Raw genomic sequence first — 47,880 nt, 5'->3', positions numbered from 1 at the left:
CACTATCAGCAGAAAGAATTTTAAAATCCCCATTCTTTATCCCGTAGTTTTCGGACAAATAATCTCCTATTGGTTTTTCAAATAGTTTTGTGTCTGTAGAGCAACCACTTAATAGGAATAGTGGTATGCTCAGTAATAAGATAAAAACAGTTACTTTTGGTTTCCTCATTCAAGTTCTCCCTTTTCTATTATATACTTCATACAATCATAGTTGGGGTTTTTGCCCATCCCTTATTTAAATCCCCCTATGTTCATTTTTCATTCTTACCCTTCCTTAAACCACATTTTACCATTTTTAAAGATGAAAAAGGGACTCTCTTGTGAGAAGTCGTTCCTTATTTAAAACACAACAATCGTTGTATTAACATCAATTTGATGTAGGTATGGGTTTGACTGTCCGTAAGCCCGAATTATAAAAAATAAGCGTACCTTTACGGTACGCATCACAAAAAGCCGTATAATCTGATCTTTTTAATCAAAAATACGGCTACTTTCATTTATTTACTACATTCCAGCTGAATCTTTTTGGACCAAGGCATGTATTGGTCTAAAATTTCAGGATTTTGATGTATTCCGAGATTCGGTAAATCCATCAAAAGTTTCTTTGTGTACTCGTAGAAATCAATCCCGTTACTTTTGGCTGTTTCTGCGATACTCAAACAAATAGCATTCGCTTTTGCGCCAGCTTCGCTGACCGAAAAAAGCCAATTTTTTCTGCCTATAACGTTTGGACGGATGGCATTTTCAGCTGGATTATTATCGATTTCAATGCGTCGTCTTTACAATTTTTACATTCATAAGCGTGTTCAATATGCTGAATTTTTCTCATTTTCGCAGGAATAAATTTTGCTTCTTCACGTACGATTGTACTGCCGATTTCAATCATTTGTCCTTGGCAACAGTCACATTGTGTATTTTCTGGATAATGGTGAAATGCTTCTACTTCGATATCATCCCGTAATGAATCATTTCGTTTTTTCTTTTGAATATTTCGTACAACAGTATAGGAAATCATCTGTTGGCTTTGTTCTTCTGTATGGGGTACCGCCACATCGCCATCAACCTAAAACAATTTAGTACCCCCAAAATGAAAAAATGCGCTATTCTTTCTGTAGATTCATAGGGAAGGATGGCGTTTTTTTATGGATATTTTAGACGAACTACGGGTAAGTCCGAGATAAGTCCAAAAACGGTCATAGGGGTGTAATTAATTGGAAAATACATAAATTTGATTACCAAAAACTTCTGGTTTTTATAATGACAAGATCATTAACTATCTCTTCTGTCGTTATCTAAGACTATGCTTTACCAAACAGAAGTTTTACCAAAGACCTTTGCAAAAAGTTTCTTGAATCGTTGATAATAAAAGGTTTTACATTTATTGTAATCTATCTGGCCACTTTTGGACTTATCTCGAATATACCTCTTTACTGTTCTTCAATAATCGCGCCCGTTTGCTGAAGATTATTATTAAGGGAAAGCACCTCGTTAGTACGCAAAATTAATAGAGTATAATTTTAAAAAACATTTTTATGAAAACCATGGTAAATTTATAATGTAGAAGAGATGGGACGATAGATTGCCCCTTTAATACCACCATTTATTTTACTTTTTTAAGAGGTGAATCATGCTTAAAACATTATTAGAACACTACGGATTGGATACCACTAAAAGAATTAAGATTGCCCGTCATAAGGATGAAAAGAGGGGATATGATCTCCCACTTCTCTATAAAAAGGACCAGTTCGACATTTACCAAAGTTACCAGGAAAACTCGGATTTCCATAATTGCGACTACCTTGTATCATTTCTCGGAATTGAAAAGAACCAAGCTGTATTCATTGGAGTATACGAGGTCATGGATATACTGCCTGCGTTCAGCGTCCCGCTTCCTCCACACTTCATCTACCACTCAAATTATAAACCAACCAGGCGGTATTATTACAAACTGAAGAAGCTTGACCAGTTCAAAGACCTTGCGGATCGGCTTGTAATCGAATGGAGCGGTGGGGCAATCAATTGGATTCAGAACTTCCATGGTACACCTAAGGAAGTCATCCAGCTTCTTCCCAAAGGCTATGTCGGCCATTTTCCAGGGTACATGGATTTCTTCCTTACGCACGACGAATTGAGGAAAATGGTTACCCACAGAGATGCCCACAGTGATTGGCATAAGATGCTTTCAGCTATCGGCGGAGTCTATGTCATCCTTGATACAGGGACAGGCGACCAGTACATTGGTTCTGCTTATGGGAAATGGGGGATCCTCGGACGGTTTGAAAGCTACGTAAAATCGCCGGACGGCGGGAATGTGAAACTTCTAGCACATATCCAGAACGATCCGAATTCCGTCAACCGTTTCCAGTATTCGATCCTTGAGACTCTTCCCTCCTCCATCACTCAGAATGAAGCCATAGCACGCGAGACGCTTTACAAGCGAAAACTTGGAACACGTGCCCATGGCCTTAATTCGAATTAATCCGTAAGGAAAATGAAAGCGGTAAAGGAATTTAACCCTCTGCCGCTTTTCTTTAATAGGCGGAAATTAGAACGAGAATACACCGTTTCTAGTCTTCTCGGGGTACGGAAACGATTCGTACATTAATCCGCCACATCTGTAAAAAACAGAATTTCTGTATTTTTCTTACTGTTTCGAAGCGAAAAATACTGTAAGACTACTTTTTGTGTGATATTTGTTTAGAATCTAAGATGCTTTGTCTCAATGGAGTACACTCTATTGGAACACCCCCAAAAGACTGACAGAATGCTGTTTAGGAGTATCCCATAAGAGTTGTTTCAAAAGGTGAAAAATGAATAACATCGGTTACATGCGGGGTAGTTCTGCTAATTGAAATCTCTGCAAGAAGTCTTAGTCTTAAATGGAAAGCTTGAAATAGAATCGGAAATCACTTGAGTGAAAGGTCTTTGTGCTCTTTTTTCGTTTTTTTCCATCCGTATGGCGTCTTTTGGACTTATCTCGGACTTACCCCATTAAAGGGCGCGATTGTTGCAGATCGCAGCAATAAAATGATTAAACTTTTTTATAAAAGGATGATTCAATTGAATATAGAAAAAGCGTGTTTAAATCAATCTTTTTTCAAAACATGCTTTTTCTATTTGCTCTTTTATCAAGGATTAATAAGTTCATTTATTCTGGCATTGTAACTGTTATAGCTTTACGCTTATCATCAGTCCATTTGCTACTTATATTATTTCTTTTGCATGCTTCATATGCATCTACACCTAATAGTATTCTTGTTTTTTCGAGGTTTTCAGGTCTTACATTTTTTCCGGTTGTCTCATGACTTAACCATCCCCAAAAATATATTTTGTCTGCTTCTTCTACGTCCCGTCTATACAGTGCTACTTCATAAGGTTTTGGATAACTATTCCTATGTGCGTTTGAGGGGATTTTCTGGTTAAACTCCTGAAAAAAATAACTCGATTTAAAAGAACTATTAGGATCATATTCCAAACCTAACACCTTACACAACTCGCCATATTTTTCTCCAAGATATGTATTAATTTTAAATCCTTTATGTAGGTCAATTTCAAAATAAAAATTCTTCATTTTTACTCCAAACATTAATTTGAACGGGGATTCGTCTATAAAAAAGAAGACATCAAAATGTACTTTATTAAAAATAAAATCAAATTTGTAGCGATTTAAACCTTGGTCTTTCATATCTCGATATAAAGGGATTAAACCATCCAATCTCATTATCTTTTATCCTCCTTATCCATCACTTTAAGACCTAGCTGTTGTATTCTATACTGGGGAGATGGTTCTAGGACTTCCAAGATATAATACATAATCGTTGTCTCTACCTCTCCTGGAGTAACCCATTCATATCGATCTATGTCTACAACGTGAACCATACATACCCCAAAATCGGGGTGAATAATTTCAAACTCCTCATTTATCTTAGGAAACTTTTTACCAAATTTTAAGTTTAAAAACGATTCGTGCAGACCTTTAGTATCCATAGAACCACCTCCTTTTTTCCGTTTTATCCAATTAATAATTACCCCAAACTATTATATTGTCACTTTTTTCTCGTTGACTTGTTGTATTAATTCCTTCATCACGATCTCAGCTCCTTCTGGGCTTAACACAATTTTACCGCCAGCCAAAGAAAGATTTTTATCAGATACTTCCCCCGTCACTACGCAAGTCATGCTCGATTGATATTTCTTCAAAATGATACTGCCGTCATTTTCTACAAAAATTTCTAAAGCATCCTTCTCTGCAATACCTAATGCACGGCGTAATTCTATAGGAATAACGATACGTCCTAAATCATCAACTTTACGAATAATACCAGTAGGTTTCATATTTTATCCTCCTTAAAAAACATTTCTAATTAATACAAAGTTGGTTATAACAAGTAATACAAACAAGACAAGTTCTGTAAAACTTCCTGTTCGAGTGTAAAACGGAAATCTAATTTTAGTTTTTAATGGATATAGCAAAGGAATCCCGCTCACCGTCAGAGCATCCAGCATCAAATGACTAATAACCCCTATACATATACCCATCACTACAAAAGGATAGTTCGGAAAAACAGTCCACAACAAGGACGTAACAATAAATAAGAATAGTAAACTATGAGTTATTGTTCGATGCCCGAAGATAGAATGCAGCGCCCATGAAATTGGTTTTATTATTCTTCCTAGCGTTGATTTTGGATGATCGATATCAGGAAGAAGCGCACCGAAGGCTGCTGCTGATGTAAACCATATGGTATTTGCTTCGATATGCGTATACTTTGAAGTTGCAAGAGCAAGAGCCGCTCCTGCAAGTAGATGAGTGTGCCCCCTCATACCATTCCCTCCTTTAGTTTGATGTTCCTTGTGAAGATAAAATAGTTACATCATCAATTTTCCATTCGCTTCCGACTTTCACTACATTTGTTTTAATGACCATTTTTGATGTAGAGGGTACATCATTGAAAGTAGTCATTACTTTAAATGTGCTAATTGTTGTAATCTCATTTTTTGAATATTTTTTTTCAAAAATCTCTAATTCATTAATACGAGATCGAATGTCTGCTCCTTTAGTCGGCGGCTCCATACCGCTTGGGAACGTGCTTCTATAACCTTGTTCCGTTGTATATGTTTTGATGTTTTTATAGCGATCAAGGGTATTATCATAATTAAAAAAAGCTTGGATAAATTGTTCAGTAGTCTTTTGCGCTTTGTTTACTTCTGTATTTTTTAAACTAGCAATTTCCTCTTGAAAATGCTTATTTTTCTGTTGTTCCTTTGCAATCGCCTTATTTAGCTGCACAAAATATAGAACTGCGGCTACAACTACAATTGCAGCTGCAATGATTAATTTTTTATATTTCATTAACGAACAATCCTCCTATATCCTAAGAATTTATAGGCTTTGCTCCATCTGGAAACACTGGAATATTCAATTCCTTTGTCATTAGCGTTGAGAAAGGAGTCATTTCCGACATACAAGCCAACATGCGAAGGAGCTGCTTTATACGTTTCCCAAAACACTAAGTCCCCAGGCTGTTGCTGTCCATCTGGCACAGCAACCGTTTTATTAAACTGGTCTTCTGCTGTTCCTGAGATATTAATACCCACTTGTGCAAAGCTCCACTCCATCAAGCCGGAACAGTCAAAGCTTGTTGCAGGGGTTCTTCCTCCCCATTGATACGGCATACCTAGAAACTGTTTCATAATGTTTTCTACCTGAGTTACATCAAAAATTTGTGAACCCTGAGCAAGATTCCCAAAATCCGATTTCGCTGGTGTGAACAATTGTAAAATTTTTTCAACGTAGCGGAAATCGCCATAGCACGCTCCTGCTTGTGTTCTGTAGTTATTAGGGTCACGACCAATACAACTGTAAATACCTGTACTATGTTCCCTTGAATATTGAAGCGCTAAATCCTTTGTATATTTACCTCCATTCTGCAGAACAAATCCTACAAATGCCATGCCATAATTGTACGTGTGTATGGCTAATGGTACGTCTCCACCTGCTGCTCGCAAACGCTCCGCAAATACCCGCACCCCTATTTGAATAGATAGATACGGGTCACTAATCGTGTTAGGAGGTAGCCCTTGCGATTCGGACGCTTGCATGATATCTGCTACACTTGGATTCTCACCACTCTCATTTTGTGTTATAGCCAGTAATAATTCTGTATATCCTTCGATTCCGTTCTTACGAGCTTCCTCTCGTATTAAAGGTTCGTAGCTTCTGATAATACTAGATACATTTGCATGACCACCTGTAAAATCTGCATTTAACGGAATAGCTCCGTTTCCAATTAGACTATCGGTATTTGGTTTTGTATCGGCTCCTGAATTAAGCAAAAAGAAGAAGAGTAATCCCATTAAAGCGATTAGAAGTAGTATAACTCCCAAAATTGCCAATACATATGGATTTTTGAGCACGACGGCTGCAATCTTTTTTGCAGCCGCCCGTTTTACGTATTGTTTTGCCATGCCTTTTGCTGTATCTATAGCACTCATTTTTTATCATTCTCTTTCGTATTATTTTTAACCTCCCTTGATTGTGACTCTTGACGACCTTGAACCTGTCTCTTCTCTCGTGCTGGGCTTTCCCTATATTGCGATTGAGGAATTGGTACATAAGACTGCTGCTTCGTTTCCTCTTTTTTCTGCGGAATTGGGATAAAAATCTGCGGTTTCGTTTCTTCTTGCTTTGAAGAATGTTCGTTTTCATTTTGATTTCTTGCGGAACTTTGTTTTGCAGGAGCTGTGCTTGCTACTGCACTACCACCTGTTGTTCCTAATGCTCGTTTGTCACTTGATTTAGCATTATGACTTGATGTAGTTGTTTTACTTGCAACACTTTGTGGCTGTGTAGCTTTAGTTTCTTGGTTTTGTCCTCTCGCATTACTCTGTTTGACCCTCTTAACAGCATAACCAATGCCTTTTTTACTTAAATCTTTTGTTTGTTCTACTTTTCTAGAAGTAACGTGTGTGATACGATCGGTAGCAGCTTCCGCATGTATTCGTGCTGAACTTACAATCGTAAACATCTCTTTTCTATATTTGAAAATAGAGAATAAAATCAAGCAATCCATAAATACCAGGAATGCGTGACCACTAAATCCATCAGCAACTTGTGTCGTTTCATACAGTAGTGTTGTTACACCGATACTAATGGTAACAAGGAATACTATCCCTGCTTTTGCTACGATTAAACCAATCAGCTTTTTTACTGTGTGACCTGCTGTGTCTTGAAAATTAGGAATTAAACTAAATAAGAATAAAGCTGGTGATACAAGTAGCATTACGATAAATATAATCTGCAATACAATTTTCGCAGCCGCTAACATCATAAATGGAATTCCTAAGAAAAGAGTCGCAATAAAATATAACATTGTATAACCAACTCGATATGGAAGTGTGAAAACACTCATATTAGAATTTTGTTTATTTCTCACTTCATCCTGTGCGATTGTATTCCTTTCTTGCTCACTAGCTACATCCCATATGTTTAATTCCAATAGTTTTGTAATACGGTCTGTATTCCCTTTCCCTTCTGTGATCTTCGCTTCATCACTTGTTCCGTACATCATATTCAGATAGGGCCTTTTAATCATCAAATTAAATAGCTGATTTTCTAATAAAGCTTTTGATTCGTTAGACGTGTAGGGTTTATCACCTGTCTTATCTGCTTCAGAACTAAAGTTAACAGTCCAACCGGAAATCGTATTTTCTATTTCAGCGGATATCACATTTATACTTTTTAAATGCTTAGAGGCATCCCCATAGAACCAATAGCACCCGACTAAAATCAAAATAGAACTGATAAGCGCTCGAACAGCTCCACTTGCATTATTTTGTGCATAGTACATGATGACTAATGAACCCATCATAATAGTCACAATAATTGTTAAAAAGGAACTGAATACTCCATTTTCTGTGTTTACACCGCTTATTTTTTCTAAAGTAAGTCCGACAGGTTCAGAAACTTTAGAAATAAAATCATAGCTCATCATTTCACCAACAGCGTAGATAAAAAATTGAGCCATCGATTTATTCGCAAACCAGATCATATCCGCAAAACTTTTGCTCATTTGCTGTCCCGACTGGCTATACCCTAATGTTATAAAGCTGCTAAAATCTTGTGGGAAGTACGTTTCTAACGCATAATGACCAACTGGAAACCGTTCTTGCTCTTTTATAATTCGTCCTTCGTAGACTATGTTTTCTTTTACCCGTCCAGCTTTATCCTCTTCTTTTTTGTTATCCTGATTGTTGACTTGGTTTGTAACTTGCGGGGTTTCTGCGTATGTTTTGCTTACTGGTACTACTAAAACAAGGCCCAGAAAAAGAACCATGAGCATAGTGAGCACACGTTTAATCATTTTCACTCTCCTAACGATTCAGGATTAATCACTTTAGGCTGAATTTGCTGCTTCACGGTTGAAAAATCAAAAATTGCCTTGATATCTACTTTATAATTTCCCTTTTCATCTTTTCGAACGGCATATACTTCTGTTTCTGTAGAACCTGAACTACTGTGCGGATTACTATATTCAATCCAAACAAAAATAATTTTGTCGATTTTGTCGTTATACTCCTTAATACCACTCACATTCTTAGGCGTAAAAATAATTGACTGTTTTTCTTGATTCTTATGAATCTCATAACTTCCTTGTTGATATAGATACTTCTGTTCCTCTTCATAATCAGTTTGGAGGGAAGCTTTTAAAAATTCATATGCTACATATGAAGGTGTATTTTCCTGAACTGTAGATGTAGGTGCTTGCGTCTTCTTTGTTACTTGCTTTTGACATGCTACTACTCCGAAGAGTAATAGCATGCAAAACAAGGAGACAAATAACTTTCTCATTATATAGATACCTCCACGGCTTTAGTTTTCGAAACTGTATTGAAGGCTTTCACCCATTCATCAAAGAGTACGTCAATCCCAATCTTTGCTGTTCTGCCGTAGATATCACGGAAAAGACATTCGCCTTCCTCTAAACCTGCTAGTAGTGAACGATTCTCGGCGTTAACAGGTAAATCAAAGAATTTCAAAATGTCCTCCTGTTCGCGTTCATCTTCAGCACGGAACGCAAACCGTACCCCAACTTGTTCTTTTACATCCTGTTCGTTGTAATCCTTGGCACTTTGCGTAACGATGCCACAACCACAGTTCAAAGAACGTCCTGTACGGAGCATTTCCTTGATTAAAGCTGTTCCCTGTGTTGTATTTTCTAGTGCCCAAGCTTCTTCAAAGATCGCTAGCTTTAAAGTACCTTCTATTTCATTCCGCAAAAATTTCGTTGTAAATTTTGCTAAAGGTATCATGGTGCAAACGGATAAATGCTGGCTCCGATTATAAGTTTTTTTATCCATTTCGGCCTTTGGAAGATCCAAGTTCTGAATTTGGATAATGTTGACCTGCTTATCTAAAGAAATACTTTCACTAAATCCATCAGAGAAAAGGAGTTTTCCTAGTGATGACTTTGAATAACCATCTAGTTGTACACCTACATCTCGTACTGATTCATGTTTACTTTTCTTTAGAACTTCCACTACCTTATACAAACCAGGATTCGAATCACGTATGACTTGTTGTACAGCTTCTGTGATAGCATTACTGATTTGACGTTCGGTATCCTGTACCTTCGCAAGACTCTCTAACAAATTTACGGCTGTATCTTCTGCTTCTACGCCTTCTAAAAAGCGAAGCGGGTCTAATTTCCCTTTATCCTTTTCCTCATGTGACAAGGAAATAAAATTGATATGATTAACCATCTCATGAAACTCTGGGTAATCCTCCTTAGAGAAATGCGCAAGAGCTTCTTTAAGTTTCGTTTCCGTTTCATTCTTGGGGTCAATTTTTAGAATCATAGTCCCCAGAAACGTAGCATAAAACCAGAGATTTTTTACAAGAAAGGATTTCCCCATACCAGTCGGTCCCAACACCATAAAATGTAAGCTACGAGTTTTCGCCCCGGCAATTCGTTGATTACCCAACTGTGGGTGAAAGAATACTGGCTTTAAGCTCGTTTTAACACTGCTTCCATCACTAATGTTCTTTCCTAAGTAAAATCCGATGTTGTTTCCGACTTTCTGTGATAGTCCAAATAAGCTTTCTGCCAACGCTTCTGAAAGTAGAGGTTGCTCCCAATCTCTAACTAGTATTCTGCTTCCAATCAGACTCTGATGAAACAAGTGCAACTGATCTGCAATCGGTTGGATAATTTTAATATGCATGTTTTTACAAGTTTGTTTTAAATCCCGAATTTTTTCGTCAAGACCTTCTTTTGTTTGATCCGAAACGACCAGAACAATATTTGTTCGTACTAAGCTTCTGCCTTCATTCTTGATTTTGTTTTCAAGATCGGCAAGCAGTACCCGTCCTTGATTCACTAACGTATCCTCATCTTCATTGATTTCAGCAATTTGTGCATCTTGATCTTTAAACTTCCGTTTCGCACGCACAACCTCTGACCTGTCTTCATCAGCAGACCTATATTCCGTTCTAACATGTATTTCAACCGGAAACGGCAACTGCTGCAAAACAAACATCCAACGGGAATATGTCATGTTAATAGGTAATGTTGTCACTGGGAGAAAAGAACACCAACTCTCCTCCTCTAACTGTGTTAACTTTACATATCCAGCCCGCTTAACGTTAATAATGCTTTCAAAAGCTTCGCTTGTAACTTCTTGTTTTTGTCCTCTAACAAAAGCTTGCTGCTCTAAATACTCCAATTCTTCTGTTGTTGCTTTTCTGCAACTCATCTTACTTTTAACAGCCGCAAATACTTCTTCTGCTTCTTTTTCATAATGTGATTTTATATCGTCATCAATTTTCCCATCTTGTAGAGTAACAATTTTTCCAAGTGAGGAAGTAAACCGACTAAACGCCTTTTTTGTATTCTTGATGAATTCAGTTGCCCCTTTCGGTTTCGGCAACTGTACACCGATAAAAAATAGATATTCTACTGCTCCTTGCAACTCGTATTCTAAAATTTCTGTAGCTCGATCGATGTACTTAACGCCAATATCTACGAACGCTCCATCGAACTGTTTTTTTAACATTTCATTTCGTTTTTTTACATCTAAACTCTTTGGAACGACAATGTAATGCGTTGGTAACTTAATTTGATCTCCAAAATTCGATAATTTCTCAATAAATTTATTTTCTGCATAGACATCATTCAATTTTAAGACCTGTGGGTTCACCGGAAAGTATACCCATGCATCGCCGTCTTTTGTATAAAGGATATGATCCACTTTTTGCAAAACAGGATATTCCAACTTCGGAATTAGTTTTCCTAGCACTCTTTACTCACCCCATCATATTTAAAGATTTTTTCCCCTCTCGCTTCAAGCGCTCGAAACTTTACGTATTCTTTTTTCAAAAACATGTACTTAAAGTAATTTCCTATATAGTTCTGTATTTTTTTATCTTCAAAGCGGATTTTTAAGAGAAGACCTGCGACATACCAAGGGGCTAAAAACCATATCGTAACCCACAAAGCAAATGGTAATGTTCGAATCAATTCAAGGGGTTTGGTATTACGGAAGAAAAAACTTGCAAGAATGAATACGATATATCCTCCGATTTGCCGGAGTTCTAAACCTTTCGGAAACACATAATCATGCATCTTATAGATTTTAGGGGGGTACTTAAACAGTACCCCATATGTTAACCCTTCTTTTCTCATTAATTTAATCCCCCGGATTTCAGGCTGCTCCAAATCCCTTTCGCAAAGTTACCAAACTCTTCTGGCTGTGCAATTAAAACGTAAGCGACGATCCCGAAGACAATGGCTCCAATAAACTGTCCAACTGCCCCACGGTTCCAGTCACGCACGGCACGAACAGCCAACATAATTGTGAATACTGAAAGAACTGCCCCTAAAATTTGAGTTGCTAAATTGTGTAGATTTGGAATCATACTAAATTTCCCCCTTTAATTAAGTGTGTGAGTTAATTTGTTAACATAAAACTTTCCGTCTTTTTTAGAAACATCTAGTGTAAAGGAATAGTGCATATCTACATTAGTCCCTTTATCTTTAAATACCGCTATCGTTTTAACAACGTAATGCCCTTTTTCTTGTGCATTATAAATTTTAGTTTTCTCAAGTCCTGTAAAATCAGCGAAACCGCTTAGTGATTCTGGATTATTCATTAAATATTTCATTTCTTCCAAAGAGGATTTACTGTATGAAGTAAAAAACTGATTTAAAAACTCGTTAATTTGCTTTTTCACTTCTACATTTTCTGTTTCTGCCTTACTATCTAAAGAGTTTTCAACTTTTTCGAGTTTTGCTGGTGCGGGTGCGGATAATAAATACGGCTGTTCAATTACACTAAAATTAGTATCATCGGTGCCGATCATGAGGTTAAGTAGTTGTGTGATATTTTGAGGTTCTACATTTGGTCTTTCAATTTTGTAGGAGACAAGAAGTGTTACCAATGCTTGTGATTTATTAAGAACTTTAACTTTATACGGTTTAATACTTGTTACTGTACGTTTTGCATTTATGTTCCCTGTACCTTCTAATTCTTGTACGGCTAAATTGCTAGCTAACATTTTTACTAATCTCTTCTCACGATCTGTTCGAGCATTTTGATCAGAGTCTATATTTAGATACAAACTAGCAAACTGTTGAGCGAAGCTGACAGTTGCCTCTTGCTGAATTAAGCTATTGGATGTATCCTCCTTTGATTGTTTTTGAATATTATTATTCAAAGCATTCAATTTATCATTAACATACGCTGTCCGTTGATATGCTTGAAACATGAACCAGAATGTGCTGATAAAAAGAAGCCAAAATGCAATGAATAAGATTTTTTGATAGCTCCTTTTACTTCTCGGAAGCTTCCGCTCTTTCAATACCGCTCTTCTTCCCATTAGTTTTGCTACTAATGTTTCCAAGGAATCCGGACCTCCTTTTTTGAGCTTGTGAAGGACTTGCAAATGGACTCTTAATATATACCTTGTGTACCTCGCCCCTCATCGCTCTTCTTGCAATAAAAGCCTCACCTGTCGCAAGTTCCTTAATTGCATTTGGATGAGCCTTGAAGCGCTCTACTTGTCTGCTCGTTCCCATTTCACTTTCAGAACGCTCTTTTGTCTGAATAGTTAACTCGTTATCATCGTAAGTACCTATGGTTTTAGCTAAGGTTTCTGCTTCTTCACCATCATTCACCCTCATGGCTACATGAACATTACAGTTATTAACGATTTGACGTCTTAAAGCTGGACTAACCTTATCTATATCCCCCAGACCTTGCGTACCGATAATCGCCTCAAGTCCTGCTCCCCTTGCCTTATTGATAATGTCAACAACTTCATCATTCACATAACAGGAAAATTCATCGAATATTGCGAAAACTGGTTGCCTGCCTGTTTTGTAGAGATGGGAACATAAGTTATTGATATCCATAATGACCAATCGAGCAAGCTTTTTCACGTAGTCTCTATAAGCTAATCCGTCAATGCTGAAGAGTACCATTGCTTTCTCTTCCACAATTTTACGTAAATCAATGCCCTTCCCGGTTTCTTCAAATAAATGGCCTAAATCCGATTCGATAAGCTCCCCAACTTGAGATTGAAGCCCTTGGAACACATCTTCAGGGAATGTAGCAAGCCTCTCCTGATAATCTTGTGCAACAGAATCCATCACTTTCGTTTTCACTTCTTTATACTGTATCCCTTCTGACTTCGCTTCCTCTTTTGTCTCCTGCGTTTCCTGTGCCATTCCGAAAGCTGCTAATACACGAGAGTCTTCATCCTCCTTGGGTTTCTCTTGTGAAATTCCTTCTACTGGCACTTCCTCGATGACTACCTTATGTTGCTGCTCCAGCAAGTTATTGAGTTTAACAAGGTCAGTGTACTTGTAAATGTGCTGTAAGTCCCTTGGAATGTTGTACTTATCGAAAATCTGGATAAGAAGTTGCAAAAAGCGAGAACAGTTATTTTTATAGTAAACCTCGGACCATTCAAACAACGCCATAATCTTATCTCGAACCATCGTTGCTGTTCCTTGCTTGATTGGGTTGTATGTTATGTCAGAGACATCGGAGAAAACATATAACTTTTTCCCTTCTTGCTTCGCAAGCTGTTCAAATTCTCGAATAAAATCTGTGTCTCCCTTTCCATCTATTGCAATAACAGGTATATCGCGCTTTAATGCGGATTGTTTCGTTAAGGAAAGAATAAAAACTGTTTTTCCCGAACCCGTAGTTCCAACACAAAGCGTATGTTGATTTAATTCTTTCGCTGTCACAGCAAAGGGCTCATTGAATTCTGTAATACCGAGAAATACATCTTGCCCTTTATAAGATTGCTCCGCTTTCTTAATGTAAGCTACCTTATTTTTTTGAACCTTTTCATAAAATCTGCTGTTACGCTTTTCTGTCATCTCATCCTTTTTGGAGATGACTTTTTTGTTAAACATCGTTTCCCATATGCGGAACCCGGCTGCAATTAAAACACCGAAACATGCTCCTACAACCGCGGCCCAAACATCTACGTTCGGCAACCCTTGAAAGTATTGCTTAATCACAGGTGCATATTTTAAAGTGCCTAGTGTACTGGAAACCTTCCCTGCTTGGAATAAGATTAGAATACTCACTAGAGCTATGGGACTGGCATAGTAAAGCCATTTGTCCCTTCTAGATGCTTTAGCGATAATGATAAAGAAAAAAGCAAATACACATGAAATACTAAAAATGATAAACAGCAAAGCTCCTAATGCGTACAGAATAAAAATGCCTGCTGTATCTGTTTCATTGTGTGTTTTTGTCGCTGATTGCGGCTGCAATCTATTCACCTACTTTCGGAAAGTCTCGGATAATAAGTCGTGACTTATGTTCCATCACCCCCCGTTGTGATTCCAGTAGGTTCTTTATCGTTTGTTTATCTGTGTAATAAAAAACGGCTTGGATTCGATTTGCTGCAAGTTCTGCATCATACGTCTTAAATTTCTCCTGAATGCGCTTCTTATCTTTACGTGTCAGCTCAACTTCTATAGCTGCTGTATTACCGTTCTGAAGCCAATAAGCATCAGGTAAATCATCTTTTTGTCCTTTAACAAGGTTACTGCCTTCTATCCTTTCAGCATTCTTATATTTGCGTCGCTTGATTTCACGGGATGTAACCCACTTAAAATCTTGACCCTGCCGTTTGGCTTCAAGCATTAACGTTACCTCTAGGTCATTAATCATCAATTCATGTCTAATCTCAGCTAGATTATTTACTCGTTGAAGGGGCGTCATATCAATTCCTGCAACTTCAATCCCATCTTCTGTAGCATAAAATAATCCCAAAGTTCGCATGACCAATTCGTTTTTTACATACTCGTACTCTTTAAGTTTCCGTAAGATACGATAAGAAATTTGCCTACTTACACCAAAAGCCGTTTCGATTTGTTTTGCTGTCACAAAACTATGCCTGGCAATCCAAGTTAGAATCTCCTGATCTCGTTCAGTCAGTTTCATAAAATCATACATTCAATTATCCCCCTGAAAAAATTATCATTGATGAATACCACCCTTCACTTTATCATTGCTTCCCCTTCACATAAAAGCTCTATACAGCTTCCTCTTTATCTTATATTCAATATTTTAAGATAGCATCCGAATGAAACAAATATATGTCCCATCTCAAACCACCAGCGTTCTGATCGATCTTGTTATCTCCACTTGTTAATCCTCTATCCAAATTTTTTAGTATGAATCTTCATCCTAACTTGTTCTCATTACTGATTTTAATTCTTTCACTGTTCTTACTTTTTTTATCATTTGATCTTGTTCTTATTTTTAACTTTGACCTTGTCTTTTATTTTTTTACTATATAACCACCTCCCACACTAACTACTCTTTGTTTACCACTATCCCCCTCCCCGCTCCATGTAATATCTAATCCTATGTCCTCCAAACCCCATGCTGACGTAGTAAGTGTGGGGTTTGGAGGCGAGCCATCGAATAGGATTGATATGGAATGGGGCGGGGAGGGGCGGTTTTTACTGTAAACTAAGGATATAAACTTATTGAACCTTATTTAGTTTACACTCTTAGTTTATTGTTTTTTCCTAATTTTAGCAATAAATTAATAGAGAATTATTCCGACAATTTCCTACATTTTCTGTATACTAGATATTAATCTTAGTTTTTTAATAAAATAAACTGTACCTCTACCCTATAACCTAAACTTTTCCATTTTTCCTTTAGGCTCATCAAGGACTATGGTCCAGTTCCTTACCTTCAAACTACTTCCCCCTAACAACTGAATTAAAAAATACACCTAAAATTTAATTAATCTCTGTTTTAAGCAACTGTAAAAAATAAAGAAATCAACCTACTTCTTCAAAATACGTTTTCACTTCGTACCAAAGAAAACACAATAAATCTTCTATTCTCCTATAAGAACATAAACCATTTGTTGTAAGAAGCTCGTACAGATACGCATGCGGTAAAACACCAAACTCAGTCTCCAAATAAACATACACATAAGCCACCAAATCAGCAGGTAAAAGGCTAGCAGATGCGACCCTATGAAAATAACCCTGAAGAACCGGGGAAACAGAGCCTAAAAGACCAGTAGAATAAGAATACCTAGGAATCAAACATAACGGCACAGGAGCAAAAGGCTCCCCACCCACCACCTGATCTATAAGTGTATACGAGTCTGGCTCATTTTGAATGGCCTCTATTTTGCGCTCAGACTTCTCTTCTACAAGCGTGATATTCGTTTTTGCTCCTCGTCCTTTTCCTGTGACGATTACAGCAATGTGTGCTGAAGTCATAAGTCGTTTCATTACTTCTTTAAACGTGCTGAAGCTCATGCCTAACATTTGAGCTAACTGTCTTTGAGAACAGCAAGTAGACCCGCCTTGTTGCTTTAAAAAGCGGATTACATCCTCTTCCCATTCGTAATAATGCGTGCGCTGCCGATCTTCGCGCGCTTTCGCTCCTTCTAATGGTCGATATGAGAAAGCCATTCCTGAAAGCATGCGAATATAAGCCGCTGCTGGTCCCTTTTTTGTTCCTTGGAACGCGCTTCGTACTTTACGTTTCACCTCGAATAATGTCATTGGCTCTTCTAATCTCTCATTCCATTCTCGAAGGCGCATTTCAGCCGCTTCTTTGCTGTATCCTGAGGCTTTAAAAGCCAAAGCAAGCGTATAGCAAGTATTATCTCGTTTCCCTTTCTCTACGCCTTCCAGGAGTTTTAAAACCGCCGGGTGGGACAATAACTCTCCTTGACCAATAGCAACCTTTCTAGAAGACGCACGCTGTCCCTCCTGCTGGATAATCATCCAGTCTACAAGTTCTTGAAATGACACTCGATTATGAGATTCATATACTGTATTTTCAGCTGTAGGCACACGGAACCAGCGCTCAGCTCCGATCGCACAAATATCTCCACCTACATGAAGAGCCATTTCACGCTGCACACGCTTATAAAATTCAATCGTTTTAGGAAAAGCACGCTTCGCAAACGCAAAGTAAAAATACACATGAAAGCCACCTGACGGTGTTTGTACAATCAGCGAAGGTTCCGGAAGTCCAGCACGCTCTATATTATCTAAAACATCCGTAGTAGTCATTCCAGCCTTCTCAGGGCATTCTTTTACATCAATATCAATAACAAGAGCATTTAACCAACGTAATGTAGTTTCTTTTCTCTGATCGTTACGATAAAAAGTATTTGGTGTAAAGTATGTAGCTTCTTGGGTAACAGCAAACAAAGTCTTATATGTACGTACTGCTTTAAAATCTTTACAATCTTGGCTTACAAATACCCAGCCATGATTCCGATCATAACTGTGAATTTGCTTATCCTTCTGTCTCTTTGCTTGTTCAGTTAATTGAGTTTGAAACAAGTCTCGATATGTATGCATAGTACTTCCCTCCTTTTAAAGAAAATAAAAAAGACCGCTGCAAGCAAGCTTGCAACGGTCTTGAAAATGCAATATTGATAGATAAATTGCAAAAAATTGTCAAGGATTGAAGACGAAAAAAACTTAACAATATCTTGCAACTATCTATAATAATTGGTATCATAACAACATACGTTATGATATCTTGTTGAAGTTGCTACCAACAACTCCAACTAGCATTTTCAAGCTAGCTGCTATCTAGCTTGAGATACCGGGAAATGTGCTACCAACACATTTCCCTTTTTATTTATATCCAACAAATTATATTTAATTTGTTTAATCTTTCCTCTATATCTACATTTTTTATGTATTACTATTAATTTACCTTTAACTATACACCTTCCCTTTTTATCCGTCTACCCAATAATTTCATGCCTTCATAGATTAAGAGTTTCTTTTAAAATAGGACAGTGTAACTAAAAAGTCAATACAATTCAATATAAATGAATATATCTCAATATGATTTAAATAAATGAAAATAGTAAATTTACACTTTAAACTATAAAAAGTAACTATATTTCATTGATTTTTGTATTGACTAGTATTAAATTTTATTAAAATGTATTGAGTTTTATTCACTCTTAGCATATGATGGTATCATAAAATTAATTTTCCATAAATTTCTTTTAAGGAGGAATTAGAATGACAAAGATTTTAAAAGCCGGTGCGGATGCAGGTAATAATGCCTTAAAACTTTGGGTAAAAGGACAACAACCTATTTTAATACCTACAATTTATTCTATATATATGGGAGAAACAACTGCTACTATGGATGAGGACGATATTGCTATCACGGCATTAGAGAAAAACATTGATGTGACAATCAACTCTCCTGCTTTATCTCAAAATGGAAAACGTTATATTATGGGAGAAAAAGTCATTGAAGATCGTGTAAAAGGTACGGAATTAGAAAAACATAGCGATAAATCTACTGATGAACTACCTGTGATGGTAACTCTTACGGGTTTAGCCATTAATGCAATGAGAATGAACCCAACTGTTAACAAAATTGATGTAACTTATGACCTTTCTGTAGCACTTCCAGTGCAAACTATTACACCTCAAAGTGCTCAAGCAAACGCTAAGCGCTATATGGGAACACATACTGTTATTTACCATCATCCATCAGGACGTAATGTAATAGTTAATATTAAAATTGAGTACTGCAAGTGTTTGCCTGAAGGTGGGGCTGCTGCATGGGGCATCGTGTATGACGAACATGGAAAAGTAACAAGACGAAAGGTTGACACTGTGCAAGGCATTCAAGAAACAGACTATGTAGACAAAACTTTACTTTCTTTTGATATTGGTGCTGGTACAACAGAAATCGTAGTATCTGAAGGAGTACGCTTTAATCCAAAGTTAAGTGAAGGGCTACATTATGGAGTAAAGGAAACTATTTTGGATGTTATCAAGCGTTGGAATCGTCAAAACCCACGTAAAGCGATCGAGAATATAACAGAGTTTAATGAGATTTACTTAAACCCTGAACATCCACGTCATTTGTCTCTAAGAGAGCAATCTAAGGCTGCCTTTCAACAGCTTGCAACTCGTATTAGCACTGCAATCATGGACAAAATTGATGATATGAAAGATGATCCTTACACATTCATTTATGGTGGTGGTGCTGCCATCCTAAAAGATAGCTTACAGCAAATTTTAAGTGAAAAAGGGCGCTTAACGAATGTTACATTTTTAAATGATGCAATTTTCGTGAATGCTCGAGGTTTGCTAGTGTATACATGCTCACCAAGATTTGAACTACAAAAACAGAAGGAGTTAGGGGTTGCCTCTGATGCGTCGTAAAGAATACAAAGCTGGAGATCGTATTAATGTTTACATTAAACGCAATGTATCTCCAGAGATGATCGATTGGATTAATGAACAATCAGATATTACAACTTTTTTTCTATATGCTGCACAGCAACTTTATGAAAAGACAGGGAATGTAGATATCGCTGAGATTCTGCCACGTAAATACGATTTCAGTTTAAAAAATGGCAATACGCCATCTTTACTACCTTTAAATACACAATCACATAACCAAACGCAAACAGATATATTTAACAAAGACAAATATGAACGCGCTCATAAACACGAACAAGAAAGCAATGAATCTTGGTCAGGTATTGATGATATGGATGACCCATACGCTTAATAAATTATAAAACCCACCTTTTAAAGGTGGGTTTGCTGCTTATAAATATTGAATTCCGGGTGCTTTCCCTCAAAATAAACCTAAAAATTTCTTTCTTTTTTGCTCCTTACTTGCTTCTTCAACCTTTCCGGTTAATCTTTCTAAGTGTTCTATAACTAAATCTAATTTTTGTTCCAATTCCTTATTCTTATCTCGTTCTGCTTGAAGTTCTTCTCGAAGATTTATGAACTCGGACGCAATACCTTGTTTTATATCCTCAATGTGCTCCTTCATCGCTACCGCCATGCCCTGTATCACGTGTCGTTCTTCTTCATCAGAAACCTTTGATACAGCTACTTCTTCAGCCGCTACACTCTGTGTTGCATAAGCTCTTTGTGTCATTATCACAGCAACAGCATGACTTAAAGAAACTTTAGTTTTATCTCGTATCTCTTTGACTTGATTAAAGACTGTTACATCATTAGAAGTATATAGCCTTGTATCTCCATCCTTAAAAAATTCGTATCCTTGCTTTTCTAATTCTAAACTGTATTTTCTTACGGTACTCTCTGCTAGGCCTGTGATATGGGAGATATCAGCTGTCTTCAAATGCACATTACCTACGATGTCACGCTCCTGCTTCATATGTACTACACCCCCAATACAGCATTGCTATGCTTTTAATCTAACGATACTGTAACACCATGTTCTTGATATGTATAGAATTTCCCTCTATTTCTGATTAAAAAGATTAAAATACCCTCATGTAAGTAAAAGCTTGCTACGCTTTTTATTCCACGATTCACTTGACCACGAGCCTCTAAACCCTCAAACTCCCGAAGGCAACCCCACAGGGCAAAAACCGCCCTCTGGGGCAACCTCCGCAAGTTTGCATGAGGGTTCTCCTCATGGTCAAGTAACTTTCGCGGCATAAACGCTCCGTAAGCTTCCCGAAGTTTCCCTACATCTCGTTATGTTTCCCAAATCCTCGCTAAAGGAAAAATATTATCCATAGCGAAACATAAGGCTTCCGCCCCCGGCGTCCCGCTATGGTGACCGCTCTTTTCAATCAGTGGAATACATACCGCCATGTCAACGGTATCGGACTGACCGTAGGGAGGGAGAATAAGGAGTTGACATGTTCACCTTTCCCAAATCCTTTTACTCTCCCAAAACAACCATTGTTTTGGACACTTCCTGGAAGGACCGTCGAGGCGGGGACGGAACCCCGCGGTCTATAAATCTTTTAGTATTGCGGTCCAGTACGCTTTGTGCTGGTCGTGTGTGGGGACGAGACCCCACGGTTTTGATAATTATAGTTTTCTGCTTGTTAATTCCTTACAAAATTTTTTCGGAAACTCCCATGCAAAGATTTGTTGTATGATGCGTAAGTCAAATCTTTGCAATATATGTATACCATATTCCTTCGAAAATATAAGGAAAATCGTTCGTGCTTATAATCTATGAATTTTATTTTTTACATCTACAATCTAAGCAAAGTTAGATTCAAACGTATACAGCGTGGTTTCTCTGTCCATAATTGTAGTAAAAAAATAGGTTGGGAGAGAAAAACGTGTTATCTAGAAAACCAAGAACTAAATTAAAAAAGTGGCTGGATCGCCACGGGATCGAACAACAAGAATTAGCAAAAGCTGCTAAGGTGTCCACTAACACAATAACCCGTGCTTGTAGAGATATTTCTTATATACCAAAGCCTGAGATTATGAAGAAAATTCTACGTATTGTGAGAAAAAAGGACCCATATATGAAGGTAACAGACCTATGGGATTGGGACATGTAAAAAGCACAAGAATTTTAACATCTTGTGCTTTTTGCAGTATTAGCATGATTCTTCTATACGAGTACGATCTTCTCTTTTTTTACGTATTCTTATTTGCTCTTCATAAATAATATCTAAATCCCGAAATGAAGTGGTAGTGAAATTTTGTTCACTTTTTTTGTATGAAACAACACTTCTTGAATCTATGAGATATACATGAGTTGATATCAATATGCGTACCTCTTCTTCATTTTCTGGCGGTTGAAATGACTGCTCAATATGTTTTTTCAAAACCTCTAATGTCTTTTCACTTAGTTTTACTTTGTTTTCTTTTAATATGCTTGCAAGTGTTTCCTTATTAAACTCCCATAAGTCACGTTTAATTACAATGATTTTATACATTACTATTCTCCTTTAATATCCAAATTTTATTTTTACTCCATTTATAATTTGTTCCTTCTGATTCTGTTGTACTGATGGCTCTTTCATGGGACTAAATGTATTCACTAAAGCTTTAACAGAAGGTACTTGAATCACTTTTAAATTAACTGTTTCGATATTATAACGGGTATCAGTAAGCAGGATGATAGCTGGAAAGAATTTTTTATCTTGTCTTTGCCATTCTAAATTCTGCCAATCATTAGATAAATAATACTGTTCATAGCGCATTATCTTTTCTTGCATAATCTTTTCACTATAAATTGTTCTCTGAATCTCAAAGAACATCGGTGTTTTCTTAAAGATTACGAATAAATCTGGCTCTATAACTCCTTTTTCACCCATTTTTGGTTCTATGAGGGTATACGATAATTCAGCGTCATATTTTTTTAGCTCAATAAAGGTATCTGCAATCTTTAAAAAATGCCATATCTTTTGGCTATTTTCTTTCATTCTCGATTCATAAGGTATATATACATAGGGAGTAAAATCTTTACAAGCTTTAATGTATTGTCGATCTTGTAATCTTTTTAATACAAGATTACAATTGCTCGTTGGTTTTTTTAACTTGGAGAAATGAAGGGCAATGATCTGATCCCGACTCAAAGCTCGAAATCTTGTAATATCATCAATTATCTGTTTATCCCTTTTATTCATTAAGTATCACTCCTTTAATCTAACCATCCGAATAATTCTTGTTTCTGGGGTAGAGCTGCCGACTCAACTTTCTTTTTTTGTATTAATGGCTTGATTAAATCTTTTGCTGGCTCTACATCTAAAAAAGGAGCTTGAACGTCGTGCATATCTGCGGTATCAATCTTAAATATCATCTTTCCGGGCTCTTCTCGGCTTATATCCTCCGCTCCGATCACTCCCGCAATCTCTGAATTAGTTCTATCCTCTGTTTTAAAGATACATCTTACATTCAGAATTCCTCTTAATTGGGTTGATAAAGACTTATTACAAGGTCTTTGAAGGCTCACAATAAGATAACACCCTGCCGCTCTCCCCAATGCTGCATACTCTAATAACTCCCTTAACAGTTCCTTACTTTCTCCTGATCCATCATTCAAAATCAATATTTCATCAATGACCAACAAGATATAAGGTTTCTTTTTGCTTTTCGGTAGATTATCTATATGCTCCACACCATGAGAACGAAGCAAGCGACCTCTTGTATCTATTTCTAACCGCAATTTCTTCATAATAGGACGAAATTCAGCCGCTGTAACATTCATACTCTTCACATGAGCACATTCCTGAAAGATATGGAATTCTGAACCCTTCAAATCACATAAATAAAGCTCTAATTCCTTTGATGTATGATGCAACATCAAAGTAGTAAGTATTTGCCGACACATAACCGATTTCCCTGACCCAGGAATTCCTGCGATCAATACGTTCGGATTATTAATCAAGGAGAACGTCACCCATTGATTGAATCTATTCTTCCCGGCTATAATCGGCATCCTCATATCCTGAATCGGAAATGTCTTATAATCATATTCCACTTCATCCATTTTCTCCGGAAAAATACGAATGGTAAAATCTAATACATCGGTTTTAATATCCAGATTCTTGCCCAGGTATTGCTGAAAAATAAACTTCTTATCATTTAGGATTTTCGGATTCATCCCTCTTGGCACCTTCCCGAATACCTCAACATGGCTTTCATGCAGATCAACCTTTAAAATCTTCGGATACACATAAGTTTTTAAATCATGACTTGTTTTCATTTCCAGAAACAATTGAGCTGTATGGAATGCTTTTTCCGTCTGCGCTTCAATTTCCCGAATGACAGCTTTTACCCTTTGTTTCTCTTGGTACTCTTTCCAAGTGCTTTTTAAGGCTGCCAACATACTTTTTCCTCCTTGTTCATACTTAGTAAAAAATTTTTTATAAAAAATTGAATTTCCATGTATAAAACTTAAGCAAAATGGGCATAATGGCTTTCCACCCTCCTTTCGTCGGCTGCCGCCATTAACAAACCCTTATATTCCTTATTTTTTGGGCTATATGCCTTTAAAACCTAGGTAATACTACTTATACAGGTACATAGGCAGCTACCTCGGTAATTTCTTGATAATAGCCTATGTTCCTACATAAATATGTGTGACTTAACTCATTACTTATATATTGAAAGGACGAGCTGAAATATGTTTGCTGTCATTATTTTAGGAATGGCTTTTTATGGCTTGTGGTATATCATCCGTAACTTGCAAAAGCCAAACTTAAATCATCATAAAGATCAAAATAGGAAAGCAGAAATTTTCCGTAATCGAGCTGGCTGCAGCAATCGCTTTGAGCGCGAAATGTTTGATGCTTTAGTCAGTCTTGGATATACACCTTTAACACAAGTGAAAGAAGCCCGATACCGTTTGGATTTTGTTCTTATGGAGAATGGAAAAAAGGTATGTGTTGAAGCAGATGGAGAGGTCTGGCATGATGCAGATCATGACCAAAAGAGGGATAAATACTTGTTAAGTGTTGGATATGAAGCAGTTATTCGTGTGAAATACGGTGACTGGAAGGAAAACAAAGCCCGTTGCATACAAAAATTAGAGATACGACTATATGAGTTAAAGCTCCTTCCTGAGCTTCATCCTTCATATAAACTTCAATTTAATTAAAAAAGACAGGGAATCCCTGTCTTTTTGATTTTCCTTTAATTTATATTTGAACCGGAAGATTTATTACACATGCCTTGTTTCAATTGTAAGGAGGAAGATATACCTAGACGAAGAGACTCATATTCCAATTTCCTCCAACAGATGTTTCTCAAAATCGTCACACAGCTTTTCTACCAAATCGTCCATTTCTTTAAAGAAATAATCCCCCACTCTCTGACGGTTGAGCGCTTTATATCGTCGATATAATTTGGCAAAGTCATCATAGATTTCTGCTTCTGATACATACGACTTTATTTTCACGATTAATCGCTTGCCTTCATTAGCATTTCGTACATAGTAAAAAAAATCTTTAATCTTGGATTCAAACTCTTGGATAAGTAAACCTGTTTCAGTCTCGTGCTCGTTACGCGCTGCAATGATGGCGAGGATGTCAAACTGATGGTTTCCATATTTCGCGGCGCCTTCTGCTATTTTGGTGGGTTTCTTTTTCTTATCCTTTGTTTCTTGGGTTTCTACTTCAATAATGCCAATCTGATTGTCAAAGTAAACTTCAATTGGGTCTTTTACATCCTCACTACGGTGCATCATGTTATACATTGTGTTGAACTTACGCCAAAAGAACAAAAAGTTCGGCTCGCTATATTTCGCATCTAGTTCAATCACATATTCAATGCGATTCAGAATAGTAAAATACTGCGCTGCCTTGGCTTTAGTGTCAGAGGTGCGCTGTGGGTTTGCATCTATGAATTTTTTTAAACTACTTTCCAAGTCTAGGTAACATTCTGGATTATCACGCTTAGTTTCGTCTTTATAAATAGCCATAAACACAGAAAAGAACTTATTGTAAGTATCTGATTTCTTCAGCTCTACCAGTAATATATTCAAAACCTTTTTGTCTCCAAAGGGATCGAAGTCACTGACTACCACATCTGAATAATGCTCAAAGGCATCTTTGATATTTTGCACATTCACATTGTTGTAGGAAAAATCAACAATCTTGCAGTCGTTCTTGTATTTTGCGGTTCGGTTTACGCGGGAAATCGTCTGAATCGCGCTAATGCCTTTAATCTCTTTATCTAGAAACAGCGTATGCAGCTTTTTCTCATCAAAACCAGTTTGTAGTTTTGCTACCACAATCATTAATCCGTTTTTCTTCAGTGCAAAGTTTTCCAATACCTTCTCTTCACTCAAACCACCATTAAGAGCAGTAGCGCTTTGCTCATCCTGGTTGCTCGAATACACAACATAAATCGGCGCTTCAGCGTATTTTGCGTATTTGGTTCCCTGAACCAAGGTATTAAAGTGTTTGGTTACCGCTTGTTTATAAGCAATCGCGGCTTTAATAGAATATACTGCTAGCATTGCCTTACCCGTTCCACGTATCTGACGATACACATCTTTTACCAGTAAATCCGCAACATATTTAGCAATTGCATCTATACGATCGCGATTTTCATAAATCTGTTTCTTTTGTGCGTCTTTGTATTCTTTCTCAGCGAAGCCTTCCAGCAGGTTACTAGGCAAATCAAATAACATTTTGGAGGCTACTGGCACAATATTCTTAAGTGGGTTGAGAATAAATCCATCCTCAATAGCCTCTTTCATAGTGTAGGAATCAAAAGGTCGCCATAGTTTTTCGCATTCTGCATAACCGCTGAATTCACCAAACCGCGCAAGTGTATGATCGTCTGGTGTAGCGGTAAAACCAATGATCAGATTCTTCTTTTTGCGTGCTTGAGAATATTGCTCGTTGTTATCAAAGGACGATTGCAACTCATCAAAGATACTCAACATCTCCTCATGCTGTTCACCGCTGTTGGAGCGATGAATTTCATCAATCAAGAAGACAATGCGCATTTTGGCTAGATTTTGCATTACTTCAGCATCGAGCATGTCGCGCACAGATCCAAATTTTTGCAAATTCACAATCACTAGGCGCGTATCGGAGGCAAGCGCCTCTTGAAAGGTTTTTTTGTTGCTTGCTTCAACATACATACGGTTGTCAATGTTCATATTAAGCATTTTGGAATCAATTTGTCCTCTTAATTGCAAGCGATCCACAACAATCATGATTTTATCGTATACATATTCACCATCGCGTCGCAGGTCTTTAAGCTGTAAGGCAGACCAGCCTATAATATTGGATTTACCAAAGCCCGCTGCATACTGCAACAGTAAGGAGTAGATATTTTTATTATTAGAATAGGCCTTGCGTTTTTCCAGCAATTCTTTTTTCTTAGCTTCAGATACGCCGAATAACTGTTTTTCTAGCAGCTTTTCAAAATAATCGTCTTCTTGCTCGTGCGCCAAAAACTCATCAATCTTGGCCATAATCTTATCAGTGCCAAACTTTTGCTTAGGTCGTGGTGAAATCAAATACCCTTGCTCGTGTTTTAACTCTTTACCTTTTTTAGTGACATAAACATCACGCTCGATAAAGTTGTAATACAAAATCTCTTTTTCAATAAAAGCCTTACCGTAGAGGGCAGTAAATAACTCTTTCAGTTTCTCTTTTTTGTCAGCCTCTCTATTGAGTAGTGGATACGGCTTAAATGAACCCTTGATTTTTTTCTCGACCTCTTCACGATCAAACTTGCCTTCGCGGCAGGTAGCAAGTATCTCGTCAAAATAGTCAGCGATGGTACGAATAACATAGGTTTCACCAATATCGGTAGTTGTGATGTGAATCGCTTTTTCAAAAATTTTCAAGAAGTCTTTACGGTAAAATTCTTTTTCTTTGTCACTCAGCATGTCATTGCTATCAAAATGTTGATGATAGGTTTTGACTGCCTCAAAATAATCTTTAATTACCTTACCACGCCCGTTCTTACTTGCACTTTGATTAGTGTAGTTAGACTTTAATTCGCTGTAACCCAAATAAATGCCATTCACAAACAGCGCAATATCTGGACGAAAAGAGAATATCCATTTGCCTTGATAGCTGTATTTATAGGGTAGCTCTTGCACAATGGAAAAAATATTTTCATTAAACAGCGCATTTTCATGAATCACACTGTCCCCAGTGTAAAACAGGTGCAGTTTAATGCCCTGCAGGGTGATGGACTTATTGGCATTGATAAACAGCGACATATTACGGCTACTGCTGCTGCGCTCTTTTATTAGTTCAATCAACTCTTTCAGCAATTTATTCTTGTCGCCACCGTATTTTTTCAGCAAGGTTTCGTAAGGCTTTTTATTTAACTCAGTTTGAGATATAAACTCCTGTAAGTCTTCTTCTATAATCAGAGAATTGGTCACCGTATTAGCTTTCACCTCGCAGTAACCAAGGTCTTCTCTAAAAAAAGGTAACAAAAATTTATCTTGTAGGTGGAGTTCATTCATACAGCTTCTCCTTCCATAGAAACCTTTATCTTGCCAGTAATGACATCGTTAATTAGAGTTTTTCGTAGTTCTTTAAGTTTGTCAATTTGAATATTAATGGTTTCAACAATACGGTCAATGTGCGCAGTTTTAGTGTCAAGATAATCGGCAATGGCTTTTTGTTCTGAGAAGGGCGGGATTATTACTAATAAGTCATTGATCTTCTCAATTTTTAAATTTATACGAGTAAACCCTTTACCTTCAACAGAAAGACTATTCCGATATTGTTCTGATGCTAATAAATGGTTTATGAAATTTGGTACTATATCTTTTTTAGTAAAACGAAACCCCTTGCAAAAGCTGTTAAGATAGGTGTCAGCTATGTCATGTTTTAGAAGCGCAGATTTACCTATGTCATCGTGATTTTCAGAACTCATAAGAAAAAATAAATCATTCTTTCTTACCTTGTTTTGCTTTTCGTTAGGGTAGACTATTACTTTTTTTATGTCAGTGATTGAAACGTATTGATTATTAGCAATATTTACAAAAGGAATGAAATCACCACTAAATTCGTGTTCATCAGTAAAATCCTCACCTTTTTTACCTGACAAGCCACTATATAGAAAGCCTAGTTCCTTCAACCGCTTCACACCCCAATGCTCTGGTACTTCTCCAATCCACTCAACCCCGCTATATCTCATCGCCACAGTTTTATTTAAACCACGGGTGACGGTTTCGTTAATGAGGGATTGTTTGAGCTTGCTGTATTTGATCGCCTTTTGGCTGAGCAGATCTATTTTACGATCAATCTGCGCAGTTTTAACACCTAGGTAATCGGCGATGGCTTTTTGTTCTTCAATCTTTGGCAATACGATAGGGATCCTAGCGATTTGAGCAAGATTAAGAGCTTCTTTAGATGCGCCGTTCTGCTCGAATTGAATGTATTTTTTAATAAAAGCGGATTTAAGGAATAAAGAGATGTAAGTAGTATTAAACCAATATTTTGTTCTCAGGAAGGCAACATGCTGGTTTATATTTGCAGCACCAAGTTCAGCAGGAACAACACAAGTCCTTCCTATTGATGCACCTGTAATATTGATTAAAATATCCCCCTTTTTAAGTTGAGAACCCTTCATCTCATTGTGTATTTCCAAAGGGATAAAAGAGACGTCTACAAGCCGCAATCCCTCGTCATATACATTTTGGCTTCGTATAAATGGGATTCCTTGGTTTGTGTATACCTCGCTACCTCCCTTTGGTGTCACTCCATTTCCAATTTTGTTAACTGTATCTTTGACCCTGAGAATTTCCCAATGTTTCGGCACATCCCCGAGACAATCAACCCCACTATCTTTATAGGCTTCATATCTCTCAAAACCGACACAAATCATAATACAAACCCCACTTCTAACGTTTTTAACTCGCCATCTATAGCATCAATCTCAGCCAAAATATCCACCACTTCTCGCAGTTCCTCTGGCTTGTAAAAAATCTTGTTAAAATTCAGTTCTACACCCACTACGTTTTCTAAGTAGGTAAAAGGCCTCGTGATGTATTTTGCCATAAAGGCCCCAATCGCAGCTTGGTTGGTTTCTTCGTCTTTATGAAAAGGGATAATCTCATAATCTTTTTGGTAATCGGGCGTAAGTTCTACGCTGATTTCAATACGTTCTGGCTGTGTTTTACTCGCTTTCTTAAGAGCAGATTTCACCACAATTTTGCCGCAGCCCAATAACTCTTTTTTGCCATCCACTTCTTTAATTAAGGTTTCTTGATCGGCATCAAACCAATACTTTGCTGTAGTTGTCGTGATAACAAGTGGCTGTTCTTTATAATCCAACGCAGCAATAAATGGTTTGACGTCCTGTTCAAAGGTGCTAGCCAATGAGCTGTACTTATCCGTATCAAAGGTAGAAATCACAAACTCGGTAAGTTCGCGTTCACCGTTGGTAAGTTTGACCGGCGTAAGCTTTTCACTCTTTTTTCCTTCTTTTAACTTCACTTCAAAACTGTTGCCGTATTCGTCTACATTGGTAAGCATGATAGCTTGCTTGTTGAAGTAAAAAAACTCTTTGTCGAATACTTGAGCGTAATCTGTGCTTTGGTATTGCGTCAGTGTTTTAACAATTTCTAAGCGGCTGTCTTCATCCACTTCTTTGCGCTTAGAACCCTTGCTCTTTCTCAGCGGTTTAAATTTTTCGCTGGCGTTAATCAACATCACTTTATCTTTTTGATGCGGTTGTTTGTTTTTATTCAGTACCCATAAATAGGTATAAATGCCAGTGTTAAAAAACTCGTCGGTGGGTAACTGGATCACAGCTTCTACAATGTCGCTATCGAGCATCCATTTACGGATATTGCTTTCTGCTGAGCCAGCATCGCCACTAAACAAGGTAGAGCCATTATGTACCACCACTCCCATGCCGCCTGCATCAAGCTTGGAAATAAGATGCTGCATGAACAGCAATTGCCCATCGGAGACAGATGGCAAATATTTAAACCGCCCAGTTTTGTCGTTTACAATGTCTTTTTGGTAACCTTTCCAGCTTACGCCATAGGGTGGATTGGCAATGACTACATCAAATTCTTCGTTGTAGAACTTGTCCTCCACCAAGGTGTTACCATGTTCGATTTTAGAATCAGGTCGAAAGCGACTTTCAATTTTAGCAAGAGCGTAGAGCGCATCGTTCCAGTCTTGACCATAGGTCTGGGTAAGGCGTTTTAATTTTTTATTAATGCGATCTTCAACTCCAAACAGCATGTTACCACCACCGCAGGTGCAGTCGTAGATTTTGAGCAGTCTGTCGGATTCTTCAATTTTAGAGGCAATGATTTCGGCAATGAGCGCAATCACATCATCTGGTGTGTATTGCTCCCCTGCAGTTTCCGCCGATATATCCGCCCATTTACGCTTGATATGTTCTTCCAGCGTGGTGATCTCGGAGTTGTTAAACGGCTTAAGGTCGATTTCTGCCCATAGTTTGGTGTAACCCATCAGCACTTTTTTTGCTCTGAGCTTGGTAATAACCCCCTTGATATCGAGGAATTTTTCTCCTTCACTCACATCCACGCCGAGCAGGTCTTTAGTTTCGCTATCAAAGCCATTCAGATAGGCATCAAAATCCATTTCAAATGATTTATCGTTTTTGCAGATATCGATGAGGGTTTGATTCTTCTCAAATATATAGATGTTGTAGCCCTGCCCCTGATCTTTAATCATGTCGTAAAGATCGTCTTTATCAATAGTAGCAAAATCTTCTTCGCCAATTTCAGCTTTTAAACCATCAAACATTCTAACGAGACGACTTTCAATCATAGCAAGGGCAAAAAAAGGCATCATAAATGATGGCCATTCTGATTCTTTAATACCACTGCCGCGAAGCAGGTCAGCAGTTTCCCAGATTTTTGATTCGTATTGGAGTATGTTCATTTAGATTAGCCTCTCTCTTCTTCTCAGTTTTTATATTACTCATAAAAATTGGGTAGTTAAGTTAAGTAGTTACGCGATATTCCAAATTAGGTTTACTGTTTCCTAAAAATTTATCATTGTCATCATTTTTTCGCTAATTTAATTTCAGTTTTCATCTATAATCTCGTACACTTGTGAAATACCCATCAATTTATAGCTCTCGTGGTAACTTGCAGCTCTTTCCCGTTGAGCCACAAGAATGGTTTCCTCGTATTTTTGTTCCGATTGAAGTATTAAGGCTGCAATCTCTTTCTGCTTCTCAATAGAGGGAACCGGAATGGGAAGGGACTTGATATCCTTATGGCTTAATACCGTACCAACGGTCCCGGTTTGGTTAAATTCCAACAAGTACTTTCCAGGCGGGCTTTCTAAAAAAGTCTTGATGAAGTAAGGATCCGCTTTTTCTTGATTAACACGGATACGAATAAAATTACTGGAATAAGCGAGTTTCTTTCCAACTAAATCGTTGTCGGATATAACAACAACCTTACTTGATGTTCCACGACTTGAAAGCAGCACATCTCCTGGTTGTAGTTCATACACCTTACCTTTTTTTGAATCCAGACGGATTCCAGTAAGCTCCTCGAGATTTATTTTTCCATCCTGCACATCAGCAAGGTTAATTAAATAATGAGATGGATTTTCATTATCGGATTCTTCTTTAGTAACGGTTAACCCCCGTGATATATCGATGGATAGATTCTGCAAATTCACTCTCTCAATATCTGACAATTCATAATTTTTTCGGCTGATTTCAAACTTTCCAAGTTTCGTTGTTACTTCACTCCTGTCAAAATAGCGTGGAGGATAAATAACCCACTCATTAGCAGCTATTTCATTCGTAGAGACCAATCTGCTGAAATTTTCAACTTCTAGAGCATTCAAGTAGGAGTGAACTATTTTTTCGATATCATTTTCTCCAAGTTCATTTTGAGTACGGCTTCGTTTTTCATAACACTCCTCAGCATTAACAACTAGAACCTTATTGAGTAGATGATCCGGTTTATTTTTATTAAAAATAAGGAGCGAAACAGGAATGCTCGTATTCATATGTAACTTTGAAGGCAAACTAATCACAGCCTCAATAAGATCCTCTTTAATTAGTTCACTTCTAATCTTTTCCTCGGATCCTCCCCTCAAAAGCACACCATTTGATATCACAATTATTGCTTTACCTTGCTTTTCAAGTGACGCTATGCTGTGAAGTACAAAAGCCATATCTCCGAAGGACCTACCGGGTATACCGTACCGAAAACGACCATATACGTCCATTTCCGCAACCTCATACCCCCAATTGCCAATTCCAAAAGGTGGTGCTGTTATAATCCCGTCGAACCGCATCAGCTGCCCATTAGCCGTCCACTTTGGTTCCCTTATCGTCTGACCAACCTGAATATCTGCCTGTTCTGGATACAATCCACGGAGTAGTAGATTCATGATTCCTAAAGACCAAGCCTCAGGGTTCACTTCCTGTCCAAAAAGTTGAACGCTACCACCATTTTGAACCACTTGCTTATGAGCCTCAATTAAAAAGCTGTTAAGCCCTGACGAACCATCATAAATTTTTCCGTGATACTTATTCAGAAGTCTAGGCAACAGCTTGGTTATGGAAGGAGGACTACTGATTTCCCCTATTGTGTCTCGTTCTTTACCAATGAGGATGTTCCATAATTGATCAAGGTAAGTACTCACCTCTCTAAAGTCTGAATCTGCAAAGGAGTATCGATTTAACACAGAATCTGCCACCTTAAACAAACTAATAGGGTCCTTAACCTTGGTGAAGTCAGTGATTGTAAAAACACCTTCAAGTTTCGGATTTGCTTGTTCCAACTGTCTAAACGCCTGATTTAATTTTAATCCAAAGTCAATTCCAGTTGAGGTCACCATGTCCCATCTGGAATCATTTGGAACTTCAAATGAATAATTACGATTTTCATTTAAAAACTTGAGCGTTATCAAGGATATCAGGTTCTTTATTTTTAAAATATCAGTTGAGTTCCTATAGATCTCGTAAACGTCCAAAATATCCTTCTCTACATTTTCACAAAAATTATTTTTCAACATCATGTACCTCCTCCTGTATGTAGTTTATTAATATTCTGTAATCCTAGTTCACGCATTATGTATTAACAATACACTTTTTAGATTTTCGTAATACTCCGGTGTATCGGTTGTCTTAAATATATAATGAAATATATTCCATGTCAATAGTGTATTTGAAATACACTATTTGTGCATTTCATTTCTCTTCATATCTAAATTTGTACCTTGTGGATCCACCAGCTATTATTGTCAAACAAAAAACTGAACTTATTGGTCATCCGTTTTTTCGTGACTTTCTGAACAGTATAAAGGGATAATATGCAAGACTACCTAAATTCATTTATGTTGCCTGTTTTACACCTATTGATTTCATTCGTTCAATACAATGTACTTTTTCGAACATTGTTGCTATGTATTTGATATTAGTTATGTTACCTTCAACACAACACAACAATTAAATCCAATATGTTACATTCAATCATCAACTATTTTCTAACAAAATTAAAAACTCCTTGATATTCAAGGAGTTTCATTTATTTTATGGAACCTATATGAATCTAACATAATATCTATTATGTTAGATTCATCTTCGTATCTGTCCAAATCATCCATTATTCAAAAGAAGGCTCTATCTGGTTATGTTCGCTTACAATAAAGCCTTATCTCTACTCCTCAAAATAATCCAAATCCACCTTCTTCAAGATATACTGTGTCACTTTAGAAACACCAATATCATACTTAAACATATAATCTGCTAAAGCAGTACCGTTAATGAGAATGATCTTTTTTTCTATACGATTGACGTATTCTTTCGCGCCTTCTGTAAAATCAGAAGTAGTGATAAAGACACCTTTTCTTGCACGCTGTCCTTCTAGGCTACCAGCGAATTTTTGGATTTCCGGACGCCCCACAACACCTTCCCAGCGCTTTGCCTGCACATAAATCATATCTAATCCTAATACATCTTCTTTAATGATACCGTCTATACCTTCATCTCCACTTCGACCAATCGCTTTTCCGGCATCTTGTATCGAACCACCGTATCCCATCGATACCAGTAATTCAACCACTAAACGCTCAAAAAATTCAGGTGTGCAGCTTTTAACTCTTTCTAAAATCTCGTCGCTAATCTGCTGTTGCATCATTTTATAGCTTTGGTCTAATTGTTCTTGTGGTGTTAATTTTTCTTCGTCAGAAATAGACGAGGGTGCTGGTTCATTTTCATTTTTCTTAATTTGAAACTCTTGAAATTCTTTATACCTCAATAAATAATCTTTAGTGAGTTGATTAACAACTGGATCTTTAACAACATCTCTACCTCTGTCGGTTATGAGAAAAGTGGCTCTTCTCACAGTATTAAGCAGACCGGCTTTTTTCAAATATGTCCTGGCCCATCCAATACGATTGTGATACACTAGCTGTTTTCCACTTGGCAGTATTTCTTCTTTCTCTTCATTAGTGAGTTGAAAGTGATCTGCAAGAAAGCAATATGCTTCTTGCAAAGTATGCTCCTTTCCGTCTTCTAATAACTTGAGGAATGGGTACATAAATGCTTGATAATCTGGAATAGCCAAAACTTCACACCGTCCAATCTCAACCTAATGTTATTTTATGTCTGGTATTTTTAATTCAACAGAGTCTTTTAGACTCACAAAGTCACTCGATAACTCATTGCGTGTACTATTGTAGGTAATTAAAGAGCCTTTTGGAGTCGTGCATAGGTCAACATATTTTTTATAAACCTTATATAATTCTGTCAGCTCGTTATAAGCGTCTTCAAACTCTTTTGGTGGGTTTTGTAACTTTTTCATAGTTGCGTCAACCTCTTCTTCACTTACCCAAATTTCTGATATGTAAGATTTGTTATATTTACTTACTGCTGAAATTGCATTATTAAAGTCACTATAACGCTCTCCATTTAACACATAAACACCGCTTATAGCTTTACTCCAAGCTTCAGCATATTGATTTCCTATCTTCTCTGCTTTAGTTCCGCTTTCAAGCATAGTAGTTACTGCTGAATTCATTTGTTTAGAATATTCTTCCTTTTCGTGTTTTGCATTATTAATACTTACAACTGATACAACAATAACAATAAATAGCAACAGGCCAATTAATATGAATATGTTTCGTTTATTAGTGAAAAGGGTTCTTTTCTTAACCTCTTCTTGAGTGTTAATTTCCAATAGCCTATCCCTCCTAAGAATTGAATGTTTTACACTATAAATTATACTTCGAATTTATTAATCAATGTAATATTTCTACATCAAGATTTAATGTTAACGAAAATAATCTTTTATTAAATTATTTTGTATATCATATTCATGTGAGGTTTACATAACATATCATGATCAGAAGTCAATCTATCTTGGACTCTATAAATAGTCCCTTCAGTCTAATGTACAACGGAAAAAGAAAAATACCCTTGCTGTAGCAAGGGCATTAGTTTCCTGTCATTAAGTATTGGTAAACTCTATTCGTCATTTGTTCAGCTGTTGAATCGTCTAAAATGCCTTCCAATGCTTCTTTAAACTGCTGCTTGTCTTCTTGGTCATTATCACTAATGGTCCATAGGTAACACCAGTTCCAAGCTGGTACAGATATTAGCGTGTATGTTTCTGTGTGGGAAAAATATAGTTCCTGCTTTTGTTCCGGTAACTCAAACGTTTTAATTTCAATGTTTATCATTTTGCTGCCCCCTGCTTCTTCTTTGCCCTAATTAGGGTACTCTTAGATATTCCAGTCATGTTCTCCACTTCTTTATAAGAATGAGTTTCTAGCAGCCCTAAAGCGTATGCTATCTGTTTTTTACTGAACTTATTCGGCCTACCTTCTCTAAAGTCCTCACGCTGTTTAGCAATAGCTTTACCTTCCTGAGTACGTTCTACAATCATATCCCTTTCGAACTCAGCAAAAGCACTCATTACATTGAATACTAACCGTCCTGTTGGGGTGTCCTCTACTAATCCCATATTTAGAATATGAACCTTGACGCCCTTTTCAAATAGTTCCTTTACAGTTTGAATAGCGTCTACTGTTGATCTTGCAAAGCGGTCTAATTTAGTAACTACCAGTGTATCACCCTCTTTTAATAATGACAGAAGTTCTTTAAATTGCGGTCGATCTGCTTTTGTTCCGGTGAACTTCTCAGAATAGATTTTTTCGCAAGCTTCCTTTTCCAGTGCTTGTAGTTGTGCTTCTAAATCCTGTGTAACCGTACTTACCCTTGCGTATCCATATTTCATTATGTAACAGCACCTTTACGACCTTTATTTATGACACTATGTTTTGATACCTCATGATACCTTGATGCTATCACTCTATCAAAATGGTGTCAATTCTTTTAAGTTATGACACTCATCCCGACAAAAAGGGAATCCTTGTGGCCAACTGTACCTTTGTAACTCGATATATCATTGTTCGTAAAACCTCCTTCCCAAAAAGTAAACTTTCTTGATAGGAGCTGCAAGTTTTTACGAACGAGGGTATTTTCATTACAATAATTTTCCCTTCCAATCATTTCCTCTATATGGTAAATTAGAAGGACCGGGCAAGCCTTTTTGGTCTCTGCCTGGGAGGTGAAGACGATGCGTTGGTTGAAATACACTGCCATCCGAACCGTTATATGGGCTACGCAGAATCCATATCATGTCGAGTTTGTCCTGCAACTGCTCGCGATGCTTATTGGTCGATAAATACATATGTGGTGGAAGCTAGTTAACATCAAAACCCCCGAGGACGCAGACGGGGGTTTTGGTATTTATTTAAATTCAGATAGCTAAAAGAAATGGCATAAGCCTACTCAAACTAAAAAACACCACTGAATTGACCCTTTTATACAACTATGAAGTGATAAAATTTTCGTTTTAGAAGTACTTCTCATTTTTAGATTGATAGACATGATTGGAACCCTAAAATAACAAATGAACCAGCAATTACTCTTGCCGGTTCTCTACTTTTGGGAAACAAAAAATTACATATGTTTCATACTTATTAGGTGATTCTCCAACCAACTTACCTTATTCAGTTTTATTCACTTCTTTCGCCTTTGCTTCAAAGGAAAAGCTTTCCTCTCCATTGATTAGGGTGTATTCTGCATTATCAGTTTCAACCTTAACACTTGGTAAGTCTTTTTATTCCGATGAGTTAAGATTCCCCCAAAAACTGTCTATATTTTCTCTGTTCCTTATCATCTGCTCTGCCGTAGTGTTCCTTGCTCGGATTAGTGTCATTTGAACACTCTGTTTTGCAAAGCCCAATAGCTCGGCAGAGTTAAGAGCGAGCGGGTTTCCATGCGCCAGGAACACTTTTAGAATATTTCCACTCACAGCAACAGAATGTGCTGTGAAGAGCAATTTCTGCAAACGAATGTTATTTTGGATATTTCTCAAATTTTGTGCATATAGCGGAGATAGGAAGTCTTCTTTTTCCGAAGTAAGTCTAAAATAAATCCGCACAAGTAACTCTATAATTCCCGGCACTAAACTCATCGTGAGAAAGTGCCTTAAATCATATCCCTCTAGATACATCCATCTAGCTATGTCTGCAATACTTCTTCCTTTCTCACCAAATGAACCGAATTGCAACAGTTGAGTAAATCCCCAACCTGGAACCGGTATACCCATTTTGGTACAAACGTCTGACAAAATATGTCCAATCCAAACAAATGGAACAAAAATCATCTTCTCCACAGGCTGATTTTGATAATTCTCAATCGGTATGTGATGAATGACTCCCTTAGCATCAATTAGGGTTAACGTGCCATTTAACATATCGATTAGACCAAATATTATTCCAAAGAATGGGTCGTGTCCTAAACTCATAAGACGATGAGTTTTTGGATAAAATCCATTTAATTCTCCATTGTAGTCTCCTACTCCTCGACTGTTACTTGCATCAAAGCTAACCTTGCATGACTTTTCTAATCCCTTGAAGAAGTTATTTAACTGGCCATCTTCGTTAACCCCTTGAGAACGCAGCCACTCAGTTATACCACTTCCGCTCTGCTGGTACTTTCCTAAGTAGTTAACTTCTACAGGTATCTTGACAAATAACAGATCAACTATAGCAGCTACACATCCAATCACTAAAGCAACTGTCATATCTAACTTAGACAAAGAAGGTGTTAAATTCTTTTTGCTAGTAACCTCCGCCAGCAACTCCTTTTCAAGCTCGGTAGAAATCCCTTGAAAGTACTCTTGAGAATATACTTTTAGGTTGACTTTCGTTTGATACTCCTTCCGAATGCCATTGTCTAAGGGCTCTAAACCGAGCTGTTTATACATCCCTTCAATCTCCATTTCAAGTGACCATAAGTCTTGAGTGTTTTGTTGACCTAGGCTAGCGGTTTCACTTAAATCCCGGCTGACTTTACTGATATCCTGTTGTACTTCAGAAAACTCATTTTCAAAGTCAATAATTCGTCCGTACGACACATTTTCTTTATCATCCTTTATTGACATAGAATTCCTCCAATGCCTTTTCGGAATGTTTAAGAGAGCTTCTTAAGTACTCAATAGACTTAGTTAGATTCTGGATTCTTTCTTTGTTTTCCTTCTCCTGGAACTTCAACTCTACTAGATCCTTCTCCAGTTCCCTGATGACTTCTTTCTGTTTTTGTAACATTTCTTGTGCCAGCCGTATATCTCTCTGCGCATGTAAAATAATTTCCCTCATCATAACTCCAAGCTTAGCACCTTCAAGAAGAGTGAACTTAGATGAACTTCCTAAAGCAGCTCCCAAAGCAGACCCGCTCAACACTCCAAAAATAGCACCACCGCCAACAATTACGCTAATTCCGCCTGCCATTCCAAATCCACCGGCTGCAATCGCTCCACCTCCTAGTGCGGCTAAACCTGCATTTATAGCAGCTGCTCCTACTAGCCCTGATGGAGCTGCTGCAGCGGCAATGAAAGGAGCAGCAAATCCTGCTGTGAGAGCAATTAAAACAGCTCCCAAACCTGCCCCGACCAACACCTTTGTATAGAACCCGGATAATGTCCGAATAGAGTTCTTAAATGCTTTTCTGTAGCGCTCTACATACTCTTCACTTATTTCTAATATCTTTGCAAATTTTTTCACTATATCAGTCGTACTTTTTTCATCAAGTGTCAACACGTCATAGAAACTCTTGTCAAAGCCTTCTAAGTGAGAGTATGGAGAAAATAAGGACAGCTCCAGAAGAATTAAGAATAGGGGGGTCTTTAAATTCTTGCACTCCTCAACAACATATTTACTAGCCTGTTCAAGTTCCTCGAAATCCTTAATTAAACCTATTTTATTTATTGGATTATCCTGGTTTAACACCTTAGTAATGCCTTGCTCCCACAAGTCTCTCCATTCTGCTTTCTTCTGCTTGTAACGGTCGACAATCCCTACACTGATATCATGATTAATAAGATGATACTGCATGCTGAATAAAAGTTGTGCTTGTCTAGTATTGAGTCCGAATTGTTGCAACATATCCATGTGATCACACTCCTAATTTTAATTAATGCTGGCAATATGGTTCACTATATTAAACTAAGAATTTATACTAGATACTACTTTACAAAGGTCATACTCTATGGCAACTGTAGCAAGCATACCACCCAGTTTCTTAACATGCGGTACAAGTGGTCTTAAATTCATTCTTTACACCTTCCCCCTCAAAATATATTAAGATTTCTGTCGGGATTCTTTGATGTAGGAACACAAAATTATAACACCAATTAAAAGGAATAGTACCCCTAATGTGTAAAGAGGAAAAGCAAACAATATTTTCCAAACAATAACATAAACGATGAACGCTGTGAACAGAAAAAGCCAAACCTTCATCTCATAATCCTCTCCCCTTCTTTATATAAATTGTAATATTTTGAATTTTTAATTTCTATATCTAATTTTAATGTAGGCGTACCGCCACATACCCATCAAGCCAAGAAAACAGGTCACCCCCAAAACGATAAAATAAGCTTTTTTGTTACAAGAAGGTCTAAAATTTCGTTCTGGGGGTGCTGCAAAATTTTAACTTGATGGCGATGGGGTAAAGATTTACCTTAGGTTGATGGCGATGGGCGGTACCCCTTTAAGGAATTTCCAAGAGTTGATTGGGAATGGCGGAAATGAAGTGTCTAAAAATAGATTTGCATAAATCCTTTTTTTGCCATTTAATAAAGTTATATAGTGGGAGGGATGATGATGAAACGGGAAGCTGTAATAGAGGGGAACTATCGATATTCTCTACTCAGGGATTGGAGTGAAGGAATCAGCCAAGTGCTTCATAAGAGGGCGTTATTTATAATGCTCAATCCTAGTACTGCTGACGCTTTTGAAGATGACCGAACAACAAACAGATGTATAGATTTTGCAAAACAATTTAATTGTACATCTTTGGAAATCATTAATTTATTTGCTTATATATCAACCGATTGGACGAAAGTTAAGAACATGGGAAGAGATGATGCTGTTGGTCCTAAAAACGATGAATATATAAGAGAAGCCCTAAATAATTGCAATATGGTTATTGCAGCATGGGGAGATGAAGCAATTACCCATAAATCCGACAGACATATTGAGTTGATTACTTCGGTACTAAACGGATACAGAAAGCCAATATACTGTCTTGGGAAAACAACAAGGAGACAACCGCGACACCCCTTATTTCTAGCTAAAGAAACAAAATCGGAGGTGTTCATGTGAATGAAAGGAAAAAGCTAATTAGAACAGCAAAAGATAGACCGGAATTTAAGTCGAAAGAAGGTTTAACAATTAATGATGAAGGAAAGGTAATTGGTGGGGATGCGTGGATGTGGTGTGATGAATGTTTTGAAGAGTTTCCGCTGGAGGGTTATCCAGTTTGTGAAAATTGTTTAGAAGAATATAAGAGAAAACATTCCGAATCAGACAAAGATTAATCATATGTATATGTAAAATAAGTAAACGGGGGAGGTTTATTGAATATGTGGAGAAGGCTGTGGGGAAGGCAACTACGTGATCCAAGAACGCTGAGATTGAAAACACCTTCTAAAAAAAGCGGTATGCCTGTTATCAAGACGGATGAAGTGTTTAATAACATACGAACATGTATCAAACAGGTCATTAATATTATTGAAGATCCGCAAATGAAAACAACTGACAAAGCATTAGAGGCTCTCAGGGAAAGTCTGTATATGAAACTAAGATATATAAATGAACATGGAAATAACATTAGTGAAGAAAAGGTGCTTCATCTTTTAAGTGAAATAAGACAGGATGAGCGCAGAATACGTGAACTTGCCGACAAGAATGAGAATGTAATTATAATTAAACATGTTTTAGAAGCGCTGGTGGCAATAGGCAGACTGTTACCACAGTAGTAAATGTGCGTGCTACCCCTAATACTGAAAAACTTATAATTTTTGAAGATTGCTAGTCTATTTTGGGTATAGGAACACGGTTATTGTGTTGTATACCGTATACAAGTCCAGTTAACATAATAAACTATTATCGGAACTCAATGTATCTAGGAGCCTAGAAAAAAATCCTCTTCAGTTAATCGATCTGAAGGGGATTCGTGTTCTCAGAAGTAATAAATATATTTATTTTATTAAATATTAGCCCCTGTTAGTTTAAACGAAATATTTTACATATTAAGATTATTCAACAAGGATAAAAATATGTATTTGCAGCACACTTTGAATTAACCATAAAGTCAGTATCGCTTAGGGCACTTCTTATTAATTCCTTTTTATTTGGTATGTGAAGAGTTGGAACATTCCCCATAGAATCACGAAAAGCAGGCAGGTTATCCCACAAGTTCTTTATCTGCTGCCTGATTGTTTTCGAACTACATCCAATAATGTCACTCTTATCTGTGTATTCTGGATAAACTACGATAACTGGCAGCCCTTTTGTTACAATTCCATAATTCATTTCTTCCCGTAAAGCTCTACTATTCTTGGTTGTCGAACTTAAAAACAAAATAATATTCTTTGAGTTATTAAGCCTGTCATGCAGACGTGGTTTCAATGTCTTTTCCCAATCACTTCCATCCCGCACATTATAGTTTTTATCATGTGAGTCAATGAATGGAAAAGTGCTATCTTGCGCTTTCCAAGCTCTTAACAGATTGTACGATACAAAATCTTTGGTAGCAGAAGCACCCAAATTACTTTCACTAAAAGGTTCACTAACATAAAACGCCGAATAATTACCACTTCTGTAAGCCATATATTATTTTATTCTCCCTTCAATTTGGTTTGACATAGCTGATTTACTGGATAAAATGCGTCTGTTAGCTTGCAATACAATCCTAGACAGATCAGAGTAAATTGGAGGAACATAAAATAAACAACATTACCTCCATTATGTTTCTGACAGCCCCATTATTTGAAGCTTTTTATCTCTGTATCCCAGTATTCTCAAATTCCTTTAACTTATAAAGGTTTATATCATTTATTTGATTTCCATGTATGAGAATTTTAACTTTTGATGGTTCTCTGAATTTAACTTTGCTGATCTTAAATGTCCAGAGAATAACTTCAAGTAATTCTTGATTGGTAGCATTAAAATCTCTATGCCTTGTTATACCTGATCCTAATAAAGGTATTACAACCGTTTTTCGATTGTATAAAGAATTGACCTCATCCCAAAACTTTAATAAACATGTTGCATATTCTGTTAATCTTAAATTAGCTTCATTACGATCATTAAATTTTGAAAAAGCAACAAGAAAATAGTCATTATCTTTAAAAATACTACCAAGTTCATATCTTGTTGTTTTTCCACCAAGAGGTCTGTGGACATTCTCTTCTATCTTTTTCAATCTTGGGTCTATTGCTACTCTATTATCAAAATCAATGATGTTATCTTTATTTGGGTACTTATTTAATAAGTACATTCCATTTAATGAACTTACTGATATTATGTTATCGTCTACTTTTGTATCAAAAAATTCATTAAAAGCAATTACCTTATAACAGTTAGCATCTTGTTGAAAAATATCACCAGAGGTAATTTCTATTACTGATCCATCTATATTCAAAGTTACTCCTTTCAATCCTGATTTAACAAAGATATATATAATGACATAAATAATAGAAAAAGCTGTTAAACATGAAAATAAAATAATTTTGATTTTGTTTTCTAAATCAATAAAGCCTAACACTGCAGCTGCCAATGTAAATGAAAGACCTGGAATAACGAATGCGGCTTTCCAGAAATTTGCATCGAATAAAAAATCTTTCATTTTGGAAATTCTTTTTATCATGATGATTCCTTTCTCATAAAAAATTTCTATACATATTTTTCATTTTTCTCCAAATATTATTTTAACTTATTTGGCCCAAATTTCACATAAATCGACTCGTTATTTTAAACTAAAATTTTTAATATTTATGGTTCCTAAATAAGGGAACCTTTTTTCTTCATAAATCTATTCTATACTTTCACTAACCTGCCAGTTAGTTCAACAAGGAATCATGTATATCGTATACATGTCAGGTTTACATAACATCTCATTATCGGAAGTTGATTGTTCACAAAATCCTCATGATATCAACATTTCTCTTATTATCGAACATTATGAAATATGCAGGATTTTATACTTTGCCGCAGTGATGCGGCTTTCAGCTTTCCGGTTGTGTACCGGATATATGGAAAAACTGTATAAAATCTTGCATATTTTTGTACATATTTCATTGATATAAAGAATATGATCATAAGGAGATGGACAGCCTTTAGATTATAGTCCATTTCTTTCTAAGCTAAGGTACACCCCTCTTTTCCAACGACAGGGAGGGGTGTTCTTGTTTGTTTTCTTATTGATTAAATGTAATATTTTACCGCTTGAAATTATCTTTTTCCCTGAATTATTATAAAGTTGATTCGGAATTTTACACAAAATACCTTTACATGCAAAAAGAGCCACATTTTATGGCTCTTTTTGTATTTTTTGAACTACTAATATCAATCCCTTGAAATTACCATGTGAGTCCTAGTTCATCGCAATAAACATCTGCTTCAATAAAACAATTCCTCATATCAGCCTCACTATTTAATTCACTGAGAATATTATACACTGTCTTTTCTAACTCATCGACGGTTGTATAAGGAACGTAAATTATATACTCGTTAGCTATGATCTCCATTTTGTAATTATCTTTTAGGAAATGCTCGATGCTTTCTCTTACTTTCCCTTTGCTACGTACAAATTTATTGTTATTTTCTATTCGCAGCCACATTCTTATTTTTGCGGTGTCTGTTTGAGTGCTTTCTTGCTTTAACCAGCTATAAATAGTGGATGGAGCTACACCTGTCATATCCTTAATTTCTTTTAACGTAAATTGTTTACTTTTATACATATTTAGTGCTTTTTCTTTTGTTTTCTTATCGGTAAAGGGTCTCCCACCTTTTTTTCCTCTCGCCCTTGCAGCAGCAAGCCCATCTATTGTACGTTCTCTAATAATGTCACGTTCTAATTCTGCAATACTTGCAATCATTCGAAAAAAGAAACGTCCAATCGGGCTTGATGTATCAATGTTGTCTTGAATAGATATAAAATCTATTTCCTTCTTTTCAAAAAACTCCGCAAGTTCAATAAGGTGTTTTGTAGAACGACTAATACGATCTAACTTGTATACAACAATCTTGTCTCCTTTTCGAAGAACTTTTAGCAATTGCTCTAGCTCTGGACGATCCGTTTTAGTACCCGTTATTTTTTCTTGATAAATTTCTTCTACCCCGTACTTTTCAAGTGCATCAATTTGTAATTCTAAGTTTTGATCTTTTTTGCTTACGCGAGCATACCCAAAAATCAATGTAACAACACCTCTTAATAAGAAACTTCCAAATTTTATAATCGAATTTTACATTAAACGTTAATTAATGTAAATAGATTAATGTATAAGTTAATGTAAAAACAAGGACTTAAATTTAGGAGTTTTAAATGTATCGATCAGCATTACATTAAACGAACGTTTTTTGTAATAAAATATTGGTTGTAGGGGTCTGTCCTAGCTGTGTAATCATTGTAAGGTCAACTAAGCGAGAAGTTAATATAAAATGTGGAGATTGTGATCAAACACTGTCTATAGAAGATTAAAATCATTTTTTAACGGTCTCTTGTATACTAAAAATAAAGTTCTTAAATAAATATGGTATGTGAAATTATTAAAATTTATTTCGCAAAAAATTTAACTGAACTATAATTAAAAAACTTTTGTGTAAAAGGACAATAAAGTTATTATATTTTAACACCAAAAACAAGCATAACCCCGTTCTAAATTTAAGACGGGGTTAAAATATAGTTGTTTAATTTTCAATATAAGATACTTCACTGTACTCAAAAATATAACAATGAAGTCGTTTAAAAATCTAAGGTTTATTCAAAAAATAGGGCCCGATTGTTGAATATGACAAGCACATGTCTTCTTCAACTAACATTCTATTCTATATTTTTTTTAGCTGCGTAATCACCATAAAAGTAAGTGTCCCTTAACTCATCATATTTAGGAGTGGCAATTATTGTATATTCACCATTTCCATCGACTTCAAACAAAGCTATATTATTATATTCCCATCCCACAAAGTGATCAGGATTTGAATCATCTACTCTCATATCAATACTGTATATTCCTTTTGTTAATACTCCACTTTTTTGAAAGTCCTCAATTAGATCTTTGGCCTTTGGAATAGGATGTTTATTTTTATTCATGTCAAATTCAAATAGAAAATTCACCACACCTAGATACATGCCATTACGATTTTTATTTCGGAGGTCACTTGGTATTAATGTAGGTAAAAGTTCAGTAGTATCTATCTTTTGGGTCTTTTTAAAATCATCAAGTAGCTCTTGAGAATTATTTACATTTACCCCAATGTTGTCGTAAGGAAACATATAAATAGGACCATTTTCTTCTGGGACAAATTTATTAGGATATTTTACTAACCCATATTTTTTTATGATCTGTTCAATTACTTGAACTACTTCTGGGTGTTGCTCAATATATGCACCCTTGAATTGTTCGAGATAGATATCGTCACTATGATCTTTTATAACTTTCAAAGTATCTCTATCAATCATTAGGAACGGATAAGCACGATATGGCTTTTTAATTTCTACATAAGTTTGATGGTCAATCCCTTCAAGCCAATTATTATCTGTCTGAATAACGGAAAACTCATCTTGTATTCCATAGTTTGTTTTTAAATATTCTTGTATTGGTTGATTCAGATCATCTTTAGAGAAACATCCACTAAGAATTAGGATTAATGTACTTACTAAGATGACTTGAATGAATCTTTTAATACTCTTCATTTTCCACCCTACATTTCTTGAATTTTAATAATATTATAACATTTTTCATTCAACTAAACTGCCACGTTGGCATAAGTACACTTCTTTACAATCTTAACGAAACAATTAATAAAGTCGTTTAAAACAACTTTATTATGTTTTAAACGACTTTATTGTAAATTAAACAACTTTATTATCTCTGTACATTTTGAGGTGATTGCCTTGTCCAAAATCAAAACCATGTACAGTGTTCTAGAAACCTATGAAATGGCAAAGGAAGCGTTAAAGAGTGGGCATGTATTAATTACAAGATTTTCAGATACAGGATTTCACCCCATTGAGCAAATCGGTACTATTGCAGAAAAGAAATCTTTAAAAGACAGGAAAGGATGTTTTGCTTTTATCAAAGGTTTTGAAAATACAATGGCATTAAATCACAAGAAAAAAAGATGGTACGAGCATACTACATTTTCAGAAGGAGAAATATCGATTGAATCCATTATCAATACGAACGATTATAAATTTAGAATAGTCGAAAAGAGATTATTGAATATTATCATCATTGCTCTCGCTTTAAAGAAGTAAATTTAAAATAGAAGTATTTCTAATAAGGTCACTATACCCTTATAGAAAAATAGTAAAAACCAGCTATATTGTGAGTATTTTGCATAATATAGCTGGTTTTTTTATTTCTTTAAAGATGGATGGGCGGTTTTTTTTGTATACTCAAAAAGGAAAGGGCTGCTCATAAGTCGGTTTCACTTTTTAAACCATGAGGACTTTTTCAGTGCCCCCTCTTCCTTGTGGGAAGTCGCCCCTTTTTTAAAACACAACAATTGACGTATTTTATCAAGAATCTACAGTTGTTTTTAATATTTCGAATTTCCCTTGTTTA

The 47,880-nt window shown here is 36.5% G+C and carries 43 protein-coding genes and 1 pseudogene; 9 read left to right on the top strand and 35 right to left on the bottom strand.

The features are described from left to right. Window positions 1-497 precede the first annotated feature (497 nt). Window positions 498-1,039, bottom strand: a pseudogene (locus H540_RS35550) (IS66 family transposase); the annotation flags it as partial. A 588-nt stretch (window positions 1,040-1,627) separates the two neighbouring features. Here H540_RS35550 and H540_RS0113210 point away from each other — a divergent pair. Next, window positions 1,628-2,479, top strand: a complete 852-nt coding sequence (locus H540_RS0113210; protein ID WP_034670964.1) for a GIY-YIG nuclease family protein — start codon at window positions 1,628-1,630, stop codon at window positions 2,477-2,479. Between the two features lie 669 nt (window positions 2,480-3,148). On the opposite strand, the gene H540_RS0113205 is transcribed toward H540_RS0113210, so the two are convergent. The 15 genes from H540_RS0113205 to H540_RS29630 form a co-directional block, all read right to left on the bottom strand. Further along, a complete protein-coding gene (locus H540_RS0113205; RefSeq protein WP_028401076.1) occupies window positions 3,149-3,721 on the bottom strand; it encodes a DUF6037 family protein in 573 nt (190 codons plus the stop codon). Further along, window positions 3,721-3,987, bottom strand: a complete 267-nt coding sequence (locus H540_RS0113200) for a hypothetical protein (protein WP_028401075.1) — start codon at window positions 3,985-3,987, stop codon at window positions 3,721-3,723. The genes H540_RS0113205 and H540_RS0113200 overlap by 1 nt, the downstream gene beginning before the upstream one ends. A 51-nt stretch (window positions 3,988-4,038) precedes the next feature. Next, a complete protein-coding gene (locus tag H540_RS0113195; RefSeq protein ID WP_028401074.1) occupies window positions 4,039-4,335 on the bottom strand; it encodes an AbrB/MazE/SpoVT family DNA-binding domain-containing protein in 297 nt (98 codons plus the stop codon). Between the two features lie 12 nt (window positions 4,336-4,347). Then, window positions 4,348-4,824, bottom strand: a complete 477-nt coding sequence (locus H540_RS0113190; protein WP_028401073.1) for a metal-dependent hydrolase — start codon at window positions 4,822-4,824, stop codon at window positions 4,348-4,350. A gap of 13 nt (window positions 4,825-4,837) precedes the next feature. After that, window positions 4,838-5,353: a hypothetical protein gene (locus tag H540_RS0113185; protein ID WP_028401072.1), complete on the bottom strand. Its 516-nt coding sequence runs from the start codon at window positions 5,351-5,353 to the stop codon at window positions 4,838-4,840. After that, window positions 5,353-6,495: a bifunctional lytic transglycosylase/C40 family peptidase gene (locus H540_RS29635; protein ID WP_051317094.1), complete on the bottom strand. Its 1,143-nt coding sequence runs from the start codon at window positions 6,493-6,495 to the stop codon at window positions 5,353-5,355. The genes H540_RS0113185 and H540_RS29635 overlap by 1 nt, the downstream gene beginning before the upstream one ends. Beyond that, window positions 6,492-8,363, bottom strand: coding sequence for a CD3337/EF1877 family mobilome membrane protein (locus H540_RS0113175; protein WP_028401071.1), 1,872 nt, complete (start codon window positions 8,361-8,363; stop codon window positions 6,492-6,494). Before H540_RS0113175 ends, H540_RS29635 begins: the two co-directional genes overlap by 4 nt. Window positions 8,364-8,365: 2 nt before the next feature. Further along, window positions 8,366-8,851 carry a hypothetical protein gene (locus H540_RS0113170; protein ID WP_028401070.1) on the bottom strand — a complete coding sequence of 162 codons (486 nt, stop codon included), beginning with the start codon at window positions 8,849-8,851 and terminating at the stop codon, window positions 8,366-8,368. Then, a complete protein-coding gene (locus H540_RS0113165) occupies window positions 8,851-11,298 on the bottom strand; it encodes an ATP-binding protein (protein WP_028401069.1) in 2,448 nt (815 codons plus the stop codon). The genes H540_RS0113170 and H540_RS0113165 overlap by 1 nt, the downstream gene beginning before the upstream one ends. Next, window positions 11,292-11,684, bottom strand: a complete 393-nt coding sequence (locus H540_RS0113160) for a TcpE family conjugal transfer membrane protein (RefSeq protein ID WP_028401068.1) — start codon at window positions 11,682-11,684, stop codon at window positions 11,292-11,294. Before H540_RS0113160 ends, H540_RS0113165 begins: the two co-directional genes overlap by 7 nt. Further along, on the bottom strand, window positions 11,684-11,917 hold the full coding sequence (locus H540_RS0113155; RefSeq protein WP_028401067.1) for a TcpD family membrane protein: 234 nt from the start codon (window positions 11,915-11,917) through the stop codon (window positions 11,684-11,686). Before H540_RS0113155 ends, H540_RS0113160 begins: the two co-directional genes overlap by 1 nt. Before the next feature lie 15 nt (window positions 11,918-11,932). After that, entirely contained in the window at window positions 11,933-12,901 is a 969-nt protein-coding gene (locus H540_RS0113150) for a conjugal transfer protein (protein WP_028401066.1), read from the bottom strand. After that, window positions 12,831-14,792 carry a type IV secretory system conjugative DNA transfer family protein gene (locus H540_RS0113145; protein ID WP_028401065.1) on the bottom strand — a complete coding sequence of 654 codons (1,962 nt, stop codon included), beginning with the start codon at window positions 14,790-14,792 and terminating at the stop codon, window positions 12,831-12,833. The genes H540_RS0113150 and H540_RS0113145 overlap by 71 nt, the downstream gene beginning before the upstream one ends. 1 nt (window position 14,793) lies before the next feature. Beyond that, the gene (locus H540_RS0113140; protein ID WP_028401064.1) at window positions 14,794-15,480 is read right to left on the bottom strand and encodes a replication-relaxation family protein; all 687 of its coding nucleotides are present in this window, start codon (window positions 15,478-15,480) and stop codon (window positions 14,794-14,796) included. An 842-nt stretch (window positions 15,481-16,322) separates the two neighbouring features. Then, the gene (locus H540_RS29630) at window positions 16,323-17,873 is read right to left on the bottom strand and encodes a primase C-terminal domain-containing protein (protein WP_051317093.1); all 1,551 of its coding nucleotides are present in this window, start codon (window positions 17,871-17,873) and stop codon (window positions 16,323-16,325) included. A gap of 681 nt (window positions 17,874-18,554) precedes the next feature. Here H540_RS29630 and H540_RS0113130 point away from each other — a divergent pair. Further along, window positions 18,555-19,718, top strand: a complete 1,164-nt coding sequence (locus tag H540_RS0113130) for a ParM/StbA family protein (RefSeq protein ID WP_028401063.1) — start codon at window positions 18,555-18,557, stop codon at window positions 19,716-19,718. Next, window positions 19,708-20,070, top strand: coding sequence for a hypothetical protein (locus H540_RS0113125; RefSeq protein ID WP_028401062.1), 363 nt, complete (start codon window positions 19,708-19,710; stop codon window positions 20,068-20,070). The genes H540_RS0113130 and H540_RS0113125 overlap by 11 nt, the downstream gene beginning before the upstream one ends. A gap of 69 nt (window positions 20,071-20,139) precedes the next feature. Here the strand turns inward: H540_RS0113125 and H540_RS0113120 are convergent, their stop codons facing one another. Beyond that, a complete protein-coding gene (locus H540_RS0113120) occupies window positions 20,140-20,694 on the bottom strand; it encodes a hypothetical protein (RefSeq protein ID WP_028401061.1) in 555 nt (184 codons plus the stop codon). A gap of 928 nt (window positions 20,695-21,622) precedes the next feature. On the opposite strand from H540_RS0113120, the gene H540_RS0113110 reads away from it, so the two are divergent. Beyond that, window positions 21,623-21,850 carry a helix-turn-helix domain-containing protein gene (locus H540_RS0113110; protein WP_034670961.1) on the top strand — a complete coding sequence of 76 codons (228 nt, stop codon included), beginning with the start codon at window positions 21,623-21,625 and terminating at the stop codon, window positions 21,848-21,850. 39 nt (window positions 21,851-21,889) lie between these two features. Here the strand turns inward: H540_RS0113110 and H540_RS0113105 are convergent, their stop codons facing one another. From H540_RS0113105 to H540_RS0113095, 3 genes are read right to left on the bottom strand one after another with little or no spacing between them, the layout of a single operon-like run. Next, the gene (locus H540_RS0113105; RefSeq protein WP_028401058.1) at window positions 21,890-22,231 is read right to left on the bottom strand and encodes a hypothetical protein; all 342 of its coding nucleotides are present in this window, start codon (window positions 22,229-22,231) and stop codon (window positions 21,890-21,892) included. A 12-nt stretch (window positions 22,232-22,243) separates the two neighbouring features. Continuing rightward, complete coding sequence (locus H540_RS0113100) at window positions 22,244-22,924, bottom strand: replication-relaxation family protein (protein WP_028401057.1); 681 nt, start codon at window positions 22,922-22,924, stop codon at window positions 22,244-22,246. Between the two features lie 14 nt (window positions 22,925-22,938). After that, window positions 22,939-24,126 carry an FtsK/SpoIIIE domain-containing protein gene (locus tag H540_RS0113095; RefSeq protein WP_028401056.1) on the bottom strand — a complete coding sequence of 396 codons (1,188 nt, stop codon included), beginning with the start codon at window positions 24,124-24,126 and terminating at the stop codon, window positions 22,939-22,941. 297 nt (window positions 24,127-24,423) lie between these two features. Between H540_RS0113095 and H540_RS0113090 the strand changes: the two genes are divergently transcribed. Continuing rightward, window positions 24,424-24,897, top strand: a complete 474-nt coding sequence (locus H540_RS0113090) for a DUF559 domain-containing protein (protein ID WP_028401055.1) — start codon at window positions 24,424-24,426, stop codon at window positions 24,895-24,897. A gap of 117 nt (window positions 24,898-25,014) precedes the next feature. Here the strand turns inward: H540_RS0113090 and H540_RS0113085 are convergent, their stop codons facing one another. The 11 genes from H540_RS0113085 to H540_RS0113035 form a co-directional block, all read right to left on the bottom strand. Continuing rightward, window positions 25,015-28,239, bottom strand: a complete 3,225-nt coding sequence (locus tag H540_RS0113085) for a DEAD/DEAH box helicase family protein (RefSeq protein WP_028401054.1) — start codon at window positions 28,237-28,239, stop codon at window positions 25,015-25,017. Beyond that, a complete protein-coding gene (locus H540_RS0113080) occupies window positions 28,236-29,609 on the bottom strand; it encodes a restriction endonuclease subunit S (protein WP_028401053.1) in 1,374 nt (457 codons plus the stop codon). The genes H540_RS0113085 and H540_RS0113080 overlap by 4 nt, the downstream gene beginning before the upstream one ends. Next, window positions 29,606-31,648, bottom strand: a complete 2,043-nt coding sequence (locus tag H540_RS0113075) for an HsdM family class I SAM-dependent methyltransferase (RefSeq protein ID WP_028401052.1) — start codon at window positions 31,646-31,648, stop codon at window positions 29,606-29,608. The genes H540_RS0113080 and H540_RS0113075 overlap by 4 nt, the downstream gene beginning before the upstream one ends. Window positions 31,649-31,792: 144 nt before the next feature. Next, window positions 31,793-33,754 carry an N-6 DNA methylase gene (locus H540_RS0113070; protein WP_028401051.1) on the bottom strand — a complete coding sequence of 654 codons (1,962 nt, stop codon included), beginning with the start codon at window positions 33,752-33,754 and terminating at the stop codon, window positions 31,793-31,795. 641 nt (window positions 33,755-34,395) lie between these two features. Continuing rightward, window positions 34,396-35,304 (bottom strand): restriction endonuclease, encoded by a 909-nt coding sequence (locus tag H540_RS0113065; protein WP_028401050.1) that lies wholly within the window; start codon window positions 35,302-35,304, stop codon window positions 34,396-34,398. A 30-nt stretch (window positions 35,305-35,334) separates the two neighbouring features. Beyond that, the gene (locus H540_RS0113060) at window positions 35,335-35,916 is read right to left on the bottom strand and encodes a hypothetical protein (protein WP_028401049.1); all 582 of its coding nucleotides are present in this window, start codon (window positions 35,914-35,916) and stop codon (window positions 35,335-35,337) included. Window positions 35,917-36,172: 256 nt separating this feature from the next. Further along, window positions 36,173-36,418, bottom strand: a complete 246-nt coding sequence (locus H540_RS0113055) for a YueH family protein (RefSeq protein WP_028401048.1) — start codon at window positions 36,416-36,418, stop codon at window positions 36,173-36,175. Beyond that, window positions 36,415-36,975 (bottom strand): recombinase family protein, encoded by a 561-nt coding sequence (locus H540_RS0113050; RefSeq protein WP_028401047.1) that lies wholly within the window; start codon window positions 36,973-36,975, stop codon window positions 36,415-36,417. Before H540_RS0113050 ends, H540_RS0113055 begins: the two co-directional genes overlap by 4 nt. A 249-nt stretch (window positions 36,976-37,224) precedes the next feature. Further along, a complete protein-coding gene (locus H540_RS34210) occupies window positions 37,225-37,380 on the bottom strand; it encodes a hypothetical protein (RefSeq protein ID WP_155891017.1) in 156 nt (51 codons plus the stop codon). A 483-nt stretch (window positions 37,381-37,863) separates the two neighbouring features. After that, window positions 37,864-39,192 (bottom strand): hypothetical protein, encoded by a 1,329-nt coding sequence (locus H540_RS0113040; protein ID WP_051317092.1) that lies wholly within the window; start codon window positions 39,190-39,192, stop codon window positions 37,864-37,866. After that, complete coding sequence (locus H540_RS0113035) at window positions 39,176-40,198, bottom strand: hypothetical protein (RefSeq protein ID WP_028401045.1); 1,023 nt, start codon at window positions 40,196-40,198, stop codon at window positions 39,176-39,178. Before H540_RS0113035 ends, H540_RS0113040 begins: the two co-directional genes overlap by 17 nt. 711 nt (window positions 40,199-40,909) lie before the next feature. Between H540_RS0113035 and H540_RS0113025 the strand changes: the two genes are divergently transcribed. Genes H540_RS0113025 through H540_RS0113015 form a run of 3 tightly spaced genes read left to right on the top strand, consistent with a single transcriptional unit; the run spans window position 40,910 to window position 42,066 of the window. After that, on the top strand, window positions 40,910-41,410 hold the full coding sequence (locus H540_RS0113025; protein ID WP_051317091.1) for a DUF1643 domain-containing protein: 501 nt from the start codon (window positions 40,910-40,912) through the stop codon (window positions 41,408-41,410). Continuing rightward, window positions 41,407-41,625 carry a hypothetical protein gene (locus H540_RS0113020; RefSeq protein WP_028401043.1) on the top strand — a complete coding sequence of 73 codons (219 nt, stop codon included), beginning with the start codon at window positions 41,407-41,409 and terminating at the stop codon, window positions 41,623-41,625. Before H540_RS0113025 ends, H540_RS0113020 begins: the two co-directional genes overlap by 4 nt. 45 nt (window positions 41,626-41,670) lie before the next feature. Then, entirely contained in the window at window positions 41,671-42,066 is a 396-nt protein-coding gene (locus tag H540_RS0113015; RefSeq protein WP_028401042.1) for a hypothetical protein, read from the top strand. Between the two features lie 283 nt (window positions 42,067-42,349). Here H540_RS0113015 and H540_RS0113010 read toward each other — a convergent pair whose 3' ends face one another. The 4 genes from H540_RS0113010 to H540_RS0112995 form a co-directional block, all read right to left on the bottom strand. Beyond that, window positions 42,350-42,919, bottom strand: a complete 570-nt coding sequence (locus tag H540_RS0113010; protein ID WP_028401041.1) for a TIR domain-containing protein — start codon at window positions 42,917-42,919, stop codon at window positions 42,350-42,352. Between the two features lie 169 nt (window positions 42,920-43,088). Continuing rightward, window positions 43,089-43,958 carry a macro domain-containing protein gene (locus H540_RS0113005; protein WP_051317090.1) on the bottom strand — a complete coding sequence of 290 codons (870 nt, stop codon included), beginning with the start codon at window positions 43,956-43,958 and terminating at the stop codon, window positions 43,089-43,091. Between the two features lie 712 nt (window positions 43,959-44,670). Then, on the bottom strand, window positions 44,671-45,507 hold the full coding sequence (locus tag H540_RS29625) for a recombinase family protein (RefSeq protein ID WP_081415119.1): 837 nt from the start codon (window positions 45,505-45,507) through the stop codon (window positions 44,671-44,673). A gap of 626 nt (window positions 45,508-46,133) precedes the next feature. After that, on the bottom strand, window positions 46,134-47,006 hold the full coding sequence (locus H540_RS0112995) for a hypothetical protein (RefSeq protein WP_028401039.1): 873 nt from the start codon (window positions 47,004-47,006) through the stop codon (window positions 46,134-46,136). Between the two features lie 201 nt (window positions 47,007-47,207). Between H540_RS0112995 and H540_RS0112990 the strand changes: the two genes are divergently transcribed. After that, window positions 47,208-47,570 (top strand): hypothetical protein, encoded by a 363-nt coding sequence (locus tag H540_RS0112990; RefSeq protein ID WP_028401038.1) that lies wholly within the window; start codon window positions 47,208-47,210, stop codon window positions 47,568-47,570. Window positions 47,571-47,880: the final 310 nt, after the last annotated feature.

The organism is Ectobacillus panaciterrae DSM 19096, from assembly GCF_000430785.1.
Taxonomy (GTDB): Bacteria; Bacillota; Bacilli; order Bacillales; family Bacillaceae_G; genus Ectobacillus; species Ectobacillus panaciterrae.
This window is presented reverse-complemented; position numbering and strand designations above follow the sequence as displayed.

What these genes read in the sequence shown, in the direction of transcription:
- H540_RS0113175 (WP_028401071.1), bottom strand. Translation starts at nt 8,363, where the DNA reads ATGATTAAACGTGTGCTCACTATGCTCATGGTTCTTTTTCTGGGCCTT.
- H540_RS0113200 (WP_028401075.1), bottom strand. Translation starts at nt 3,987, where the DNA reads ATGGATACTAAAGGTCTGCACGAATCGTTTTTAAACTTAAAATTTGGT.
- H540_RS0113025 (WP_051317091.1), top strand. Translation starts at nt 40,910, where the DNA reads ATGAAACGGGAAGCTGTAATAGAGGGGAACTATCGATATTCTCTACTC.
- H540_RS29635 (WP_051317094.1), bottom strand. Translation starts at nt 6,495, where the DNA reads ATGAGTGCTATAGATACAGCAAAAGGCATGGCAAAACAATACGTAAAA.
- H540_RS0113140 (WP_028401064.1), bottom strand. Translation starts at nt 15,480, where the DNA reads ATGTATGATTTTATGAAACTGACTGAACGAGATCAGGAGATTCTAACT.
- H540_RS0113100 (WP_028401057.1), bottom strand. Translation starts at nt 22,924, where the DNA reads ATGAATAAAAGGGATAAACAGATAATTGATGATATTACAAGATTTCGA.
- H540_RS0113190 (WP_028401073.1), bottom strand. Translation starts at nt 4,824, where the DNA reads ATGAGGGGGCACACTCATCTACTTGCAGGAGCGGCTCTTGCTCTTGCA.
- H540_RS0113105 (WP_028401058.1), bottom strand. Translation starts at nt 22,231, where the DNA reads ATGTATAAAATCATTGTAATTAAACGTGACTTATGGGAGTTTAATAAG.
- H540_RS0113160 (WP_028401068.1), bottom strand. Translation starts at nt 11,684, where the DNA reads ATGAGAAAAGAAGGGTTAACATATGGGGTACTGTTTAAGTACCCCCCT.
- H540_RS0113040 (WP_051317092.1), bottom strand. Translation starts at nt 39,192, where the DNA reads ATGTCAATAAAGGATGATAAAGAAAATGTGTCGTACGGACGAATTATT.
- H540_RS0113080 (WP_028401053.1), bottom strand. Translation starts at nt 29,609, where the DNA reads ATGATTTGTGTCGGTTTTGAGAGATATGAAGCCTATAAAGATAGTGGG.
- H540_RS0113195 (WP_028401074.1), bottom strand. Translation starts at nt 4,335, where the DNA reads ATGAAACCTACTGGTATTATTCGTAAAGTTGATGATTTAGGACGTATC.
- H540_RS0113035 (WP_028401045.1), bottom strand. Translation starts at nt 40,198, where the DNA reads ATGGATATGTTGCAACAATTCGGACTCAATACTAGACAAGCACAACTT.
- H540_RS0113050 (WP_028401047.1), bottom strand. Translation starts at nt 36,975, where the DNA reads ATGAAATATGGATACGCAAGGGTAAGTACGGTTACACAGGATTTAGAA.
- H540_RS0113005 (WP_051317090.1), bottom strand. Translation starts at nt 43,958, where the DNA reads ATGATAAAAAGAATTTCCAAAATGAAAGATTTTTTATTCGATGCAAAT.
- H540_RS0113170 (WP_028401070.1), bottom strand. Translation starts at nt 8,851, where the DNA reads ATGAGAAAGTTATTTGTCTCCTTGTTTTGCATGCTATTACTCTTCGGA.
- H540_RS0113120 (WP_028401061.1), bottom strand. Translation starts at nt 20,694, where the DNA reads ATGAAGCAGGAGCGTGACATCGTAGGTAATGTGCATTTGAAGACAGCT.
- H540_RS0113075 (WP_028401052.1), bottom strand. Translation starts at nt 31,648, where the DNA reads ATGAACATACTCCAATACGAATCAAAAATCTGGGAAACTGCTGACCTG.
- H540_RS0113125 (WP_028401062.1), top strand. Translation starts at nt 19,708, where the DNA reads ATGCGTCGTAAAGAATACAAAGCTGGAGATCGTATTAATGTTTACATT.
- H540_RS0113130 (WP_028401063.1), top strand. Translation starts at nt 18,555, where the DNA reads ATGACAAAGATTTTAAAAGCCGGTGCGGATGCAGGTAATAATGCCTTA.
- H540_RS0113010 (WP_028401041.1), bottom strand. Translation starts at nt 42,919, where the DNA reads ATGGCTTACAGAAGTGGTAATTATTCGGCGTTTTATGTTAGTGAACCT.
- H540_RS0113185 (WP_028401072.1), bottom strand. Translation starts at nt 5,353, where the DNA reads ATGAAATATAAAAAATTAATCATTGCAGCTGCAATTGTAGTTGTAGCC.
- H540_RS0113155 (WP_028401067.1), bottom strand. Translation starts at nt 11,917, where the DNA reads ATGATTCCAAATCTACACAATTTAGCAACTCAAATTTTAGGGGCAGTT.
- H540_RS0113205 (WP_028401076.1), bottom strand. Translation starts at nt 3,721, where the DNA reads ATGAGATTGGATGGTTTAATCCCTTTATATCGAGATATGAAAGACCAA.
- H540_RS0112995 (WP_028401039.1), bottom strand. Translation starts at nt 47,006, where the DNA reads ATGAAGAGTATTAAAAGATTCATTCAAGTCATCTTAGTAAGTACATTA.
- H540_RS29630 (WP_051317093.1), bottom strand. Translation starts at nt 17,873, where the DNA reads ATGCATACATATCGAGACTTGTTTCAAACTCAATTAACTGAACAAGCA.
- H540_RS0113015 (WP_028401042.1), top strand. Translation starts at nt 41,671, where the DNA reads ATGTGGAGAAGGCTGTGGGGAAGGCAACTACGTGATCCAAGAACGCTG.
- H540_RS0113090 (WP_028401055.1), top strand. Translation starts at nt 24,424, where the DNA reads ATGTTTGCTGTCATTATTTTAGGAATGGCTTTTTATGGCTTGTGGTAT.
- H540_RS0113085 (WP_028401054.1), bottom strand. Translation starts at nt 28,239, where the DNA reads ATGAATGAACTCCACCTACAAGATAAATTTTTGTTACCTTTTTTTAGA.
- H540_RS0113210 (WP_034670964.1), top strand. Translation starts at nt 1,628, where the DNA reads ATGCTTAAAACATTATTAGAACACTACGGATTGGATACCACTAAAAGA.
- H540_RS0113055 (WP_028401048.1), bottom strand. Translation starts at nt 36,418, where the DNA reads ATGATAAACATTGAAATTAAAACGTTTGAGTTACCGGAACAAAAGCAG.
- H540_RS0113070 (WP_028401051.1), bottom strand. Translation starts at nt 33,754, where the DNA reads ATGATGTTGAAAAATAATTTTTGTGAAAATGTAGAGAAGGATATTTTG.
- H540_RS0113095 (WP_028401056.1), bottom strand. Translation starts at nt 24,126, where the DNA reads ATGTTGGCAGCCTTAAAAAGCACTTGGAAAGAGTACCAAGAGAAACAA.
- H540_RS34210 (WP_155891017.1), bottom strand. Translation starts at nt 37,380, where the DNA reads ATGATATGGATTCTGCGTAGCCCATATAACGGTTCGGATGGCAGTGTA.